The 57671-nt window shown below is 42.0% G+C and carries 43 protein-coding genes and 1 tRNA gene (2 of these 44 running past the window's edge); 17 read left to right on the top strand and 27 right to left on the bottom strand.

What is annotated here, in order from left to right; translation table 11 throughout:
- A protein-coding gene (pheS, locus tag D0T66_RS01485; protein ID WP_163355238.1) for a phenylalanine--tRNA ligase subunit alpha crosses the window boundary here: on the bottom strand, window positions 1-83 show its beginning. 937 nt of this gene lie to the left of the window's left edge; only the first 83 of its 1020 coding nucleotides appear in the window; its start codon is at window positions 81-83; the stop codon falls past the left edge of the window.
- A 192-nt stretch (window positions 84-275) separates the two neighbouring features.
- Here pheS and D0T66_RS01480 point away from each other — a divergent pair, with 192 nt between their 5' ends.
- Window positions 276-815: a plasmid maintenance system antidote protein gene (locus tag D0T66_RS01480; protein WP_163355237.1), complete on the top strand. Its 540-nt coding sequence runs from the start codon at window positions 276-278 to the stop codon at window positions 813-815.
- Window positions 802-1467, top strand: a complete 666-nt coding sequence (locus D0T66_RS01475; protein ID WP_163355236.1) for a nucleotidyl transferase AbiEii/AbiGii toxin family protein — start codon at window positions 802-804, stop codon at window positions 1465-1467. Before D0T66_RS01480 ends, D0T66_RS01475 begins: the two co-directional genes overlap by 14 nt.
- Window positions 1468-1569: 102 nt before the next feature.
- On the opposite strand, the gene D0T66_RS01470 is transcribed toward D0T66_RS01475, so the two are convergent.
- Window positions 1570-2187 (bottom strand): hypothetical protein, encoded by a 618-nt coding sequence (locus D0T66_RS01470; protein WP_163355235.1) that lies wholly within the window; start codon window positions 2185-2187, stop codon window positions 1570-1572.
- 1140 nt (window positions 2188-3327) lie between these two features.
- Between D0T66_RS01470 and D0T66_RS01465 the strand changes: the two genes are divergently transcribed.
- Complete coding sequence (locus tag D0T66_RS01465) at window positions 3328-3768, top strand: hypothetical protein (RefSeq protein WP_163355234.1); 441 nt, start codon at window positions 3328-3330, stop codon at window positions 3766-3768.
- Between the two features lie 69 nt (window positions 3769-3837).
- On the opposite strand, the gene D0T66_RS01460 is transcribed toward D0T66_RS01465, so the two are convergent.
- Window positions 3838-4890 carry a hypothetical protein gene (locus D0T66_RS01460; RefSeq protein ID WP_163355233.1) on the bottom strand — a complete coding sequence of 351 codons (1053 nt, stop codon included), beginning with the start codon at window positions 4888-4890 and terminating at the stop codon, window positions 3838-3840.
- A 154-nt stretch (window positions 4891-5044) separates the two neighbouring features.
- Here D0T66_RS01460 and D0T66_RS01455 point away from each other — a divergent pair, with 154 nt between their 5' ends.
- Window positions 5045-5533: a hypothetical protein gene (locus tag D0T66_RS01455; protein WP_163355232.1), complete on the top strand. Its 489-nt coding sequence runs from the start codon at window positions 5045-5047 to the stop codon at window positions 5531-5533.
- 51 nt (window positions 5534-5584) lie between these two features.
- Here the strand turns inward: D0T66_RS01455 and rpiB are convergent, their stop codons facing one another.
- A complete protein-coding gene (rpiB, locus tag D0T66_RS01450; protein WP_163355231.1) occupies window positions 5585-6043 on the bottom strand; it encodes a ribose 5-phosphate isomerase B in 459 nt (152 codons plus the stop codon).
- Window positions 6044-6063: 20 nt separating this feature from the next.
- Complete coding sequence (locus D0T66_RS01445) at window positions 6064-8088, bottom strand: transketolase (RefSeq protein ID WP_163355230.1); 2025 nt, start codon at window positions 8086-8088, stop codon at window positions 6064-6066.
- Between the two features lie 145 nt (window positions 8089-8233).
- Between D0T66_RS01445 and D0T66_RS01440 the strand changes: the two genes are divergently transcribed.
- Together D0T66_RS01440 and D0T66_RS01435 are read left to right on the top strand one after the other, a co-directional pair.
- On the top strand, window positions 8234-9226 hold the full coding sequence (locus tag D0T66_RS01440) for an ATP-dependent endonuclease (protein WP_163355229.1): 993 nt from the start codon (window positions 8234-8236) through the stop codon (window positions 9224-9226).
- Window positions 9226-9762, top strand: coding sequence for a hypothetical protein (locus D0T66_RS01435; RefSeq protein WP_163355228.1), 537 nt, complete (start codon window positions 9226-9228; stop codon window positions 9760-9762). Before D0T66_RS01440 ends, D0T66_RS01435 begins: the two co-directional genes overlap by 1 nt.
- 2 nt (window positions 9763-9764) lie before the next feature.
- Here the strand turns inward: D0T66_RS01435 and D0T66_RS01430 are convergent, their stop codons facing one another.
- Window positions 9765-10967 carry an L-serine ammonia-lyase gene (locus tag D0T66_RS01430; protein WP_163355227.1) on the bottom strand — a complete coding sequence of 401 codons (1203 nt, stop codon included), beginning with the start codon at window positions 10965-10967 and terminating at the stop codon, window positions 9765-9767.
- A gap of 442 nt (window positions 10968-11409) precedes the next feature.
- On the opposite strand from D0T66_RS01430, the gene D0T66_RS01425 reads away from it, so the two are divergent.
- Window positions 11410-12708, top strand: coding sequence for an MFS transporter (locus D0T66_RS01425; RefSeq protein ID WP_163355226.1), 1299 nt, complete (start codon window positions 11410-11412; stop codon window positions 12706-12708).
- A 118-nt stretch (window positions 12709-12826) separates the two neighbouring features.
- Here D0T66_RS01425 and D0T66_RS01420 read toward each other — a convergent pair whose 3' ends face one another.
- The 12 genes from D0T66_RS01420 to D0T66_RS01365 form a co-directional block, all read right to left on the bottom strand.
- Window positions 12827-14308, bottom strand: coding sequence for a hypothetical protein (locus D0T66_RS01420; protein WP_163355225.1), 1482 nt, complete (start codon window positions 14306-14308; stop codon window positions 12827-12829).
- Window positions 14309-14387: 79 nt separating this feature from the next.
- Window positions 14388-14461, bottom strand: a tRNA-Arg gene (locus D0T66_RS01415).
- A gap of 70 nt (window positions 14462-14531) precedes the next feature.
- Window positions 14532-15257: a YebC/PmpR family DNA-binding transcriptional regulator gene (locus D0T66_RS01410; protein WP_163355224.1), complete on the bottom strand. Its 726-nt coding sequence runs from the start codon at window positions 15255-15257 to the stop codon at window positions 14532-14534.
- Between the two features lie 153 nt (window positions 15258-15410).
- Window positions 15411-15680 (bottom strand): hypothetical protein, encoded by a 270-nt coding sequence (locus tag D0T66_RS01405; RefSeq protein ID WP_163355223.1) that lies wholly within the window; start codon window positions 15678-15680, stop codon window positions 15411-15413.
- A gap of 404 nt (window positions 15681-16084) precedes the next feature.
- Window positions 16085-17251 carry an AIR synthase related protein gene (locus D0T66_RS01400; RefSeq protein ID WP_163355222.1) on the bottom strand — a complete coding sequence of 389 codons (1167 nt, stop codon included), beginning with the start codon at window positions 17249-17251 and terminating at the stop codon, window positions 16085-16087.
- 111 nt (window positions 17252-17362) lie between these two features.
- Window positions 17363-18325, bottom strand: coding sequence for an ROK family protein (locus tag D0T66_RS01395; protein ID WP_163355221.1), 963 nt, complete (start codon window positions 18323-18325; stop codon window positions 17363-17365).
- A gap of 131 nt (window positions 18326-18456) precedes the next feature.
- Complete coding sequence (gene meaB / locus D0T66_RS01390; protein ID WP_163355220.1) at window positions 18457-19560, bottom strand: methylmalonyl Co-A mutase-associated GTPase MeaB; 1104 nt, start codon at window positions 19558-19560, stop codon at window positions 18457-18459.
- 292 nt (window positions 19561-19852) lie between these two features.
- Complete coding sequence (locus tag D0T66_RS01385; protein ID WP_163355219.1) at window positions 19853-21136, bottom strand: lipopolysaccharide assembly protein LapB; 1284 nt, start codon at window positions 21134-21136, stop codon at window positions 19853-19855.
- Between the two features lie 23 nt (window positions 21137-21159).
- The gene (gene gyrA / locus D0T66_RS01380; protein ID WP_163355218.1) at window positions 21160-23697 is read right to left on the bottom strand and encodes a DNA gyrase subunit A; all 2538 of its coding nucleotides are present in this window, start codon (window positions 23695-23697) and stop codon (window positions 21160-21162) included.
- 179 nt (window positions 23698-23876) lie between these two features.
- Entirely contained in the window at window positions 23877-27176 is a 3300-nt protein-coding gene (secA, locus tag D0T66_RS01375; RefSeq protein ID WP_163355217.1) for a preprotein translocase subunit SecA, read from the bottom strand.
- Between the two features lie 42 nt (window positions 27177-27218).
- On the bottom strand, window positions 27219-28802 hold the full coding sequence (locus D0T66_RS01370; protein WP_163355216.1) for an alkaline phosphatase family protein: 1584 nt from the start codon (window positions 28800-28802) through the stop codon (window positions 27219-27221).
- A 15-nt stretch (window positions 28803-28817) separates the two neighbouring features.
- Entirely contained in the window at window positions 28818-30062 is a 1245-nt protein-coding gene (locus D0T66_RS01365) for a DUF4105 domain-containing protein (protein ID WP_163355215.1), read from the bottom strand.
- Between the two features lie 114 nt (window positions 30063-30176).
- Between D0T66_RS01365 and D0T66_RS01360 the strand changes: the two genes are divergently transcribed.
- The 3 genes from D0T66_RS01360 (at window position 30177) to D0T66_RS01350 (ending at window position 37266) form a co-directional block, all read left to right on the top strand.
- The gene (locus D0T66_RS01360; protein WP_163355214.1) at window positions 30177-31421 is read left to right on the top strand and encodes a DUF5103 domain-containing protein; all 1245 of its coding nucleotides are present in this window, start codon (window positions 30177-30179) and stop codon (window positions 31419-31421) included.
- Window positions 31422-31619: 198 nt separating this feature from the next.
- Complete coding sequence (locus D0T66_RS01355; RefSeq protein ID WP_370520751.1) at window positions 31620-36083, top strand: translocation/assembly module TamB domain-containing protein; 4464 nt, start codon at window positions 31620-31622, stop codon at window positions 36081-36083.
- Between the two features lies 1 nt (window position 36084).
- A complete protein-coding gene (locus D0T66_RS01350) occupies window positions 36085-37266 on the top strand; it encodes an SAM-dependent methyltransferase (protein ID WP_163355213.1) in 1182 nt (393 codons plus the stop codon).
- On the opposite strand, the gene D0T66_RS01345 is transcribed toward D0T66_RS01350, so the two are convergent.
- Window positions 37263-38174, bottom strand: a complete 912-nt coding sequence (locus D0T66_RS01345; protein WP_163355212.1) for a dihydroorotate dehydrogenase — start codon at window positions 38172-38174, stop codon at window positions 37263-37265. The genes D0T66_RS01350 and D0T66_RS01345 overlap by 4 nt on opposite strands.
- Window positions 38162-38944, bottom strand: coding sequence for a dihydroorotate dehydrogenase electron transfer subunit (locus D0T66_RS01340; protein WP_163355211.1), 783 nt, complete (start codon window positions 38942-38944; stop codon window positions 38162-38164). The genes D0T66_RS01345 and D0T66_RS01340 overlap by 13 nt, the downstream gene beginning before the upstream one ends.
- Window positions 38945-39176: 232 nt before the next feature.
- Between D0T66_RS01340 and D0T66_RS01335 the strand changes: the two genes are divergently transcribed.
- A complete protein-coding gene (locus D0T66_RS01335; protein WP_163355210.1) occupies window positions 39177-41048 on the top strand; it encodes a glycoside hydrolase family 2 protein in 1872 nt (623 codons plus the stop codon).
- A 171-nt stretch (window positions 41049-41219) separates the two neighbouring features.
- Here the strand turns inward: D0T66_RS01335 and D0T66_RS01330 are convergent, their stop codons facing one another.
- The gene (locus D0T66_RS01330) at window positions 41220-41705 is read right to left on the bottom strand and encodes a helix-turn-helix domain-containing protein (protein ID WP_163355209.1); all 486 of its coding nucleotides are present in this window, start codon (window positions 41703-41705) and stop codon (window positions 41220-41222) included.
- Between the two features lie 671 nt (window positions 41706-42376).
- Here D0T66_RS01330 and D0T66_RS01325 point away from each other — a divergent pair.
- From D0T66_RS01325 to D0T66_RS01315, 3 genes are read left to right on the top strand one after another with little or no spacing between them, the layout of a single operon-like run.
- Entirely contained in the window at window positions 42377-44011 is a 1635-nt protein-coding gene (locus D0T66_RS01325) for a C69 family dipeptidase (protein ID WP_163355208.1), read from the top strand.
- A 27-nt stretch (window positions 44012-44038) separates the two neighbouring features.
- A complete protein-coding gene (locus D0T66_RS01320; protein WP_163355207.1) occupies window positions 44039-45070 on the top strand; it encodes an iron ABC transporter permease in 1032 nt (343 codons plus the stop codon).
- Entirely contained in the window at window positions 45070-46086 is a 1017-nt protein-coding gene (locus D0T66_RS01315; protein WP_185154800.1) for an ABC transporter ATP-binding protein, read from the top strand. The genes D0T66_RS01320 and D0T66_RS01315 overlap by 1 nt, the downstream gene beginning before the upstream one ends.
- Here D0T66_RS01315 and rodA read toward each other — a convergent pair.
- From rodA to purH, 6 genes are read right to left on the bottom strand one after another with little or no spacing between them, the layout of a single operon-like run.
- Window positions 46083-47549, bottom strand: a complete 1467-nt coding sequence (gene rodA / locus D0T66_RS01310; protein WP_163355205.1) for a rod shape-determining protein RodA — start codon at window positions 47547-47549, stop codon at window positions 46083-46085. The two genes, D0T66_RS01315 and rodA, sit on opposite strands and share 4 nt — an antisense overlap.
- A gap of 17 nt (window positions 47550-47566) precedes the next feature.
- Window positions 47567-49444 (bottom strand): penicillin-binding protein 2, encoded by a 1878-nt coding sequence (gene mrdA, locus D0T66_RS01305; RefSeq protein ID WP_163355204.1) that lies wholly within the window; start codon window positions 49442-49444, stop codon window positions 47567-47569.
- Entirely contained in the window at window positions 49444-49956 is a 513-nt protein-coding gene (gene mreD / locus D0T66_RS01300) for a rod shape-determining protein MreD (RefSeq protein ID WP_163355203.1), read from the bottom strand. Before mreD ends, mrdA begins: the two co-directional genes overlap by 1 nt.
- Complete coding sequence (gene mreC, locus D0T66_RS01295; protein WP_163355202.1) at window positions 49943-50803, bottom strand: rod shape-determining protein MreC; 861 nt, start codon at window positions 50801-50803, stop codon at window positions 49943-49945. The genes mreD and mreC overlap by 14 nt, the downstream gene beginning before the upstream one ends.
- Window positions 50804-50840: 37 nt before the next feature.
- Complete coding sequence (locus D0T66_RS01290; RefSeq protein ID WP_163355201.1) at window positions 50841-51866, bottom strand: rod shape-determining protein; 1026 nt, start codon at window positions 51864-51866, stop codon at window positions 50841-50843.
- 38 nt (window positions 51867-51904) lie between these two features.
- Window positions 51905-53428, bottom strand: a complete 1524-nt coding sequence (gene purH, locus D0T66_RS01285; RefSeq protein ID WP_163355200.1) for a bifunctional phosphoribosylaminoimidazolecarboxamide formyltransferase/IMP cyclohydrolase — start codon at window positions 53426-53428, stop codon at window positions 51905-51907.
- A 447-nt stretch (window positions 53429-53875) separates the two neighbouring features.
- On the opposite strand from purH, the gene ilvD reads away from it, so the two are divergent.
- The 3 genes in view from ilvD to D0T66_RS01270 are tightly spaced (at most 58 nt apart) and all read left to right on the top strand, a layout consistent with a single transcriptional unit that may run on beyond the window.
- Entirely contained in the window at window positions 53876-55705 is a 1830-nt protein-coding gene (gene ilvD, locus D0T66_RS01280) for a dihydroxy-acid dehydratase (RefSeq protein WP_163355199.1), read from the top strand.
- A 16-nt stretch (window positions 55706-55721) separates the two neighbouring features.
- The gene (gene ilvB, locus D0T66_RS01275) at window positions 55722-57422 is read left to right on the top strand and encodes a biosynthetic-type acetolactate synthase large subunit (RefSeq protein WP_163355198.1); all 1701 of its coding nucleotides are present in this window, start codon (window positions 55722-55724) and stop codon (window positions 57420-57422) included.
- Between the two features lie 58 nt (window positions 57423-57480).
- Window positions 57481-57671: the beginning of a hypothetical protein gene (locus D0T66_RS01270; protein ID WP_163355197.1), read on the top strand. It continues 688 nt past the right edge of the window; only the first 191 of its 879 coding nucleotides appear in the window; it begins with the start codon at window positions 57481-57483; its stop codon lies off the right edge, out of view.

Genomic DNA, 57671 nt, shown 5'->3' with positions numbered 1-57671 from the left:
ATGCGTATTGCCTCTATTTCGTCGGCGCTGGCAGCTTTTATATGGCTGACTTCAGCCAATAGTTTGTTTATCTTGTCTAACATATCCAAATAGGTTTCTTTTAGGGTGACAAAATTACGGATTCTTTCTGAGAAAAGAAATAGTAAGCGGAAATAGTTACAGGCTGTATTGTAATAATGAGCAATGATAATTATATGTAAAATGTGAAAATCTTTGATAAACATTTTTGTTTATCGCTTCTTTTTTCGTATTTTTGTAGTCTAAAATAGAAAATTATGTTGCCGGAGATAATTAAAGTAAAAGGCGTTCATCCCGGAGCTATACTCAGCCGTGAACTAAAACGCAGAGGGATGGAGAGTAAACAGTTTGCTCTTTCTTTGGGAGAATATCCCCAGACGATAAATGCGATAAATAAAGGGCGTAGGGGTATCAATCCGGCTCTGTCAATCAAGCTTGGGCGTGCATTAGATACGGATGAAGAATATTTCATGCTTCTGCAGGCGTATTATGAGGTAGAGGAAAAACGCAAAGAATTATTAAAAAATCAGGCAAAGCCCGATTTAAAAAAAATCCGTCCTATTTTATTTTGGGATACGGATATAAACCTTATTAACTGGCAAAAACAAAAGAAGGCAATTATCCGAAGAGTATTTGAGCGGGGAAATGATATGGAAATTAAAGAAATTATTTCCTTTTACGGGAAAGAAACTGTTGAAAAGGAATTGAAGGGGATATTCCGGTTTTTACCAATTTTCGCAGAGAATGTAGAGAAATATCTGGGAATAAAATTGAACTTGGAGCATGAAAATAAATAATCTTCATAAAGAGACGGTTTCTGATACGCTCTGGGATGTATTGCAACAACTGATGGGTATCGAGTTGCTATACCCATTTAGATTGGTTGGTGGGACTTCGTTGAGCTTGCAGTTGGGGCATAGAATGTCTGTAGATATAGATCTGTTTACTGATGCAGCATACGGAAGCCTCGATTTTGATGCGATAGATAAAAAGCTGCAAGAATTATTCCCTTTTGTCGAAATGCAATATGTAGGGAACGATAGTTTTGGGAAAAGTTACTACATAGGGAATAGCAAAACGGATCTTGTGAAAGTGGATTTATTCTATACTGATACTTTTATTCTTCCTATACTTGAAATAGATAATATCCGTATGGCGGCGATAGAGGAGATTGCGGCTATGAAAATGGAGGTCATTGGACAGAATGGAAGGAAAAAAGATTTTTGGGACATACACGAACTGATTGAATTTATTTCTATAGAGGATATGCTTTCTCTTCATTTCAAGCGTTATCCATACTCGTATACCAAAGAAGACCTAAAGAAAAAACTAATAGATTTTGAATACGCAGACACTGATTTTAATCCGATATGCTTGAAAGGGAAGTATTGGGAACTGATAAGGGTAGATATTGAAGAAGAGGTGAAAGCTATTAGCCGTTTGGCATGACAAAAAAACGTTCAATTGCATTAGACGTTTGGCGTGACACAAAAAAACGTTCCCCACAACAAAGGTTGCAGGGAACGAGTTTGAACTATACTTTTCAAGAAATTAATTTATACATCGTTGCATTTCTTCGAATGCCAATGCACACTCCGTAAAGCCTACTGCTAATGCTTCACCAAGGCACATTCCCCCACAAGCTATAGTTGTTATTGTACACTTAATTTGACTCCAAGTAACAGCATCTTGGTAGGTCAATATACATCTAATCTGTCTCTTCTCCTCTGGAGACATTTTCTTTGATATTTCTTCCAATTGACTATTGCCTGTATTCAATGCAACAAAGTCATTAAATTGATAGTTCCGAAGATGCTCCATATCGTACATGCCCGATACCACTTGCGCTTTCACCTGCATCTGTTCCAATTGAGGCGTCAGGTTATGTTTCTCGATAAAAAGTCCCATCGCTACATCGTTGTGGCGGTTAGCTATCAGGGCTTCGCGTTCTTCGGCACTCATCGCCGATACAATTTCGGTCATCTGGTCAAAGGTTTCATCTACAACTGCTTTGTAGTCCTGATACTGGGGTGAATTGACAAACTCTTCGAGGGTCATTTCCGGTTTTTGTGGTGTTGTGCTTTCATCGTTTCCACAGCTCTGGGTCAAGGTGATAATAGCAAACATGCTGATTGCCACGGCAATCATGGATAAGAATTTTACTTTCATGTTAAAATTTTTAAATAGGTTATTAAATAAAACGTTTGTTAATTGGGTTAAACTTCGAAGTTTAATTTTAAAGGCCTCCCAAAAATCAAAAGTATTCCTTTTTTGTTAAAAAACAAACAAAAAGCAATAAAATTTTAGGTATGTATTGATTATTTTTGTTAATCGATTGTTAAATAGCGATTTACTCCCTTGTAGTGGCTAACTAAATATTAGCCCGCGAAAACCAATAATATTGCTTAGCAAAAACGAGTAGAGGTCTGTTCCTTTTTCATTGTCACTTCGAACGAATGTGAGAAGTCTCTTTCCATCCACAAGGCGAGATGCCTCCTATCGTCGGCATGACAAACGTGTCTGCCCTTACGCAATGATGGAATGGGATGCTTTGCTGCTTTTGGTGTAGGGGCTAATAAATATTAGCCCGCGAAAACCAATAATATTGCTTAGCAAAAACGAGTAGAGGTCTGTTCCTTTTTCATTGTCACTTCGAACGAATGTGAGAAGTCTCTTTCCATCCACAAGGCGAGATGCCTCCTATCGTCGGCATGACAAACGTGTCTGCCCTTACGCAATGATGGAATGGGATGCTTTGCTGCTTTTGGTGTAGGGGCTAATAAATATTAGCCCGCGAAAACCAATAATATTGCTTAGCAAAAACGAGTAGAGGTCTGTTCCTTTTTCATTGTCACTTCGAACGAATGTGAGAAGTCTCTTTCCATCCACAAGGCGAGATGCCTCCTATCGTCGGCATGACAAACGTGTCTGCCCTTACGCAATGATGGAATGGGATGCTTTGCTGCTTTTGGTGTAGGGGCTAATAAATATTAGCCCGCGAAAACCAATAATATTGCTTAGCAAAAACGAGTAGAGGTCTGTTCCTTTTTCATTGTCACTTCGAACGAATGTGAGAAGTCTCTTTCCATCCACAAAGCGAGATGCCTCCTGTCGTCGGCATGACAAGAATGCTTCCTCTGTGGGGAGGTTGGAGAGGATTGGTAAAGACTTTAACAATTGGTAATTAAAAAATATTAATAAAACCGCTTGTTTATCGTAAATAAAGTGTTAGTTTTGTACTGCAATTATGAATAATAAACTTATTTGATATAATTAAATTACTTATTTACAAACTAAAAACTTATTATTATGATTTCAGTTATTATTGGAGGTGCTTTCTTTATCCTATTAGGAATTCTTGCAGTGCCATCGTTACTTTTATCTAAGAGACCAGATGCTAAAGAAATGTTAGACAAAATTGTTCCTTATCAAGGTTGGATTGGTGTTGTTGCTTTTCTTTATGGTATTTGGAATTTAATTGATCTTATTACTCATATAGATTACCTTACAGCAGGACCATTGTTCCTTATTTTTTGGGTGCTTTATTTAGCTATTGTTGTAGTAGAGTTAGGTTTAGGCTTCCTTTTGGGTTACGGACTTATTTCAAAGTATGCTCTTAGCAAAAACGAAGCAGCTAAAGCTAAAGGTGAAGAAATGTTAGCAAAAGTTGCTCCTTTGAAAGGTAAACTTGGTATTTTAGCTATTATCGTAGGTATAGCTTATATCGTTCTTTGGTTTATCGCATTCTAATAAACCGACACAAGAAAAAAAACAAAAGGATGTCCGTTTGGGCATCCTTTCTTGTTATATATCAGTCGCTTACAACTTCCAGAAGGTAATCGCATAGGTGACTTTAAAGTTTAATCCTTGATACACAGCCGATTTCTTCGCCCTCACCAAGGTGATTTTGTCGCGCTCCTTCCACTTCACATCCATATACGAATAGCCTATACCAATGTCGATCGACGAAGTCCCTATCAGCGCTATAGTTACTCCCGCCGACGGGTTTACGAATGTCCCCTTGGCGCTGCTCACAGAGTAACCCCACTTACATTCGACAAAGGGCGACACGTTTCCATCGATGAAATTGATGCGCGGATGCAGGTATATGGGTAAGGTAGCTTCCGACTTGTTGATCGGGATATTGTACTGTATACCCACCCCCATAAAGAAATGCGGGTTATCCTGATAGCCTATCGAGTTTCCCCATCCGAGGTGGTTGCTCTTTTTCCTGCCAATGCCGTGTACATACGCATATTCCGTCATCGCGCGAAGCCCCTTTATATCCCTGTTCCAGTAGCTCCCCGTGTGGCTAAGCCGGCGATACATATCATTGATGTCAGCCTCCACATCCCCGGCTTTTGCCTGAGTGAGATACGAATACCCTTCTACAATGGTCGGCTGCTCCACTTGCGTCCTCACGGGCTGTGTGACGGGTTGCATCATTTCGGTCTTCGCCTGCATCATCGGCTGGTTAAACTCGCTCTTTGCCGGATTATTCAATCCACCACCCGGGGCTAACGGCTGCATCGTTGCTCCGGTAGTACCGCTCTCGGCTCGCTGGCGCTGATTCGCCGCAGGCCGGCTACCTGTACTCTGCGAAGTGCGGGCAGCATTTATGTCCTCCTTCGCCATACGCTCTATCTCGCTCATGGGGTAGGTCTTCACCGTTTCCTGTTCGGTTCGCCTGTCCTTTATCTTTATGCTGACCTGCTTTTTGGGTACCATGTAGACGATTGTGCCTTTGACGGTGGTTCCGTCTTTCAGGTAAAGCACATCAACAAACTGTTTTTTGGCGGTGGTTTGTGCCTGCATAGGGCATACCTGCACCAATGCAAAGGATAGAATGAATATCAGGAAGAAGGTTCTCATAATGAATATTTATTTACGTTAACTGTTAAGTTGGTCTATCTTGGTTAACGTATAAAAGTATCGAATAATTATCTATAAAGGGAAATTCTTTCCCATAAAAGTAGCCTGACAGGCGATAAATTCGTAATATTGCAACAATAAACGAAAGCTATTTATGCGGACATATTCTGTTATCTTCCTCCTTTTCGTCATATGCGGGCTGAATGCGCAGGTGCCTCGGATGCAACGTTACGAGCCGAAATACAGCACAGTTATTCCCGAAGATCGGAGCTATCTGATTGTCAAGCAGCAATCGCGCGAATTCCCCGGTTATATAAGTTACTACTTCAATCCAGATAAGCAGGATATATATACGCTGGAAACCACCTTTTATAAACTATCGGGAAAGACGGACAAGGCGGGCCGGAAGATTGGCAGCCTCGACCAATATGTTTATCAATATACCGGTGTCATCATAGACGGCTATCGCTATATCTATATCAATGCGTTCGATGTAGCGTATTTCAAGATATTCCCCGACTGGGAGCATAATTGGGCGAAGCAGCCGATAAATTATGTCGGTGGCGGCGAGGCTTTTTGGGGAGTGTTGTTCGATATTCAGCGCAAAAGCTTTGTGCAGTTGCGGTTTAATACCAAAAAGTAAAGGTTACCCGACGGAATCGGATAACCTTTGTATCAATGTATAGATTTTGACCTATTTCAACGGGATTTTCTCAATCCTGCGTTCGTGCCTTCCCCCCTCGAATGTTGTTTCGAAGAAACGTTTCAGTATATGTTTGGCTTCCTCGTTAGCAACTACACGCGCCGGAAGGCTGATAACATTGGCATTATTATGGCTTTTGGCATAGAAAGCAATATCGGAGTTCCAGCAAAGAGCCGAACGTACCCCCTGATGTTTGTTGATTGCTATGCTTATACCGTTTCCCGTTCCGCAGAAGGCAATGCCGACAGCGCATTCGCCATTTTCGATTGCGTATCCCATCTGATGGGCGAAATCGGGATAATCGGAACTTTCTTCGGAGTATGCACCGTAGTCTTTGTAGCTTACGCCTTCCTGTTCGAGGAGGCCGATTACATATTGTTTCATCTCGAAACCCGCATGGTCGCTACAAAGTCCGATAGGAGTAGCAAGGTTTGCCGGGAAAATAGCCATAATATATCTTTTTTTAGTTTTTAAAGCATTGATTTTACCTGTTCATACACATTTTGGGCTGTAAATCCGAGTTTCTCGTCAAGGACTTTATATGGAGCCGAAAATCCGAATGATTGTAATCCCCAGATTTTGCCGTTTCCACCGACAAGCCCTTCGAGTGTAACCGGCAGTCCGGCTGTAAGACCGAATTTCTTCTTGTCTTTAGGTAAAACGCTTTCCTGGTACTCTTTGTTCTGCTTGCGGAATAATCCTTCGCTCGGAACAGATACGATACGCACCTTGATGTTGTCTTCTTTCAATAATTTAGCTCCGTCAACCAATGTCGATACTTCTGAGCCTGATGCTAACAGGATGACATCATAGTTGTCGTCATCTTGTACGATGTATGCGCCTTTTTCCGCTTGTAAAGCGTCTTGATAGCGGTTGCCTTTGCTCGGTATATCGTTTATGTTCTGACGGGAGAAGATTAAACCTGTAGGCGTTTTGGTATTTTCCATCGCCATCTTCCATGCCACTGTAGCTTCGTGTACATCGGCAGGACGCAAGACAAGCATTGAATTCTCGCCATGATGGTTCTGCAATTTCTCTAAGAGGCGTATCTGTGCTTCCTGTTCTACCGGTTCGTGGGTAGGGCCGTCTTCGCCTACGCGGAAAGCATCGTGTGTCCAGATAAATTTGACAGGGAGCTCCATCAAGGCTGCAACACGGATGGCCGGCTTCATGTAGTCCGAGAATACGAAGAATGTTCCGCAGGCGGCTATCAATCCACCATGCAAGGTGATACCGATGCATAGACATGCCATGGTAAATTCTGATACTCCGGCTTGCAGGAATTGACCGTTGAAATTGCCTTTTGCCATTTCAGTGGTTTGTTTCAGAAATCCGTCGGTCTTATCCGAGTTGGACAAATCGGCGGACGAAACAATCATATTTTCTACATTCTTGGCCAATACACCCAATACGGTAGCCGAGGCTGCACGGGTTGCCTGATTTGCTTTCTGCTCGATAGCTGCCCAATCGATGGCAGGTACTTCTCCTTTGAACCAGCTATCCATCTTCTTGGCAAGTTCAGGATTCGCTTTAGCCCAGACGTCTTTCTCTGCTTTCTTTTTGGTTACAATATCGTTCAGTATATCCTGACGCTCAGCGTATAACTTCTTAACTTCGTCGAATATCACGAATGGATTTTCGGGATCACCACCGAGGTTCTCTATTGTTTTTTTGATGCTTGCTCCGGCTGCTCCTAATGGCTGCCCGTGAGTAGAAACTTTGTCCTCGAAGCTGCTTCCGTCTTCGGCAACAGCGCCTTTACCCATCAACGTATGACCGATGATAAGGGTAGGGCGTTCCTTTTCCATTTTAGCTTCGGTGAGTGCTGCGCGTATCTCGGTCACATCGTTTCCGTTGATACTGATTACACGCCATCCCCAAGCCTGATATTTGGCTGCTATATCTTCTTCCGATACCGCATTTGTTTTAGTAGATAGCTGGATACCATTGGAGTCGTAGAACATCACCAGGTTGTCGAGCCCGAGATGTCCGGCAGTACGTCCTGCCCCTTGCGATACCTCTTCCTGTATACCTCCATCCGAGATGAATGTGTAAATGGTGTGATCCATCTGATTACCCAAACGGGCTTTCAGGAATTTGGCTCCGATAGCGGCTCCCACAGCATAGGTATGTCCTTGTCCGAGTGGGCCGGAGGTGTTTTCGATACCTCGTTTTACATCGCGTTCAGGATGGCCGGGCGTACAACTTCCCCATTGGCGGAATTGTTGCAGGTCTGCCATCGAATATTTGCCCGAAAGTGCCAATACGGAATAAAGCATCGGCGACATGTGTCCCGGATCCAAGAAGAACCGATCGCGGCCTTCCCATTCAGGATTGTTCGGATCATATACTAAGAACTCGCTAAATAAAACATTGATGAAGTCTGCTCCACCCATCGCTCCACCGGGATGCCCCGAATTTGCTTTTTCGACCATTGATGCTGCCAGAATGCGGATGTTGTCGGCGGCACGGTTCATTACCTGTATGCTATTCATTATTTGTTAAAATAAGATTATATAGTGTAATAGTTACTTTATCTATGAATAAAAATTCTGATGTACAAAGTTAGGAAATATTCAACAAACTTGTTAGAGATATTTTATTATCTTTGCTCATAAAAGCAAATAATCTATTGCAAAGATGTCAAATTTTACTTCTTCAATTAAAATTGAAAATTTTAAGTCTATAAAATCGCTCGAACTGGGAGATTGTAGACGAATTAATTTGTTTATAGGACGACCAAATGTTGGTAAGAGTAATATTTTGGAGGCATTGTCTTTGTTTAGTTTGACGTATTTTGAAAAAGCTGATTTAAAAGATTTAATAAGAGTAGAGCAGCCCTCGGAATTGTTCTTTGATGGGGATATGACTAAGAATGTGATAATCTCAATGAATAACGAAAACGTTGTATTTATTGACCCTTCTGAGAATTTGATAAGAATAGTTATAGGAGAGGGAGCTTTTTCTTACTTTTTAAAAGTTGACTTGACTATGGAACGAAAGCGTTATACAGATTCTGATTATACTTCGCTTCCTTCGCAAGCATATCCATATAAAAGTTACCTCTTCCCCAACAAAATGAAATTTGGAAAATCGAATGATTCTTATCTCCATCCTATACATGGTGAAAATATATATAATGCAATACAATCACATCCGGCTTTGAAGCAGGAAGTGATGAGTTTATTTAAAAACTATAATTTAAGTCTTGTTTTTGATAAATCCAGTCAGGAGCTTAAAATTATGAAAGGATTTGATCAAGGTGAGATTCTCCTTATTCCTTTCTCTTCCATTGCTGACAGCTTGCAAAGGCTTATCTTTTATAAAGCAGCTATCAAAAGCAATACAGATTCTGTAATCACTTTCGAGGAACCCGAGGCGCATACTTATCCTCCATATATAGCTCAAATAGCGCAGGATATAATAGAATCGAAGACAAACCAATTCTTTATAACTACGCATAGTCCTTATGTGGTGAATGAAATGCTGGAAAATGCACAGAACGAGTTAGCCATTTATTTGGTTGACTTAAAAGATGGGCAAACCGTAGCAAAAAGGCTTTCCGATAGTGAATTGGATGAAATATATAATGCCGGAATCGATTTATTCTTTAACGAAGAATTTTTCATCTGATGAATGACTTGTCTATTATTCCTGAATGTTATGTAGATACCAATCTACTTGAAACACTTGTACCTCCTCAAAAAGGATATAATCATCAGAAGAATTGCGGACAAGTAGCCAATACAATGAAATCCAAGTTCTTTGACAAATTTGCACTTGGAATAATTGATAAGGATAAGAAAGAAATTGCTTATTTAAGCGAATTTGATTTGCTGGTGAATACCGAAAGTCTTTACCTCTACAAGCATAAGACTAAACATCACTATATTATTCAAATAGCCCCTGCTGTAGAACGTTTTATTCTAAAAGCCGGAGCGGATTTGAATATTTCTTTATCTTCTATCGGGCTTGCTGATGATTTGGATTCTTTGAAGAAGATTACAAAAAATCAAGTTAGTAAAAGAGATATTAATCTCAAAAATGCATTTAAGAGATTGAAAGATTCACCCGATTTTGCCTTATTATCTAAATGGGTAAAATATATGAAAGACAACCAGTTTGCTACCGACCCAAATGGATTGATTGGGATGGTTTCTATATGCTAAATTCAATCTTCGTCGTGATTTATTGCCAGACCGCCGGTCGAAGTCTCTTTGTAGAGGCTCGGCAAATCGTGTCCTGTTTGCTTCATGGTGCGCACCACCTTGTCGAAGCTGATAAGGTGTGTGCCGTCCGATAGCATGGCAAAGGAACAAGAATCCAGCGAGCGGACGGCAGCAAAAGCATTCCGTTCGATACAAGGAACTTGTACCAATCCACAGATAGGATCGCAGGTCAAGCCAAGATGATGTTCCAATCCCATTTCTGCGGCATATTCGATTTGTTGCGGCGAACCTCCGAACAACTGTGCTGCAGCGGCCGAAGCCATCGCGCAGGCAACGCCGATTTCGCCCTGACATCCGACTTCAGCCCCCGAAACGGAAGCATTCCATTTTACTACCGTTCCGAATAGTCCGGCTGTGGCTAATGCCCTGATGATGCGGGTGTCGCTCACATCGTGACTTCTATTGAGGTGGTATAAAACGGCAGGAAGTACCCCACACGAACCACAGGTGGGTGCTGTAACGATTTTCCCGCCCGAAGCGTTTTCTTCGGAACAGGCGAGGGCATAGGAATATATCAACGCTCGGCTTTTCATCGATCCCTGATACCCTTTGGCCTTGACATAGTAGGTCGATGCTTTGCGTTGAAGCCCCAGTCCTCCGGGTAATAAGCCTTCGCCTTCTAAGCCTCGTTCGATAGCGTTTTTCATGGTGTCCCATACTTCGGCGAGGAAGTCGTTTATCACGCTCTTGCCTTCGACATGCTCTACGTACTCCCAATAGGTCATCCCCGAATCGTGGCAGAAAGCCAGAATTTCCTTCATGGTAGTTTTGTCGTATATCGATTTTTCTACCGAACGGGTGTTTTCGTCGGCTAAATCGCCACCGCCTACACTATATATTGTCCATTCGTCTATGATTTTTCCGTCGGCTTTCAGTGCCTCAAATTTCATCGCATTGGGATGGAACGGGAGAACTATCTCGGGAGACCATACTATTTCGGTAAGGAGGGGAGCTAACGTATTGATGATAGCTACATCCGTTAGGTGGCCTTTTCCTGTGGCGGCAAGGCTGCCATATAATGTTACACGGAAAGAATCGGCTTGCGGATTTTTCTCGCTGAATGTTTTGGCCGCTTTTTGTGGCCCCATCGTGTGGCTGCTGGACGGCCCGAAGCCTATTTTGAATATATCTTGAATGGATTTCATAATTGATAATTCGTTTTTGATTAAATTAAAGTATTGCCCTTTACATGTTATTATCTTCATGTAAAGATATATATTTGCCTTGTCATATACAACTGAATATGTATGAATAAATAACAAGGAGAAAACACGCATCAATATAAAAAATATTTGTATTGGGATTACGCGAAAAGATGTTCTAAAACATATTTCATTGTATTGCACATCACAATATGTTACCGTACTTTTACATAGAATTTTGAAAAATAAACAATCTTCGCTTAACCTATTTTGTTTTAATAACCATGAAATATCGATACTGTATACAGGTATCATGAAGGTAAAGACAGATCAAGAAGTAATCGGATAGCAACAGGCAACGGTTACTTCTTGATATTCTTTTATAAGAGTAGGTTCTGAAAAAATGAAGTAAGTAAATGAATATAAAATAATTAAAAGATTTATTATGACAGCAGAAACACAGAAAAAAAATTATTTACTGCCTATTATTGTAATGATTCTACTATTTGGTATGATATCATTCGTTACGAATCTGGCAGCACCAATGGGTGTCGTACTGAAAAATCAGTTCGGGGCATCCAATGCCGAAGGTATGCTTGGTAACCTGGGTAACTTTATTGCTTATGCCTTTATGGGTATCCCTGCCGGTTTACTATTGAAAAAGGTAGGGTATAAAAAAACAGCGCTGATTGCAGTAGCTGTTGGGTTTATTGGAGTAGGTATCCAATATTTATCAGGAGGTGCAGGTAGCTTCCTTATCTATTTAATTGGAGCATTTGTAGCCGGTTTTTCTATGTGTATGTTAAATACCGTGGTGAATCCGATGTTGAATACTCTTGGAGGCGGAGGTAACACCGGTGGCCGCTTGATTCAGACAGCAGGAACGTTCAACTCATTGTGTGCTACTTTAGTACCTATGTTAGTTGGTATGTTCGTTGCAGATCAGACAAAAGCGAAGATAACTGACGTATATCCTGTGATGTATATTGCAATGGGTATATTTGCTTTGGCATTTGTCATTTTGTTATTGGTTAAGATTCCTGAGCCGCACATGGAAATGGCGAAGAAAGCTGTTAACGCAGTGAAGGATAAATTTAGTGCATTGTCATTCCGTCACTTTGTATTAGGTGCATTCGGTATATTTGTATATGTAGGAGTTGAAGTTGGTATCCCTGGAACAATGAACCTTTTCCTTGCTGATAAATCTGTAGCTGGTATGGATGCTACAAGTGCAGGATTCGTTACAGGTACATACTGGTTCCTGATGTTGATAGGCCGTTTTGTCGGTGCTGCTATTGGCGGAAAGGTTAGTAGTAAAGCTATGTTGACTGTTGCCTCTACTTTGGGTATGGCTTTGGTTTTACTTGCTATTTTCTTCCCTATTTCTACTAAAATATCGATGCCGGTATTTCAAAGTGTAGGAGGAGGTCTCTCTTTCGGAATGATGGAAGTGCCTATTAATGCGATGTTCCTTGTGTTATGCGGACTTTGTACTTCAGTAATGTGGGGAGGTATCTTCAACCTGGCTGTAGAAGGATTGGGTAAATATGTGCCATCTGCATCGGGTATCTTTATGACGCTTGTGTGTGGTGGAGGTATCCTTCCGTTGCTACAAAACTTTATAGCAGACTATACTGGATATATGACCAGCTATTGGGTTGTTTTTGCCGGATTATTCTACCTCTTGTTCTATGCTCTTGTTGGTTGCAAGAATGTAAACAAAAACATTCCGGTAACAGATTAATCAGGATAAAAATTCGCGAGAATAATATATTATACAACACTATAAAAAAGGTCTCTGCTTTAATTAGCAGAGACCTTTTTGTATGGCAGCTTTAATGTTATGCTTTTGTTTAATAGGATTATTTACATTCTTCGTTGTAATATTTTATCAAATCGAGTGGGAACAGCGAGGTTTGTTTATTCTTTATCTTGTCCGCCAGTTCAGGGCAATCTTTAAAAAATTTCTGTAGCCATTTGTTTGGTCCAAGTATTGATGGAGATACTAATTTATTTTCTCCGGCTTTCAAATACTTATATTCCTGATCCGAAGGAAATACTTCTTTATATAAAGATGCTTTTTCGCCTAAATATTCTGCTTTGTAAACTGCATCGGAAAGACATTTATAGTGGTCGTCTCCTGATTTTACCGAAACAACTTCAGAGAGTTTGTTTTTTTCTTCTTTTCCGCTATTGTCTGCTATTTTGATTGGATAATTCGCTTTGCTTAAATCGACAATTTGTCCACCCATAGATGGCGGAGGAAGGGTTCTGGAGATAAGAAGTTTTCCGTTTACTACAGAGCCATTTTTCATCGTTATTTCTGCATTGTCAATAGCATAATATAAACTCGACTCAACAATGCTATCCATTGATGCAGTTGATTGCATATCTTCCGGATGAATAGGGTTCATTTCAGATACATCAGGCAACATAAATTTTTCTGGAATGTAGTAACCTTTAAATTCATTGAAGGTCTTCAATAGGTGCTTTTCTATGCTGCCTAATTTTTCGAAAGTACTGTTTATCTTATCAATATATTCTTGTGATTTCTCTAAGTCATTAATCAAATAGTACATCACGGCAGAGTTAAACAGTCCGCAATATAATTTGTTCTTTTCTTCTTTTGAGTTGGAAAGGGTGGTGAATTTTTCCCAGAACGGGATTTGCTCTTTTGCTAAGGCTCTGACATCTGAAGGATTAGTGAGATTCTCAAATTTGTGTATTTGCTCGCACATTTCAAGAGCATCACCTTTTAATGAAAGCGCCCAAAGGTCTGCCATATAAAGATATCTATCAGTTATATGTGTATTAACTAAGAACTTTTCCTGAAAGCCTTTGATAATATTTGTCAAGGCTTCGGTGACAACGGCTTTCATTATTTTATTCTTATCATCTATGCTCGCTGTTTTTATATTATATTCTCCATCTATAGTCGTACTTATTGAAAAGGCGAAAGGGGAGTTATTGTAAATCTCTTTACCTTCTTTGTCACAAGCTATCAATGTAGCTTTTATGTTATCTGAAGTAATATGTGTTTTTCCAGAACTTGGTTTAAGTGTAGTATTTTGTAAGGATTTGATATTTACAAAAATCTTGAAGTCTCCGTTGTCGGCATATTGCAAAACCTCCTCGTCTATGGGAGCATAATATCCATCAATATCATATTCGTCAGCTACTGTAAATGCTGCATAGAGCGTATAGGTTTTGTAATTGGCATAATCTTCGGTCACTATTGGCTTATAGTAAGGCAATTTTACAGGAAGTTGACTCATGCGTTGTCCATGTGCGAAGGATATACCGCATAATAGAAAAAGCAGGGATAGGTAAATGTGTCGTTTCATAATTTTTTTATCTGTTTAGTATTTAATAATAAAAGGCATGTAAACTTTTGATTTACATGCCTTCTTTGATTTTCTTTTGTGACCACGGCAGGATTCAAACCTGCAACCTTCTGATCCGTAGTCAGATGCTCTATTCAGTTGAGCTACGTAGCCATTGCTTAATTGCGATGCAAAGGTAATGATTTTTTGTTATGATGCAAATAGTTTTGCAACTTTTTATTCATTATTCTTCATCTTCTTCTTTCATATTGTGGAAAACGTTCTGAACGTCATCGTCTTCCTCCAATTTGTCCAGCAATTTCTGGATCTGTTCTTTTTGTTCTGCATTCAACTCTTTCATATCTTTGGCGAGACGGACAAATTCTACACTTTGTATTTCGAATCCGTTGTCTTCCAGATATTTTTGTATTTCAGAGTTGGATTTGAAGTCTCCGTAGATAACTATTTCGTCGCCATCTTGTTCTACTTCTTCTACGCCGAAATCGATTAATTCCAGTTCGAGGTCTTCCTGCGAAACGTCAGCTTTAGGTGCTATCTTGAAGATGCATACATGGTCGAACATAAATTCGAGGCTTCCGGATGTGCCGAGGGAGCCTCCATATTTAGTGAAATAGCTGCGGACGTTTGCAACTGTACGGTTGGTATTGTCGGTGGTTGTTTCCACAACGATAGCTATACCGAAAGGGCCATAGCCTTCGTAAACGACTTCTTTATAATCGGCTTCGTCCTTGGACGTGGCTTTTTTTATCGCGCGCTCGACGTTTTCTTTCGGCATATTTTCCTTCTTCACCTGCTGCATCAGCATACGCAGGCGAGGGTTGGTATCGGGGTCGGCGCCGCCTTCCTTGGCCGCTATTGTTATTTGTTTTCCTAATTTCGTAAACACCCGGGCCATGTTGCCCCAGCGTTTCATTTTGGTTGCCTTGCGGTATTCAAATGCTCTTCCCATATGGTAAAATATGTATTTTGTTTTATATTGTTTTTCCGAAACGCAAATTTACATGATTTTTTACAATATCGGTAGGTCTGGTGTAAAAAAGAATACGAGACGACTCACTAAAAAGCCCTCTCGTATTGGATAGAGTAAAATATAGATGAAAATTTATTTTTTCTTGTCCCTTTTGGGACAATCTTTTTTGTCTTTGCAGGAACTGCAGCATTCTTTTTCGTCAGCTTTCGGCTTATTGCAGTCTACAGAGTCTTTAGTACATTTTTCTGTTTTCTTTTTCTCTTTTTCTTTTGGACATGTATCTTTTTTGCAGCATTCTTTTTTGTTTTTACAGCAATCTTTTGCTGGTGTATTATCTTGCGCACTGGTCGTGGTTAGCCCTAATGCAAAACAAAAAATAACTGATAACAGCAGTTTTTTCATGTTGGCTGGTTTTATGGTTTATATTGCGTTGTATTGTAAAAACAAATATAGTCCATATAAACCAACAATGCTTGTTAACAGATATTAAATGGGTAAATGGTAGTATTATATATCCTTAATTAATAGTTGAGTTATCATTCTGATTTTATCTATATTTATTTAAGCAGTAGACGAGTTTATTAGTTACGAGTTACTTCGTGCTTCACACAGTTACGAGTTACAAGTAAATGAGTTTACGAGAAAAGGGTAATACTGAGATTGAGAGAAAGTAACATCAACAAAAACGCCCGAAATGAGTAGAGAAATGTTACTTTTTTGTCATCCCGAGCAGAGGCAAGGGATTTCTTTCCACCAACAAGACGAGATGCTCCGCTATTCTTTGTGGTTAGATAATAAAAAAGTAATTAATAGAGGAACTGTCCGTATTCACTATCGATTATCAGCTCGGTTTTTTCTGATTTCTCAACAAAACCGACAATCTGTGCATCGATATTAAACGAACGGGAGATGTCGATAACCTCTTGTGCATATTGTTCCGGAAGGTAAATCTCCATGCGATGCCCCATGTTGAATACTTTGTACATTTCCTTCCAATCCGTTCCGGACTGTTCATGTATCAGTTTGAACAATGGTGGGATAGGGAAGAGATTATTTTTCGTAATCTTCACGTTATCAACAAAATGAAGAACTTTTGTCTGTGCTCCGCCGGAACAGTGTACCATTCCGTGGATATGTGGACGAAGGTTTTCCAGAACACGCTTGATAACAGGCGCATAGGTGCGGGTAGGGGAGAGTACCAGTTTTCCGGCATCTATATCCAATCCAGCTATGGCATCTGTCAATCGCATCTTTCCGGAATATACCAAATCGGATGGAATAGAAGAGTCGTAGCTTTCGGGATATTTTGCGGCCAAGTAATTGGCAAATACATCGTGGCGGGCAGAGGTCAGCCCGTTGCTACCCATTCCTCCGTTATATTCTTTTTCGTATGTTGCTTGCCCATAGGATGATAGGCCGACAATGACGTCTCCGCCCTGAATGGTATCGTTAGAAATAACATCCGAACGTTTCATCCGGCAGGTAACTGTACTGTCAACGATTATAGTGCGCACCAGGTCGCCCACATCGGCCGTTTCGCCACCCGTAGGGTATATGTGTACACCAAGGGATGATAACTCTTCGCACAGGTCGTTGGTACTGTTGATGATAGCCGAAATGACTTCGCCAGGTATCAGCATCTTGTTCCGTCCGATGGTGGAGGAGAGGAGTATATTGTCCGTTGCGCCAACGCATAGCAAGTCGTCGATATTCATAATTAAGGCATCCTGTGCTATTCCTCGCCAAACGGAGATATCGCCTGTCTCTTTCCAATACATGTAGGCAAGCGAAGACTTGGTTCCCGCGCCATCGGCATGCATGATGTTGCAATATTCGCTGTCGCCGCCTAATATGTCCGGGATAATCTTGCAAAATGCTTTAGGGAATATGCCTTTATCTATGTTCTTTATGGCGTTGTGAACATCTTCTTTCGATGCCGAAACACCTCGTTGATTATAACGTTGGTCGCTCATTGTTCTGGACGGATTTTTATTTTGTACAAAGGTACATAAAGGATTCTGTATATGCAAAAACAGCCTGTAAGTAAAATATTACAAGCTGTTTTCTATATGGATTTCAGATAATTAATAGTCTTTCACTTCCCAACCAAGAGCACTTGCCCCCAATACGGCAGCATCGCTCTCTTTAAGCTCCGACATAAGGAGTTTAACCTTGTTGCGGAAGATGTTCAACATGTTCTCTTCCATGTGCTTACGGATTGGATCGAAAATCAGTTTGCCTGCTTTCGTCAGACCTCCGAATAGGATGATAGCTTCAGGGCTCGAGAATGCCACAAAGTCAGCAAATGACTCTCCCAGCAACTGTCCTGTAAATTCGAAAATCTCTTTAGCCATTTCGTCGCCTTCCATCGCTGCATCGAATACATCCTTAGAAGTGATGTCTTCCGGCTTCAGGTTGCGTAGCAAACTCGGATCTTTTCTTGTTTCGAGGAATTCGCGCGCCGAACGGGCTACACCTGTTGCTGAGCTATATGTCTCGAGACATCCTTTACGTCCGCAACCGCAGAGGCGTCCCCCGCGACGGATAGTGGTATGTCCGAGCTCTCCGGCAAAACCATCGTGGCCATATACTAACTGTCCGTTTACGACAATACCGCTACCAACACCTGTTCCCAAAGTAATAACAATAAAGTCTTTCATACCGCGGGCAGCACCGTATGTCATTTCGCCGATGGCAGCCGCATTCGCATCATTCGTCAATGCTACCGGGATGCTTAATTTGTCCGACAACATTTGTGCTAACGGAATAACACCTTTCCATGGGAGGTTAGGTGCGAACTCGATACAGCCTGTAAAGTAATTACCGTTAGGTGCACCTACGCCGATACCTTTTATGTTCTCACTCCCTCCAACCTGGTCGATGATCTCTTGTACGCCGGTTGCAAGGTTAGCAACATATTCGTTAATTTCTTTGTAAGCACTGGTTTTGATAGAACCTTGATTAATGATGTGACCTCGTTTATCGACAATGCCGAATACTGTGTTAGTACCACCTATGTCGATTCCGATAGCATATGGTTTCTCCATGATTTTAATGATGTTTATTTAACAATGAATATTTCGTTTGTAGATTTAATAGCATAAATATTAGCACAAATATAAGAAAATAGCTTAAAAACAAGTCTTAATTAATGAGAAAAGTTCGAAATCAGGGAAATCTACTCATTATTGTTCTTCTCACTAAAATACAATTCCAAAACGCGGCTTGCAGCAACAAATGAACTTATCTTCGAATCCAGAACAAGTTGTTCGCATTCGGCTAATTCGCTCTGTACCTTTTTATTATTGTAGAAATTGCTTTTCAGACGTTCATTTATCGTTTCATACATCCAGTATTTGGACTGTTCGTTGCGGCGATGCTCGAAATAGCCATTCTTTTTGACAAATGCGATATATTCGTCTATCATTTGCCAGACCTCGTCAATCCCAATTTCGTAATATCCCGAGTAGGTGAGGACTTTAGGTGCCCATCCCGATGCCGGGAGAGGGAAGAGGTGCAACGCATTTTTGAAGTGGCTCTGTGCTAACTTAGCCTTCTCTATATTACTTCCGTCAGCCTTGTTGATTACAATGCCGTCGGCCATCTCCATAATGCCCCGCTTGATGCCTTGAAGTTCGTCGCCTGTGCCGGCAAGCTGTATCAACAGAAAGAAATCGACCATGGAATGAACAGCTGTTTCGGATTGTCCTACACCGACAGTCTCTATAATAATCCGGTCGAATCCGGCAGCTTCACATAGGATGATAGTTTCCCTCGTTTTACGGGCAACGCCTCCGAGAGAGCCAGCAGAAGGGGAGGGGCGTATGAAAGCATCTTTGGCTTGAGATAGTTTCTCCATGCGGGTTTTATCTCCCAATATACTTCCTTTCGAAACTTCGCTGGAAGGGTCTATAGCCAGTACTGCAACGCGGTGATGCTGTTTTATGAGATGCATCCCGAATACGTCTATTGAAGTGCTTTTTCCTGCGCCAGGTACGCCTGTTATTCCAACACGTATCGAATTACCCGTATATGGGAGGCATTTTTCGATAACCTCCTGTGCTATTTTCTGATGTTCGCTTTTCGAGCTTTCTATGAGTGTAACAGCCTGACTAAGAATTGCGATGTTCCCTTTGAGGATTCCATCTACATATTCTGCTGCTGTATATTCTTTTCGTTTGAAACGTTTGAAGTTCATATAAGGATTTACAGTCGGTTGCTCGCTGGTCCCTTTATTTACCTGTAATCCTTTGAATTGTTCATCATTTTCTATATGGTCCATGGTAATGGTGCTATTTTATGTTCGAGAGATTTGTTTCTTCATGTAAAGGTATTAATTCTATATAGAATATTGAAATCTCAGCAGGTTTAAATTGGGAGAGTAAATGAACTTCACGATAATAGTTAAAAATATAATTAAACATAATAAGAATTATATAACAAACGTTTTGGTTATCTTTGTATTACATATTTTTATTGAAATAAGCTTGTACGAATAGACATAAAAAAGGAAAAGCATCCATGTTTAAAGATAACATTCGGATGCTTTTCTGATTTTATTTAACTAAAATAATTTAGTCATATTTCAATGTTTCTAACTCTGCCTGAACCTTAGCCAGTTCTTCAGCTTTTTCTAAGTTATAATATACATTCTCCAATTTCTGCAGTGTCTTTTTGAGGCTTGCTGGAGCATCGTTATTCGCTTTTTGCAAATCATACAACTTTTCGAATAATGGCAAAGCTTTCAGATAAGACTCCTCTGCCTTCTTGTTGATTTCAATTTGCTCCTTGCGAGGTGCCTGATATGCTGATTCTCTGATTTCCTGTGCACGAAGAGCATATAATAGACCTAATCCTTCTAATGCTCTTTGACAGTTAGCATCGTTGCTGAGAGCTTCGTTGTAATATTGTTCAGCTGTATCAAACTCTTTCTTGTCTGCAAATAAAGACGCTTTCACGCTGATAAACATACACTGGTCAGTTCCGTTTGCAATTGCTTTATCAACAAAATCCATGGCTTTATCCATTTTTCCTGCTGAAATATATTCACTAATCAGGTTAGAAACAAAGTAGTTATTTTCAGGGAATTTGCTTGCTCCAAGCTCTAATACTTCCATGAACTTAACAGTATCCCCCATTGTATAATATTGGCTTGCCAATAGTTCATACGGGTCGCTTTCTTTCTGCGTGTTATTTGCATAATAAGGCTCATCAATCAGGCGTTTCAACAATCTGATCGAACGTTCCTTATCCTCTGCCTGGATGGCAGTAATAGTTGCATAATATTTGATAATCTGATATGTACTGTCAACAATCTTCATTTCAGCCTTGTCAGCTTCTGTGAATATAGGTAGTTGCGGAATATTCCAGTACATTTCGAATAGTTCAGATGATTTGATTCTATCGCTTGAATTGTAGTAAATACCTGCATTAGGATAATATGGCAATACTATTTTCAAGTTTCTTACAATATCTTTCCTTACTTTATTTTTCTTTTTACCTTTTTCGTCAGGTAATTCGCCCAATTCATCGGCTTTCAGGTAAGGAGCATAAAGGTTGTACATAGCCTCATACAATACGGCCTCGTTCCAGCCACCTTTATCCGGTTGAAATTCTTTCAGCTTTTCTTTGTCAATTTCTTTATCTGCAGCTTTGAATTCAATATCTCCGGCAATTTTCCAAGCTTCGGGATCGTTTGCTGTTTCAGGATTTGTTAATGCAGGCTTAATAAGTTCGCGGGCTTCTGAGAAAGAATCTTTTCCCAAAGCAGCTTTAGCATCTTTTACTGCTTTCTTCTGGGCAAAAGTAGCTCCACTTGCCAGTAAGCACAATGATGCAACTAAAAATATACGCTTCATAATACTCTTTATTTTATAGTTAATTAATCGTTATTTTCTTCATTAGTCATTTCTGTACTGTCGTTCTCAACAGGGCTTTCTTCTTCTTGTTCCGAATCTACCTTACATACCGAAGCTATTTCGTCGTTCCGTTTTTCAAGGTTTATCAGTCTAACTCCTTGTGTAGCACGTCCCATAACTCGCAGGTCTGCAACCTTCACGCGGATGGTTATTCCCGATTTGTTGATAATCATCAGGTCGTTTTCGTCATTCACGCTGTCGATAGAAACAAGTTTACCCGTTTTATCCGTGATATTAAGCGTTTTAACACCCTTTCCTCCACGGCTTGTGATACGGTATACCGGCTCTCCGTCTTCGTCGTTCAGGCGCGTACGCTTACCATAACCCAATTCCGAAACAACCATAATCGTTTGTGATTGTTGGTCTTCTTTCGACATGACAATCATTCCCACGACTTCGTCTACCCCATCGTCGTCGATACGCATACCCCGAACACCTGTGGCAGTACGTCCCATTTCGCGTACATTAGATTCATGGAAACGAATTGCTCGACCATTCCTATTAGCCATCAGCACCTCGCAATCGCCGTCGGTCATCAATACATTGATAACGCTGTCGTCTTCGCGGATGGTAATAGCATTCACACCATTCTGGCGTGGACGGGAGTAGGCTTCAAGAGACGTTTTCTTGATAACTCCCTGTTTAGTACAGAACACAAGATAGTGATTTTTTACAAACTCGCTATCATTTAATCCCTTAACTTTTACAAATGCCGTAACTTTATCATCGGAATCTATATTCAGTAAGTTCTGGATAGCGCGCCCTTTCGAGTTTTTAGAGCCTTCCGGAATATCATATACACGCAACCAGTAGCATCTTCCTTTTTGTGTGAAGAGCAACATGTAGTTGTGCATAGATGCCGGATAAATGTACTCGATAAAGTCTTCGTCGCGGGTGTCGGAGGCCTTAACCCCTACTCCACCACGATGTTGCGCTTTAAATTCAGTCAAAGGAGTACGTTTGATATAACCTAAGTGTGAAATGGTTATAATCATTTCGTCGTCGGCATAGAAATCTTCCGGATTCAATTCCTCCGAAGAATAAACGATTTCCGAACGGCGCTCGTCTCCGTATTTATCTCTTACTTCAACCAATTCATCTTTAATAACTTGCATGCACAATTCTTCATTCGAAAGAATTTCATTGAAGTAAGCTATTTGTTTTTGAATATCATCGTATTCGGCGCGCAACTTGTCTTGTTCGAGGCCTGTCAACTGGCGCAGACGCATTTCGACAATGGCACGAGCTTGCACCTCTGTCAGCGAGAACTTAGTTATCAGGTTCTCAATGGCTTCCTGTGGCGATTTCGAAGCACGGATAATGCGGATAACCTCGTCTATATGGTCTGATGCGATAATCAACCCTTCGAGGATATGAGCGCGTTCTTCTGCTTTGCGCAAATCGTATTGTGTGCGGCGGATAACAACGTCGTGACGGTGCTCTACGAAGCACGAAATCATGTCTTTCAGGTTCAGTGTACGAGGACGCCCATTAACCAGAGCAATATTGTTGACGCTGAAAGACGATTGCAATGCGGTCATCTTATACAGCTTGTTCAACACCACATTGGCGTTGGCATCACGTTTCACATCCACGACGATACGCATACCCTGACGGTCTGATTCGTCGTTAACGTTGCTGATTCCTTCGAGCCTTTTCTCACCTACGAGTTCGGCAATATGCTTGATTAATTCAGCCTTATTTACGAGATAAGGTATTTCTGTTATGACAATCCTATCGTGGTTATGTTCTGCCTCTATTTCAGCCCGTCCGCGCATGATAACACGTCCGCGTCCTGTTTCGAAAGCATCTTTAACCCCTTGATAGCCATATATAAACCCACCCGAAGGGAAATCGGGAGCTTTGATGTATTGCATCAATCCCTCGATGTCGATATCTTTATCTTCAATATATGCAATAGTAGCATTGATAGCTTCTGTCATGTTGTGCGGAGCCATATTGGTAGCCATACCCACGGCAATACCAGATGCCCCGTTGACAAGAAGATTCGGGATACGGGTAGGAAGAACAGTCGGTTCTTTCAATGTATCGTCGAAGTTTAACTGAAAATCAACAGTTTCCTTGTCAATGTCTTTTAGCATTTCTTCAGCCAAACGGCTCAACCGGGCTTCGGTGTAACGCATGGCTGCCGGGCTGTCGCCGTCGACACTACCCATATTACCCTGACCATCAACAAGCATATAACGCATATTCCATTCCTGTGCCATACGCACCATCGCAAAATATACCGAAGAGTCGCCGTGCGGGTGATACTTACCCAGTACTTCCCCTACGATTCTGGCCGATTTCTTGTGAGGTTTGTTGTAAGTGTTGCCAAGTTCGCTCATTCCGAACAAAATACGGCGGTGAACAGGTTTAAAACCGTCTCTTACATCAGGAAGGGCACGCGATACGATAACCGACATCGAATAATCGATGTAGGCCGATTTCATCTCCTCCTCGATGTTAATCTTAATAATTCTATCCTCTTGTTCTGTCATTCTAAAATTGTGAATATATTGTTTAATAGTTAGCCCGAGAATATAACGCTTGAAAAAGCATGCTAAGATACGAATTTTTATCCTATTCGAGAAACTTTTGGAGCATAAAAAAGCCCAATGAAAGCTTAATCATCGGGCTTTTTTCTTTACTATCTAAAGATTTGCTATCTTATTATTTATCAGCTGTTTTTGCCGTGGCAGTTTTTGTATTTCAAGCCGCTTCCGCAGAAACAAGGATCATTCCGTCCCGGTGTCTTTTCCACCTTTATCGGAGCCACCTTTTGCGGCTGTTGTGGTTGCCCCGGAATCTTAGGATTTCCTGCACCACCATCGTTACGGCTTTCTTTCATACGGCTGTAATCGGTTTTCTCTTCCTGCTTAGCTTCTTTCACCTGTTCAGGCTCGCGCATAGGTATTTGTCCACGCATGAGGATGGTTACTGCTTTCTGGTTGATGGTGTTCATCATTGCTTTGAACAGGTTGAACGATTCCAGCTTATAAATCAAAAGCGGATCTTTCTGCTCGTAGCTTGCATTCTGAACCGATTGACGCAGTTCGTCCATTTCGCGCAAATGCTCTTTCCATGCCTCGTCTATGGTGTGAAGAACGATTGCCTTCTCGAAAGAACGGACAACAGTCTTACCATCTGAATCATATGATTCTTTTAGGTTACAAGAGATATTGTAGATACGCTTTCCGTCGGTAACAGGAATCAGGATGTTTTCGTATTTATCACCTTGTTCTTCATATACTTGCTTGATAACCGGATTGGTAATTTCAGCCAATCTGTCCATCTTCTCTTTAAAGTTCTTGACAGCAGCTTCGAATAGCAGCTCTACAAGGTCTTCCGGTTTTTTAGAGCGGAATGCTTGTTCGTCGAACGGACATTCTACGGCCAATACGCGCAAGGTATCTATTCTCAGTCCTTCGTAATCGCCATCCGCAGAGAATTTTTCGATTAAATCGGCAGCTGTATCGTAGAACATATTCACGATATCGATTCCGATACGCTCTCCCATCAGGGCGTGGCGACGACGTTTGTAGATTACTTCACGTTGCGAGTTCATCACATCATCGTATTCGAGCAAACGTTTACGGATACCGAAGTTGTTTTCTTCTACTTTCTTCTGTGCTCTTTCCACTGATTTGCTAAGCATGCTATGCTCGAGCATTTCGCCTTCTTTGAATCCCATGCGGTCCATCATTCCGGCAATACGCTCGGATGCAAACAAGCGCATCAAATCGTCTTCCAGTGATATATAGAATACGGATGATCCCGGGTCTCCCTGACGTCCTGCACGACCACGCAACTGGCGGTCTACACGGCGCGATTCGTGACGCTCGGTACCGATAATGGCCAATCCTCCGGCTTCTTTTACTTCCGGCGCCAGTTTGATGTCGGTACCACGACCAGCCATATTGGTGGCGATGGTAACAGCACCCGGCTGTCCTGCCAAGGCGACAACTTCGGCTTCTTTCTGGTGCAATTTCGCATTCAATACGGAATGTTTTATCTTGCGAAGCGTAAGCATCTTGCCCAGCAACTCTGAAATTTCAACAGATGTCGTACCCACCAGAACCGCACGTCCTTGCGCTACCAAGTCAACGATTTCGTCGATAACAGCGGAATATTTCTCGCGTTTGGTTTTGTAGATACGGTCATTCATATCTTTACGGGCAATCGGACGGTTAGTCGGGATAACCACCACATCCAATTTATAAATATCCCAAAGCTCTCCTGCTTCCGTTTCGGCCGTACCGGTCATACCCGCCAGCTTGTTATACATACGGAAGTAGTTTTGCAGGGTAATAGTTGCGAATGTCTGCGTAGCAGCTTCCACTTTCACCCGTTCTTTCGCTTCGATGGCCTGGTGCAATCCATCCGAATAACGGCGTCCGTCCATAATACGGCCGGTTTGCTCGTCCACAATCATTACCTTATTGTCGATGACAACGTATTCGTCGTCTTTTTCGAACAATGAATAAGCTTTCAATAACTGGTTGATTGTATGCACACGGTCAGATTTTACAGAGTAATTCTGCATAATCTCATCTTTGCGTTGCGCTTTTTCTTCGTCGGTGATAGTTTCATTCTCCAATTCGGATAATTGTGCTCCAATATCCGGAAGAACAAAGAACTGCGGATCGTCGGAATTACCTGTCAGCAAGTCGATACCTTTATCGGTCAACTCTATCTGGTTGTTCTTTTCGTCTATGATAAAGAACAAATCATCGGTAACGATGTGCATATTACGGCTCTGTTCGGCCATATAATGCTCTTCCGTTTTGAGCATACCCGCCTTAATCCCTTGTTCACTCAGGAATTTGATGAGTGGCTTGTTCTTAGGCAATCCTTTATAGGAGCGGTATAGCAAGAGGAATCCTTCTTCCTGTTCCTTTTTATCTTCTGATGCAATTTTTGTCTTGGCATCGGCTAATAATTTTGTACAAAGATCGCGCTGTGCTTTTACGATAATTTCCACGCGCGGACGGAACTCTTCATATAGCTGATCGTCGCCTTTCGGCACAGGACCAGAGATAATCAACGGTGTACGGGCATCGTCAATCAATACGGAGTCAACCTCGTCGACAATTGCATAATTATGCTTGCGTTGCACCAAATCGTTCGGATTAATTGCCATATTATCACGCAGATAGTCGAAGCCGAATTCGTTATTCGTCCCGAATGTGATATCTGCCCGATATGCCTTGCGGCGGGCATCGGAGTTCGGTTGGTGTCTATCGATACAATCTACGGATAATCCATTGAACATATAGATAGGCCCCATCCACTCGGAGTCACGTTTAGCCAAGTAATCATTCACCGTAACGACGTGTACCCCTTCGCCTGTCAGGGCATTGAGGAATACCGGCAATGTACCTACAAGGGTTTTACCTTCCCCTGTCGCCATTTCGGCAATCTTACCTTTGTGAAGCACAGTACCACCAAAGAGCTGAACATCGTAATGTATCATATCCCAAGTGATTTCGTTACCTCCGGCTACCCATCTGTTGAAGTAGATAGCCTTGTCACCGTCTATTTCTACGAAATCGTGATTTTCAGCTAATTCGCGGTCGAAATCGGTCGCTGTAACTTCAATCTCTTCATTTTCGGTGAAACGGCGCGCTGTATCCTTAACAATAGAAAAAACTTCGGGAAGAAGCTGGTCGAGAATCTCCTCATATTTCTTTGTTATATCTTTTTCCAGCTTGTCTATTTCAGCCCAGATTTCTTCGCGTTGGTCGATTTCTATGGCTTCGATGCCGCTTTTTAGTTCGGCTATCTTATTCTTTTCAGCAACAACATAATCTTGTATCTGTTGTCTGATAGCTATAGTCCTTGCTCTCAATTCGTCATGCGAGAGTTGTTTTATCTCATCGTATGCCGCTTTTGTCTTATCCACATACGGGTTTATCTCTTTCAAGTCCCGTTGCGATTTATTTCCAAATAATTTGGAGAGAATGTCTGAAAATCCCATTATATATATGTTTTATTGTTTTTATTCGAGTTGTTATTTTTTTTAGAAAAGTTCGGATAGAACGTTGTCTTTTGCTGCGTTAGGAGGCCTAATCCTTAATACATGCGCCACGGAAGGAGCAATTTCGGTTGCTTTTATCGTCCTTTTTATCCTTTCGGGCTTAATGTGGCTGCCAAAGAAAATAACAGGGCAAACGACTGCATTGTTCCGCGAAACCTTTACTTTATGTGATTTATCTTGATCGTTCAGTATTTTATAGCCCGGCTGCAATTCGACGTATAAATCGCCGGAAGTTTCTTTCGAATAGCCGTTGCGGTAATACTCCATCATCGGATTCCATTCGCCATGCATCAAATCGTAAGAGGTATATACCTCCTGTACACCGGTAAATTCGGCGATGAATTCAGCCGATTTCCGTTGAATTTCCTGCAATGGAATATTTTGGTCTTCAATCAGTTTACGGTTAAGGTATATCTGATTATTGTAGAATTTGTCTACCCACGAATTAGTGCCATAGATAGCCATCAGATACATATTCAACAGGGCTTCGCACCGGTTGATGTGGAAAGAGCCTCTGTTGATAACTAAATCCGGTTCTTCGTTGCTGTCGTAATAGCCTGTAGAAGTGATAAATATAAAGGCGTTTTTCAATCCGACGGATTTATCTATCGCATCCAATAGCGCTTCGATGTCTCTGTCGAGCCTTGTATAGGTATCCTGTATTTCGATAGAATAATCTGCTATTCCCGGGAAATTGCCGGCATAAAAGGTCAGCGAAAGGAAATCGGGAGCAAGCCGCTTGCCCATATCCGCTTTCGTGAGTATTTTGATGGCCATGTCGCGCACACACTCATTGGCATAAGGCGACTTCTTGAAGAGCGCATAGGAGTTTTGATTGGTCATTTCCAGATTGTGCTGAAAATTGACGATTCCCTGCAAGTAAGGGAGCGCATTATATTGTTTGGCATCCAATAATGGATTCCAGTATTTGCCTAATTTCTGAGCCGAATAAGACGTATTGCTTTTATTTTCAGCGTCTACTACCCAGTAGAAATCACGGTAATAGGTGGTAGATGCCCATTTGCCCGAATAATCGTCTATCCAGAAGCCGCAATTACCTAACTGTCCGGCGGTTATAAGTGCCTGTGCAGATAGCGGCGCTAACGAATAAATATCCGATGAGTTCAGCGAAGCCATCTTCAATTCGTCTGTTATGGTAGAAGCTTTTATGGCAAGCGGCGAAACTTTCTCCTGCGTATAATTGCCGAGATAGTCTTCGTCGGCAAATGTCTGAATCTCGCGTTTTTCTTTTGTTATGTATTTTTTGTTGGCAAGGATGCCATGATAGAAAGGCGTAGTACCTGTATAAATGGTTGTTATGGCCGAAACGTCGTCGAGATTGGGGATGTTGAAAGATACATTTTCGTATACCAATCCCTCATTCAGCAAGCGTTTGAAGCCTCTGTCCGAGAAATTCTGTTGGAACATTTCCAGATAATCGCCCCGTAGCTGGTCGATGGTGATACCTATCACTAATTTCGGCGTTTCGCGAACCGAAGACGATTGTGCCTGCAAAGGTGCAGCAACGACAAATACGGCGACAAGTGATGTTAGTATTCTAATCATTTAAACGAATTATACTCATTTTATATAGCGGAAACTTTTCATCTTCCGCACCTTTTTTGTTGTCATTACATATGTCCCCGAAATCAGCAGTATACTCATTATGTAAGGGAGAAATGCAAATTCCAGTTTCTGTGGTATCAAACCCCATGCCAAAGTGAACAACAAAAGTGCCACAAAGTTAATAAAATGATAATAATATACGTGTTTTCTTAAAGGTTTTACGAAAAATAAACATCCGATGATAAATTGAAGCGGATTGAGCCAGACAAGATTCCAGTTCGGATTGACGCAAGGATGCTCCGAAAAGTACATCAGGAAGAATATCAATCCCCCTAAGAATCCGGCAACGAGGAATATTATGGTTGCATAAAAGCGCCCTAAAGCCAGTTTGTTTTTCTTATACACTAAATAGGAGAAAAAGGCAGTCAGGGCAAACAATATCCATCCGGCAATGAGGGGTGTATCAGATGGCATATCTGTTATATCGGACGTTTTTTCTCCCGGAATCAGTATATGTTCTGAAGCTACTAAAGGAACTCGAGTCCCGTCGGGGCGTTCGATAACTGCTCCGCGGTAAGCATTTTGCAGATAGCGTGGCAGGAAATCCTTTTGCCTGTCAGTTATGACCTTATCCGCATCTCCTCCGATAACTAAGTCTATCCCGAAACGTAGCCACGGTTTTATGTCGACGCATTCGTGAATCAAATCCCTGTAGGTCTGTTCTTTATTACTCGGTGTATAGTTTATTTTGCCGTTCACACACTGCTCCAGAATATCACGCGGACGAGTAGCGCAGTTGTCATACAGGAAATTATAGCGATATACCCGGTTCTCGGGCTGTACATTGACAATCAGAAATTCCCAAACATTTTCTTTTTCTTCCTGAGTGAGGTTTAACCGTTGTTCATATACCGCTACTCCTCTTTCTTTGAATTCGGCGAAATAGTACGACATATCATAGCCCAATACCATATAATCTGTGGCACCGGTCATAAAGCGCCCCATGAAATTGGGGGATGCGAAGTCGAATACCCCATAATTGAAAGATAAATCTATTTTTTGCACAGGGTCTTTTACGCGTATAACTGTATGACCAAAAACGGAATAGACCTCTTTCGTCCAAGGTTCGTTTGTAACAATACTTATCTCAGCCGAATCGCTTAATTCGGGTATAGTCGGTTCAATAGATTCAGCTTTTAAGTCTATAGTTGTTGCAACAAATGCTAAAAAGATAGTGATGAATAACAGTTTATGTTTCATATGTTGGTAAATAACTACTTTTATCGTTCACAAAGATAATTCTCTCAGCCATATTCACATGACTTTTTGAGTTATTTTTCTTAAATTTGTCATATTGAACAAATTGAAAATTATATGTCCAAATATATCTCCTTTCTCTTCCTTTTCTTTTCTGTGGTGGGCTTGTCTGCTCAACCCTACCGCACAACCCCCCTCTCGCCTGATATAAAGACAATTCAGGTGAACGCCGGCGAATGGGGAAGCCTTCCTGTTATTCATCTCAATGGGAATGATGCTATTACGCTCAATTTTGATTACATAAGCGATAACGCTTTCAGCCGGTTACGCTATAATATCTATCATTGCGATGCCAACTGGAACCGTAGCCGCGAGTTGTCGGATATCGATTTTCTCGATGGATTCAATGATAATCTGATAGATGATTATATTGTTTCGCTGAATACGACAGTCGATTATACCAATTATAACCTTGTTATCCCAAACAATGATGTAAAGCTGAAATTATCAGGTAATTATGTTGTGGAAGTATATAATGAGGACAATCCGCAAAAGATTTTACTTATTGCCTGTTTTTCTGTTGCCGAAACGTCAGCCAAAATTGGTTATAAAGTCTCTTCAATCACCAATATAGATGCCAATAAAGAGCATCAGCAGGTTTCGCTTTTTGTCAATCACAACCTGAATCTGCGCGACCCTGTGGGAGAACTGAAAGTTTTTGTCCGCCAGAACAACCGCCTGGATAATCAGCGTACAGGATTCAAACCGAGCATGATAACGCCGACTAAAATATCGTACGAACATAACCGGGAATTAATATTCGAAGCGGGAAACGAATATCGTCGTTTCGAGACATCGAGCCACCGCTTTAATGGTATGCATGTATCGAGTACGAAGTATCAGCCGCCGTATTATTATGCTTCCATAACTCCCGATAAAATCAGGGCAGGAAAGGGATATAGCTATGACGAAGACCAAAACGGACGCTTTATGATAAGGACTGCCGATACGGAGCAGCCGGATAATGAAGCCGACTATTTTATGACTACTTTTACATTGCCCGTCGACAGGCCTGTTGCGGGGGATGTTTATTTAAACGGGGATTTTACCTATAACTCTTTCAATACACTATATCGGATGGAATATGATGCCGTTGAAGGGGTATATTCCCTTTCCATGCTATTGAAGCAGGGTTTGTATAACTATCAATATCTGACGAAAACGGTTAATGGGTATTCTACAGCACCCATCGAAGGCAACTATTATGAGACGAGAAACGAATATTCAGCGTATGTCTACTATCGCCCGTCGGGACAGCGATACGACCGTTTGATAGGCGTCCAGACTTTTTATTCTCATTGATTTTTAGTATAAATAATCTTAATCCTTGCCAAAAGGCAGGGAAGAGTTATCTGAAATCGCCGTTTTCTCCCGTTTTTTTAATACTTTTGCATATCTTTTATATAATATCGGTATCGTATCAAGAGGTTTGTCTACATAAAGCGGTTTAAATATGTAATACTCACTACTGTAGGGATTATAGTAGGTTTATTTCTGCTTGTGTTCGGATTGCTGAATACCTCTTTCGTCCAGAATTATATGCGGGACACGATTGTAGAGGAACTACACAAGAAAATCGGCACGGAATTAGGCATCGGACAACTACATTTCACACCCTTCAATGCTTTGGAGCTTGACAGCGTCTATTTGCACGACGTGAATGGCGAACAGATATTCTTTGCAGAGAAAATATACGCCAATGTAGATATTTTGCCGCTATTGCAACGGAAGTTGGTTGTCAATGCCGCCCACCTCACCAAATTCGATATCTATTTGTCGAAAGATAGTGCCAATTCACCGCTCAACATTCAATATGTTATCGATGCTTTCAAGTCTGATACCCAGCAGTCCAATGCGACATTGCAGATAAAGCTGAATGCTATCAGCCTTTCCGAAGGTTCTTTTCGCTATGATGTCAAAGACAAGCCCCGCAAGGAAGAACGTTTCGATGCCAATCATATCTATGTGTCTGATTTAGACGGGCGTTTTGCGCTGAAATCGCTTACAGCCGATTCCCTTAATATACAAATCAAGAAGCTGAACCTGAAAGAACAAAGTGGCTTGAAAATAACCAATCTGACGAGCCGCCTCGTTACACAAGACAAGAAAGCTTCCATCAGAGGGTTCAGGCTGGATTTGCCGGATTCTTTCCTGCAATTCGACAAATGCGAGGTCGACCTTAGCAATGTGGCTACTACAAAGGATTTGCTCGATAATGCAACTTTCGATTGCATCATCACTCCTTCCTACATTGCACCCAAAGATGTTGCCGCCTTTACTCCGGCACTGCGCTATTTCACCGACTTAATTACCTTACAAGCGCGGATAACCGGTTCGGTCGATAATATCAACATCCAAGATTTGCAGCTGAACTACGGCGAAAAGATGCAACTGATATCGAATATCGAGATAAAAGATACGCGCTTCGCCGACAAGATGTATATTCTGGGCAGTATAGATGAGTTGACCATGACCGGAACGGAAATTGAAGGCCTCAGAAATAACTTCTCTAAGAACAATATCAGGCTACCCAATTCGATAAGGGATTTGAATTTAGTCTCCTTCGAAGGGGATATATCCGGCTATCTGAATCAGCTAACTGCTTTCGGTAGTTTAGAGAGCGACTTGGGAATTGTCAACACCGATGTCCTTTTCGGCTTCGATGCCGACAATGGCGCTACTAAATTCTATTTGCAGGGAGGCGTATATGCTTCCAATTTTCAGATAGGTAGACTGCTAAGCAACAAAGACTTGGGCAAAGTGTCTGTCGATTTGGAAATCAATATGAAAGAACCAAAGAACGGCGGATTGCAAGGTAGCGCTGTAAGCATCATTCGCGACATGGATTACAAAGGATATACGTATGCCGATGCTGCTATAGACTTCACATACGATGGTCTGAAAATGGAAGGAAAGCTGAACATAGACGACCCTAACGGGATGGTTGCCATAGAGGGACTTTTCGACTTATCGGACAAGGAAAATCCCGAATTAGACTTTTTTGCATCCGTCAAAAATGTAAAAATGGGCAATCTTCACCTTACGGAAAAGATGGACAATTCGGACCTCTCCTTTTCTATAGATGCCAATTTCCAGGGGAAGAATATCGACGATGCGCAGGGCTATATCAAAATCGACTCTATCGACTTCTTCCGGGGCGACCAGCATTTCTTCTTGCAGGACTTCCTTATCGAAGCTTCGGGTATATCCACCGACCGTAAATTGACGATACAATCCGACTTATTCAACGGCGAGGTATTGGGAGCCTATTCTTTCACGACTATGGCCAGCAGTATTCAACAGACATTGCATGCCTACCTCCCGGCATTGGTGAGGGAGCTTAAATCGGACGAAAAGAAAAGAGCCGATATAAAGGATAACAATATGAACTTCCATTTCCAGATAAACAATACGGAGAAGTTGAGCAGCATATTGAATCTCCCTGTGACTGTTGTCAACCAGTCGAAGATAACAGGCTTTTACAATAACCGTTCGGAGAAATTCCGGCTCGAAGTCTTTACGCCATTTATCAAGGCGGCAGGGATGAATATAAAATCGGGGTATGTATTGGTGGAGAATCCTAAAGATAAAATCAATTCGCAGATAGAGGCATTAATATTGGGTAAGAATAATGCTATCACCAAGCTCGAAATAGCATCTGATGCCGAGAATAATGAAGTCAGCAGTAAAATCAACTTTTCGAATGATGGCAAGCAAAAAGCGAAGGGGGAATTTTCTTTATCCGCCCTGTTTGCTAAGGAAGGAAATGACCCGTTGAATGTGGATATAAATATCCTGCCGAGCTCTTTACTGATGAACAATGCCCAATGGAACTTGTACGAAACAAAAGTCTCTATCAAGAAAGACTGGTACAATATCCGCAATTTCAAGATAGAAACGGAAGACAAAAACCAGAATATATTCATAGACGGCACTTATGCTAAGAATGACAGCCGACAGATACTCAAAACCGAATTGAAGAATATAGACCTACACTATATATTCGAGACATTGGCAATCGATGTATTGAAGTTCGGAGGACGTTCAACAGGACGGGTTTTTGTTTCCAGCACCGAGGGTAAGCCGTATGCCAACACCCGCCTGAATGTCGATGATTTTTCCTTTAATGGTACTCCGCTCGGACACCTCAATCTGTTCAGCGAGTTCGACGAAGACACAAAAAAGATTATGATGAGCGGTGTAATCACCAGTGCCGAAAAGAAGATAACCAACGTCGACGGAGAGATAGATCCTATCAAACAGGGCTTGTCAATGAATTTCGAAGCCGATAGTCTCGATATCAGCTTCCTGAATGCCTATACGTCATCCTTATTCAATAATGTTTCGGGGAGAGGGTCTGGGAAAGTGCGCTTGTTTGGTAACTTCTCCAAAGTAACTGTCGAAGGGGATGCCTTTGTCGAGGATGGCCGCATTGGTATTAATTTCTTGAATACACAATATAGCTTTACCGATAGCGTACATCTGAAAAGCGATTTGATATACTTCAATGATATAGCCTTTCATGACGATTATGGAAACACCGCTTATGGCAACGGGAAAGTGGCACATAATATGTTTACCAATATATCCTATCATATCGACCTTTCGGCGGAGAATTTTTTGCTATACAATGCTACGGAAAAGCATAATCCTATCTTCTCGGGTAAGGTATTCGGTACAGGAAACGGCGTAGTCAGCGGCGACGAGCAGGCAGTAGTGATAGATGTCAACATACGCACCGAAAACAAGACCGAAGTCCGTATGAACTTTATGGATAACTCTATCACCGAATATAACTTCATCACCTACAAATCAAAAGACGAACCGAAAGCGGAAGAAGAAACCGATATACAATCAGTAGGTCAACCGATACAGACGAAATCACCGATGGATATCGATATGAGATTCTATATCGATGCCACGCCCGATGCGGTTGTTGAGCTTGTGATGGATCCTGTAGGAGGCGACGTCTTGAGAGGATCGGGTACAGGAGCGCTACGCTTCAACTGGTCTACAAAAGCTCCTCCTCGTTTGTATGGTAATTACCTGATAAACAGGGGTAGCTATCTCTTTACCTTCCAACGTTTGCTCGAAAGAAAGTTTGTTATAGAAGACGAAAGTACTGTACGTTTCGACGGCGATCCGTTCGAAGCGATGCTGAATGTGAATGCGGTGTACAAGATAACGGCCAATTTGAACGACCTTAGCAGTTCGTTAGCGGAAACATCGGGGCAGTCTAACATTCCGGTCAATTGTATTCTGAACCTCACAGGCCCGTTGAGACGACCGACCGTAAAACTTGATTTGGCTTTCCCTGCGGCTGTGCCGGAAGTTGAACGCCAAATCAAAGTCTATTTAGATAGCGAAGATATGATAAACAGGCAAGTGGCCTATCTATTGCTGTTGTCGAAATTCTATACGCCTGCCAATAGTGAAACGGAATACCGTACAACAGGCTTTGCCTCTGTTGCATCAGCTACACTTTCGTCGCAACTGACACAGATTGTGAGCAAGCTGGATAACCGTTGGCAGTTGGGGACGAATATCCGTACCAGCGACTCGGAAATGACCAGTACCGAAGTAGAACTGATCCTGTCGAGCCAGCTCCTGAACGATCGGCTATTGATCAATGGTAACTTCGGGTATCGTGATGATCCGACGATAGAAAAGGACGCTTTCATCCGCGATATAGAGATAGAGTACCTGCTCAATAAGTCGGGCACATGGCGCGTTAAAGCTTATAACCGCTACAATGAGAAGTATTATTACCATGCTACCTCTGCCGAAGAAACGCAAGGAGTGGGTATCAAATATAAACGGGACTTCGATAAGGTAAGCGAGTTGCTCCCGTGGAAGAGAGAACCCAAAGAAGAACCGGCATTGCCTGCAGATACCTTAGTCCCTATCATTCCCGATTCGATACAGAAAGGCAGTCCTTTGAGTAGCTTTATCAAACTGAAATGATATGCAGCTATCTCCTGATACTAAACGGTTTATAGAAGAGCATGAATCGGATGATATTCATTCGCTTGCTTTGCATGCTTCCCGTTTCCCCCAAGTAGATATGGCGTTGGCTATTCAGCAGATAAAAGGCAAACAGATAGCCAAAGAGAAGATTCCAAGTTGGTACAAAGTCTCGGATATCCTTTATCCGAAGCACCTTTCGATGGAGCAATGCTCATCGGAATATACGGCACGTTACAAGGCAACTTTGCTCTCCGGCAGCAGCTTGGTCGATCTCACAGGCGGTTTCGGGGTGGATATTGCCTTTTTGTTCCCGCAATTTAAGGACGCGACCTATGTAGAGCAACAAGAGGAACTTGCAGGCATTGCACAACACAACTTCGCTGTATTGAATCTCGATATACAGGTTGTCAATGCTGATGCTGTTGATTATCTGCATCGTATGACGGCTGTCGACTGCATCTATATTGATCCGGCAAGGCGTGATATCAAAGGCCGGAAAATTGTTTCGATAGAAGATTGTACGCCTAATCTTCTCGAGATAGAGCCGCTACTGGAGGAGAAAGCCAAGCGAACGATGATAAAATTATCTCCTATGCTCGATATTTCGCTGGCTGTTAAGTCTTTGAAAGGTATCGCCGAAGTACATATTATCAGTCATAACAATGAATGTAAAGAGTTGCTATTTATCAAAGATAGTGCTCAGGTAATGGAATCGCCTCGATTACAATGTGTTAATATCCACCATGATAAGACAGATATTTTTAGCTTTAGCAGGGAAGAGGAAGATGAGATCAACCTGCACTATACGAATGAGATAGGAAGATATTTGTACGAGCCGAACAGCTCTGTACTCAAAGCCGGTGCTTACAAGAGCATTGCCCAATATTATGGTATTGACAAACTACACGTTAATAGTCATTTATATACGTCTGATAATCAGATAGATGGGTTTCAGGGAAGGGCGTTCGAAGTTGTGGCAGCTACCACCCTGAACAAGAGCGAGTTAAAAGACAAACTGGGTAATATTAAGCAAGCTAATATTTCTACCCGAAATTTCCCCCTTTCACCGCAAGAATTAAAGAAACGTCTGGGGTTAAAAGACGGAGGCAACACCTACATCTTCGGCACAACTTTAGGCGATGGGCATAAGGTGCTTATCATCTGCCGGAAAGCCGATTAGACTTCCAATGCACCAATCAACTCTTTGACCGAAGATATACCGTTCCGGTCTAAATATTGCTTAATTCCATCTACTACCTTCACCGATATAGTAGGATCTATAAAATTGTAAGTCCCTATCTGAATGGCTGTTGCACCTGCCAAGATGAACTCGATAGCGTCCTCCCAACAAGAGATTCCACCCATACCGATAATCGGAATTTTAACGGCATTGTATGTCTGCCATACCATCCGCACAGCGACAGGTTTTACGCACGGACCTGACAATCCGCCTGTTACGGTCGATAGTTTCGGGCGTCGTCTGTGAATGTCGATAGCCATTCCCATCAACGTATTAATCAGCGAAACCGAGTCTGCGCCTTCGGCCTCTACGGCACGGGCTATCTCGGTTATATCCGTTACATTAGGCGACAATTTCACGATTAAAGGGCGGTTCCAGACCCTACGGACAGCTTTTGTAACAGCCGCCGCCGATGTAGTGCAAGTTCCGAAAGCCATGCCGCCTTCTTTTACATTGGGGCAGGAGATATTCAGTTCTATGGCCGGAATTTTGTCCAATTCAACCAATCTTTCGGTGCATGCTACGTAATCTTCGATAGTCGATCCCGATACATTTACGATTATGTTGGTATCATAATCCTTGATTTCGGGATATATCTTTTCGGCGAAATAGTTTACCCCTTTGTTTTGCAATCCTACAGCATTGAGCATGCCCGATGGCGTTTCCGCCATACGGGGATAAGCGTTCCCTTGACGATCATGTATGGTCGTACCTTTTACACAAATCCCTCCCAAACGGGACAAGTCTATAAAATCTGTATACTCCTTTCCGTTTCCGAAAGTTCCGGAAGCAGTCATTACAGGATTTTTCAAAAATAAATTTCCGATATTAACTTTTAGCTTATCCATTTCAATTTATTAATGTTAAATACGGGACCATCAGTACAAGCGCAAAGATTCCCTTCGCGCGTATTCTCTACACAGCACAAGCAGACCCCAAATCCGCATGCCATCAGGTTTTCGAGAGATACCTCGCACGAAATATTATGTTCAGTAGCATATTTGGCAACGGCAACCATCATCGGCTTAGGGCCACAGGTATAAATTGCCGAAAAAGTTTCACTTTTCAAAATCGAATGATCAATAACATATCCTTTTTCGCCATAACTGGCATCCTCGGTTGTGCAGAAAACTTTTCCAAATTTGTCAAACTCGTCTAATTGTAGCAGATCATTTTTGGATCTTGCACCCAATAAAAAATGAGGCATAATTCCCTTTTCTTTCAACTTTGCTCCCAGATATAGCATAGGTGCTGTTCCAACTCCGCCACCAATAAGCAATACTTTTGCCTCCGGATTTCCATCGGGAAGGGTAAAAGAATTACCCAACGGGAGCAATAAGTTGAGTATATCACCTTGTTTTGCTTCACACATTTTGCGCGTACCGTCTCCAATTTTCTGAACAAGCAGCCAAAGCTCGTTTGTCGCTTTATCTACAAAATTGACTGAAATAGGCCGCCGGAGAAAGGTGGTAGGCGAATCATCTACCCGAACCTGCACAAACTGTCCCGGAAACATCTCGGGAAGCGGGCTTTGGTCTTGTGTTGTCAGCTTTATCAGGCTGTAATTCTGGTTTAGTTGCTCATTAGCAGTAACAACCAAATCGAGCATTGTTTTCATTCGGTATATTTTTTTACTTTAATCGAGTAACAAAGTTAATACTATAATAAGGAATAAAAGCGATAAAAGGGCGACTTTTTGTATTTTTCTTTTCCGAAGGATTATTTAATTTAATGTGTGACTCATAACATATTCATTTATATTATTTCTTTTCTCGGGAAAAATCTGTAGATTTACATACCTTTAAGAGTAACCTGAATCCCTATTTTTATAACCTCAAATTCTAATGAAGATGAAAAAAATTATCCACTGCATTGCAGTAGTATTTTTTTTATTTGCAGGCACTTATAATGTCACGGCTCAGCAAGTAAAAAAGTTTACACTTCCTACCCCCTGGACAGAAATCGCATCCCAAACGGAAATCCCGCTGCCCGAGTATCCGCGTCCTCAGATGGTACGTACACAATGGCTTACCCTCAATGGCAAATGGGATTATATGGGAGGTAGCGATCTCTCCAATCCGGTAACGGCAAGTGTTCCTCCAAAATTCGGTGCTAATGCCGAACAGATATTAGTTCCCTTCTCTCCCGAAGCCGAATTATCGGGCATCAACCGCAAAGCTGAAACAAACCTCTGGTATCGCCGGACACTCACTATCCCAAAAGACTGGAAAGGTAAAAGGGTTATATTGCATTTCGGTGCGGTCGACCGTATAGCCACAGTCTTTGTTAACGACAAAAAAGTCGGCAGTCATACAGGAGGATATACCAATTTCAGTTTCGACATAACCGATTACCTGAAATCAGGCGAAAATATGCTCGTCGTAGGCGCATGGGACCCTAACGACGGCAAAGCAGCTTCGGGCAAGAACGGCCCAAGAGGAGACTATACCTTTACATCCGGCATCTGGCAAAGTGTCTGGATAGAACCGGTTGCAAAAGAACATATCTCACACCTGAAGTTGATTCCCGATCTGGTAAATAATCGTCTCGAAATAGAAGTTACGGCCTCGGAAAAGAATCTGCAAATATCAGCTGTTGCCCTCGATGGAAACCGAAAAGTGGCAACCAAGGAAGGCCGCACGGGTACTAAATTTTACTTACCCATTTCCAAACCTAAACTATGGACACCTGACACGCCTTTCCTATACGATCTGAAACTTGAACTGAAAGATGCCAAAGGTAAAGTCGTCGATCAGGTAGACAGCTACTTCGGGATGCGTTCGGTATCACTCGGCAAAGTGGACGGAGTAACCCGTACACTACTCAATGGCGAGTTTATTCTCCATTTAGGGCTTTTAGACCAAGGATACTGGCCCGATGGCGTCCTTACTGCTCCCACCGAAGAAGCTTTACTTTACGATATCGAATTGGCTAAACGTACCGGTTTCAACGTTATCCGCAAGCATATCAAAACCGAGCCTATGCGCTGGTACTATCATTGCGATCGCTTAGGCGTTCTCGTATGGCAGGATATGCCTAATATATGGGAGCCCGACGGGCAAGACTCTGTAGCTGTCAGGACGCAATTCCGCGAAGAATGGAAAGAGATTATCGACCAGTTGATAAGCGTGCCTTCTATCGTTACATGGGTACCATTCAACGAGAACTGGGGGGCATTCGATGTGAAGGAAATTACGGACTGGACAAAGCAATATGATCCGTCGAGACTTGTAAACGGTAATTCCGGCTACAACTACGCACCCGGCTATCGCCCTGCATATGGCAATCCCGGAAATGGCGACTTTGTGGACAGACACAATTATGGTCCAATAAACGAAGAGCATACGCCTAAGCCCGAGGAAAACCGTGCTGCCTCCATCGGAGAATTCGGAGGGAAAGGCCTTTTTGTCAGAGGGCATATGTGGCCGGTTCGCAACAATTCGTACGAAATAATGATAAGCAAGGATATCCTTTCCGACACGTATGTGACGCTCTTGAATACGGTCGAGCAAATGATGATTTATCAAGGCATAAGTTGTGCCATATATACGCAGACTACCGATGTAGAGCACGAGATAAACGGCCTTGTGACTTACGACCGGCAAGTAGAGAAAATGGACTTCGACAAAGTAAAAGCCATCAACGAAGCCATTATACAATCGAGCAAAGAACTGAATAAAAAGACCACTGATTACAGTAAACAGAGGGAATATCCTCAATAAGAGAATAGAATAACTCCAATGGTACAAAAGTTCCTTATAGTAATATAGGGAACTTTTTTTTTCGAGCATTTATTCATCGGAGATATCCGCCATGAATCTTACGGGAAGTTATTGGCTTTTGAATATACGGATATTGGGATCGAATTTTGATAAAGAAAGTAAGATTATTATCTATTTATTAGCTTCGAACGTCTCGAATGTGTTGTCGGAGTAATATACGATTATTTTAGTGATTTTCTTTTCAGGTGCTTTTTGATAGATAATCTCTTGTTTTATAGGCTCTTTTACTACATTTTCGGGGGTGTTAACTATATTTTCCTTGCGATATTCTGTTTTTTCCGCCCTTTCCATCGGATTTATCGCAGCCTGAGAGAATAAATCCATCCCTTCTGTGGGGAAAGCGGGTGTTTCCTGATGGGAATCGATCAATGGCGTTCTATCCGTTCCGGGTTTATACATCTCTCCGTTCCCGGTCAATAACCAATCGGAATTGACATAGGGTAACTTGCTCAAGATACGTGTAGCCACATCCAAGCTCGGATTATTACGCCCATTCAGTATATGCGATATTACCGCACGGCCAATATCCAACATATCGGCAAAAGCTGATGGAGTGAGTTGCTCATTCTCCATAATAAGGCGTATCCGTTCTCTCATAATTTTAAGATTATAGATGTAAATAATACAAATACAAATGTATAAAATAAGAATCACATTTGAAAACCAAAATAAATTACATTTGTTGTTTATATTTGTATCTATGCTGTATTCAAAAGTAAACAAGCAGTAATATACAACCGTAAATATAGTTGAAGTTATGATTTAATAAGTAGTTATAATTATCTTATTTATAGCAGTATAATATATTAGTTATTGATGAATATAGCCGATTTTAAGAGGTAAAACGTGATTTCGCCCGTTTTGTTAAAGTAAAACTTTAAATTGCATATATCATATACTGATTTATATGTAATTATATGTATTAATAATGTAGTTATTAAGCTTGCTCTCTATGCATAGTTACTTTTGTATATACGGCTGATCATCTGTATTTATTTTTGTATTTATACTTTAATAATATTCATTTATATATGAATACATCTATATATATTTATATACAACTCTGCTAGTTTACAATTGTTATTCAGAATTTGCCAGAATCAACTATATTCTTTCCATTTGTAAACACCCCCGAAATATTAAAAATGTTGTTTTATCGCTGCTTTATCTCTTTTGTGAGGGATATCTTTATTCTTATATTGCATAATAATAATTATCTTTACGCAAACAACAGAAAAATAACCTATCAATATCAAATAATAAGAAATATGAAGACATTCTATTCGATTATCCTATTATTAGCCATAGGTATTCTTCCGGTTTTTCCTTGTACTAATTTTTTAGTAGGAAAAGCCGCCTCTACCGATGGTTCGACTTTCATCAGCTATTCAGCCGATTCTTATGCTTTGTATGGAGAACTGTACCATTGGCCGGCTCGCAAATATCAACCGGGCGAAAAGCTCAAAGTGCATGAGTGGGATACCGGCAAGTTTCTGGGCGAAATAGACCAGGTAGAACGAACTTATAATGTTGTGGGTAATATGAACGAGTTTCAGTTGGCTATAGCAGAAACAACATTCGGCGGACGCTCGGAACTGGAAAACCCCGAAGGAATAATCGACTACGGAAGTTTGATATACATAACACTTCAACGGGCTAAAAACGCCCGCGAAGCGATTCAGATAATGACCGGATTAGTCGAAAAATATGGCTATTACAGTGGAGGCGAATCCTTTTCTATTGCCGATCCGAACGAAATATGGATATTGGAAATGATTGGCAAAGGGCGTGGCAACAAAGGCGCTGTATGGGTAGCTGTCCGTATCCCGGATGACTGTATAGCTGCTCATGCTAACCAAGCCCGTATACAGCAATTTCCGTTGAATGATCCTGAAAATTGCCTGTATTCACCGGACGTTGTATCTTTTGCCCGCGAAAAAGGTTATTATTCAGGTACAGATGCCGATTTTAGCTTTGCGAAAGCTTACAATCCGCTTGATTTCGGTGGACAACGCTATTGCGAAGCCCGTGTATGGAGCTTCTTCAACCGTTTCAACAAAGACATGGCTAAATATGTATCGTACGCATTGGGTGTGACCAACGATCCGATGCCTTTGTATATCAAACCGGATAGGCAGCTGTCATTGAGTGATGTAAAGGAAATGATGCGCGACCATTACGAAGGAACAGCTTTGGACTGGAGCAAGGACGTAGGTGCCGGCCCGTTCAATAGCCCATATCGCTGGGCTCCACTGGAATGGGAAGTGGATTCGGTGAAATATTGCAATGAACGCCCGATAGCTACGCAGCAAACAGGATTTACTTTTGTTGCCCAGATGCGTTCGTGGCTGCCGAATCCGATAGGAGGAATCCTTTGGTTCGGGATGGACGATGCCGCACAGACGGTATATACACCGATGTATTGTTCGATAACGGAAACGCCTGAATGTTTCCGCGTTGGAAACGGCGATTTATACACTTTTTCGTGGACATCGAGCTTCTGGATTCACAACTGGGTATCTAATATGGTATATTCCAAGTGGGATTATATGTACCCTGACATGAAAAAGGTACAAAGGGAATTGGAATATAAATTCGATAAAGACCAGATTGAAACGGAGAAATTCGCATCCGATATGTTCGAAAAGCATCCCGATCAGGTAACAAAATACCTGACCGAGTATAGCTGCGACCAAGCGCAATATGCTTTCGACAAATGGAAAAAACTCGGTGAATTCCTATTAATTAAATATATGGATGGAGTTGTGCGCAAAGAGAAAAACGGTGAGTTTATCCGCAACGAGCATGGGCAAGCATCATCGCCGCAACGGGTAGGCTATCCGGACAAATTCTATCGTCAGGTAGTGAAGGAAACCGGCAATAAATATAAAGTCATCGAGTAATATAACAACGAGCATATCATTGAAACCATGTCTAAAGGGCTGAAATATAGTCTTCTATTTCTTTTACTGATAGTTGTACTGTTTGTCCTGAATTTATTTTTCGGTTCGGCTACTATACCGGCAGATGCTGTGATAGATATCCTGTTGGGAAAAGAAGCTGAAAGACGGACATGGCCGATAATCATATTCGAATCGCGTCTCCCGCAAGCAATAACAGCATTGTTTACAGGAGGCGCGATTGCTGTATCGGGGCTTTTACTGCAAACAGCTTTCCGAAACCCTTTAGCCGATTCGGGAATATTGGGTATCAGTTCGGGGGCAAGCCTTGGGGTAGCTGTTATTATTTTGCTGTTAGGCGCAGGAATCGGCTCTACAAGCGGGTTCTCACTCTCCTACTCTATGACTGTCGTTTTCGGGGCTTTTGTCGGTGCCGCCTTGATACTCATCATCATTATGGGCTTTGCCTCCATAGTCAAGAATAACGTTATGTTGCTCATTATTGGGATAATGGTGGGGTACCTGACATCGTCTGTTATTTCCATCCTCAAATTCTGGAGCACGAGCGACAATGCTTTCAGCTATATGATGTGGGGAATGGGTAGCTTCGGCAACGTTTCCATCGAGCAATTACCATTCTATTGCATTGTTGTAGCTATTGGGTTATTCTTGTCTATTTTGTTGATTAAGCCGCTGAATGCTTTGCTCTTAGGTGAACGCTACGCCGCCAATTTAGGCGTAAATATCAAAACAACACGCCTTTTACTGCTTATCTGTGCCGGATTGCTCACCGCTATAACCTGTGCATTCTGCGGCCCTGTGGGATTTATCGGGTTGGCAGTTCCACATATTGGGCGCTTACTTTTGGGTACTTCGAATCATAAATCGCTATTGCCTGTTACGATTTTTATCGGTGCGGCATTAGCTCTTTTGTGCAACTTGATTTGTGTGCTTCCGGGCAACAGGGGAGCATTGCCTTTGAATGCCATTACACCGATTTTTGGTGTTCCGGTAATCCTGTATGTTATTATTAATCAGAAGAAAATACAATATTTCAATTGATGAACCGGGAAGTTATTATATCGGCAGAAAATATTGCTATCGGGTATCACAAGACAAAACAGCACGATACCAACTGCTTATATTCCGATTTATCGTTCGAATTGTATAAAGGCGAATTAGTCTGCTTATTGGGGGCTAACGGGGCAGGCAAGTCTACCCTACTCCGCACGATAAGTGCTTCACAACCTGTGCTTTCGGGAGAGATTTCTCTCGAAGGGAAAAGTATACAAAGCTATAAGGAGAAAGACCTTTCCAAGCGGATGGGGCTTGTGCTTACGGATAAGACTTCGGCAGGAGGATTGACTGTCAGAGAATTAGTTGAATTGGGGCGCTATCCATACACGGGCTTCTTCGGGCAATTGGATGAACAAGACAAAGCGATTGTCAATCAGGCAATTAAAGATGTCGGTATCGCCCATAAAAAAGAGGCTTATATTGCTGAACTTTCTGACGGAGAGCGGCAAAAAGCCATGATAGCCAAGTCATTGGCACAGGAATGTCCTATTATCCTGTTGGACGAGCCTACCGCTTTTCTGGATATAACAAGCAGTATAGAGATTATTTCGCTTCTGCACCAATTAGCTATTAATCAGCAGAAAACAATACTTTTGTCTACGCATAATGTCGATTTGGCTTTGCATCTCGCCGACAGATTGTGGCTTTTATCGCGCGAGAAAGGTTTGCAATGTGGTGTTACGGAGGATATTGTTTTATCCGGTGCGATGGATAATTTCTTTGATAGCGAAAATATTGTATTCAACGATGAATCGGGCGTTTTTCTGCCTAAAGTGACGGGGACAAAAAAAGCTTTCATTCAGGCGGATACGCCATTACTGCACTACTGGACAAAGAACCTATTAGCCAGATACAATATACAAATGTCAGATAAAGAGGACGATACAGCCTTAAAAATAGCCGTCCACTCTCCTACTCTTATCCGATTATCATCTGATAATGAGACTGTTGAAATAAATAGCTTTGAGCAATTAGCCGAATGGCTGAGAAAGAATAACTAAGCAGTCCTTCTTTTCCTTGTCATATCTATCCGCAGAAAGACGAATAGCAATATGGTGAATCCCCACAGAGACGAGCCTCCATAGCTGAAAAACGGCAATGGTATTCCTATCACGGGCGTCAGCCCAATCACCATGCCGACATTGATAGCCAAGTGAAAAAAGATTATCCCCGCGACGCAATAGCCATATACCCGCCCGAAGGCGTTTTTTTGCCTCTCGGATAAGAATATCAGCCGGAGAATCAATGCGACAAAGAGCGCCAAAGTGGCAACTGTCCCAATAAATCCTTCTTCCTCGCCTACTGTACAAAAAATGAAGTCGGTATCTTGTTCGGGGACGTATTTCAATTTTGTTTGTGTCCCATCCAGAAAGCCTTTCCCTGCGAAGCCACCCGAACCGATTGCTATCTTGGACTGGTTGACATTGTAACCGGCGCCTTTTTTATCTTCTTCCATTCCCAACACCACCTTTATACGTACTTGCTGGTGAGGTTTCAATACATCGTTGAATATATTATCGATAACGGAAACGAATGCTATACTCATCACCACTACTGCTATGATGCCGAGATAAGATAGTGCCCGTTGTTTGATCGTGAGAACTATCAAATAGATCGTTAATATGCCGATTGCCACTAAGCCAACAATTCCCCAGTTGACAGACAAGCCGAATTTGTAGAGCAGATAAGCAGCACCATATATCAATGTCCCTCCTATCAATATATTACGCGGAACACCTTTACCTTTTTTTATATATACTCCTACTAAAATAGCACTAATTACGACGACCAACACTGTCGTTATAAATTCGCCCTGCGTGAGTAAGCCCATATCTGTTTCGGAATATTTCAGTCCGATGATGAAAAGTACAACAGTAGCTAATCCGGCAAATAAAACAATTCCCGGAAGCCCCTGACGATACAATACGAGCATAAAGGATATAAATACGAGTGCCGAACCTGTCTCCTGTTGAAGAAGGATGAGCGACATAGGCAAAGCAATCATCGCACATACAATAGTCAGGTTCTTGACATTCATCAATTTAAAATTGTATGAAGACATAAACTTCGCCAAAGCTAATGCTGTCGCAAACTTGGCAAATTCAGCCGGTTGCAGGCGTATATCGTTTGTTATGACCAGCCACGATCGAGAGCCTTTAATATCAGGTGCGATAAAAATAGTGATAAAGAGCAGCAACATCAATCCCGCATAAACCAAGTAAGCAAAGGTATCGAATGTACGGGAATCGAGTTTCAATATGACAAAAGCAAGGACGATGGATGTTCCCATCCAGACTAACTGTTTGCCTGCACGTCCCGAGAGGTCGAACATTGTCTTCACGTTTTCGTAATCGTAGCTGGCACTGTATATGCTTATCCATCCGGCTACAATCATGACGAGGAACAATACTATTGTTACCCAATCCACGCTACTCGTTATACTGTCTTCTTTTCTTTCGTACATAGTTGATCCTGACAGTTTTAATCTTTAGGCTTTCGTTGATTCCATAACCATACATAGTAATAATTAGGCAGCAACGAAGTATGCATTATATTGTATTCTATGCCTTTATTCTCTGGTGATATTTCGCCACGAATGGCTTTCTCTATCATCAAACGCCCGACAGGAACACCGTAAGTGGCTCCGAATCCGGCATTTTCGACTATAACGTATATGGCTACCTGTTTTCCATCCTTTTCGCCGATACCCATGAAAAGAGAGTGGTCTTTACCATGCGAGTTTTCGGCAGTACCTGTTTTTCCATATACTTTTATTTCAGCACCCAAGTTAGCTCCCTTACAAGTTCCCTCGGTAACAGCTCTTCGCATCCCGTCGAGGATAATACTATAATACTCCTCCTTGATGCCTGTATAGTTTTTCTCTGTATATTTTTCGTCTAAAATGGTGTCCTGTATTTCCTTAACAACGTGCGGTGTATAATAATAACCCTTGTTGGCAATAGTTGCCGCCAGATTAGCGCCCTGCAAAGGCGTCAGCAATACCTCACCTTGTCCGATAGAGATAGAGATTACATTTGCAGGCTTCCAATTCACGCCTTTGTGTTTATTGTAGTATGCCGTACTGGGTATGAATCCGCGGTTTTCGTATGGCAGGTCAACCCCAAGGCGGTAGCCGAATCCCATATCTACCAAATGGTTTTTCCAGACTTCAAAAGCATTTCCCACACCGCCATATTTATCATTGTTGAGCATAGCCGTTAACCCGTAACAAAAGTAAGAGTTACAGGAAGTTGCCAATGCCGGTACTAAGTTTAATGGTGTTATGTGCCCGTGGCATTTAGGCCGGCCGCCAAGAGGAGGATAGCCATGATGACAAGAATAATAAGTATACGGATTTATAATGCCTTCTTCGAGGAAAATCAATCCTTGTGTCGTTTTGAAGGTCGATCCCGGAGGGTATGCCGATTGTATTGACCTGTTAAATAACGGCTTGAGTGGATTTTGTTCTAACTTTACATAATTTTCGCTGAACTCTTTTCCAAGCAACATGGAGGGATCGTAGGTGGGCGAAGTAACCAGGCAAAGGATTTCGCCGGTAGAAGGCTCTATCATTACAATACTGCCCAACTTGTTCTTCATCAGTTTTTCGCCATATTCCTGAAGCTCGATATCGATAGAGAGCGTAAGATTATGTCCCGAAACCGGTGGAGTATCGCTGTTGCCATTGTTATACCTCCCTTGAATACGTCCACGTGCATCCCGGAGCAATACTTCCGTACCTTTTTCCCCTCTCATATATTTTTCGTAAGAAAGCTCTATCCCGGACTTTCCGGCATAATCGCCCGGTGCGTAGTATTCATCTTCTTTGAGCTGTTTCTGGTTCACTTCGGCAACATAACCCAGCAATAATCCGGCACTATGATAGTTATATTGGCGGAGAGTACGGTTCTGAATGAAGAAACCGGGGAATTTAAACGATTTTTCCTGAATCAAGGCGCTTTCTTTCACGCCGAGCTGTGTAAGTATTGTTTGCTGTTTATATGGCGAATAGTCCCGCTTACGTTTGATAGTTCTTATTAAACTATCGAACTGTGTTTTTTCTATATCGAGGATTCTGCATAAATCGAGTGTATCGAATTTGGCCACCTCTTTGGGAATATATACCAAATCGTAGGTTGGTTCATTAAAAACCATCAGCTTGCCGTTCCTGTCCGAAATCGTTCCACGGGCAGGATATACCATGCGGTTGAAAAAAGCATTGTTTTCGGCATAGCCTTTATATTCATTATTAACAATCTGGAGATAAAATAATTGTACGACATAGATAAGTACCGTAACAAGAACGATACCGCCTATTACATACTTTCTTTTTTCTAAATCCAACTTGTTTTGTTTCACTACTTTTTCCTCTTTTGAACGGAGAAGCCTTCCAAAATGAATATCAGTATCGATGTCAGTATAAAGGAGAATAGTATTCTCAACAACTGCATTTCGATATTAAACAGGGTAAAGGATTCCAACAGGATTAAGGCTGTATGGTGGATAAGCACCATTAATAATACATATTTGACAAAAGTCCATCCTAACAATGACAGGCATGGTACTTTCTCTTCGTAATCGTCCAGCGTAAACATGACGGATTGTATCGGACGGCGGAAAAATGCCGCTAATGTTGTTGCCGCAGCATTCACACCGGGCGTATTACTGAATATATCTATCGTAAAGCCTAATACAAAGGCCACAAGTAGAGTAATATTCCGTTGTATGCCTACCGGAAGTTTTATGATAAGGTAGATATAGAGATAAGGCGTGGCGTATGCATACAAAGATATTCTGTTGAATATTAATACCTGTAATAGTACCAGTATGACAAACATCAAGGCATATTTTACAATACTATCTCTTTGCATTTCTTGCTCTGTTTTCTAATTCTACTTGTTCGTCGAATGTAGTGTTTTGGATCAATAACACATTTTTCAGTGTACCAAAGTCGGTCGATAAACGAACTTTCAGGCTGTAAAAGTTATCATCCAATTGTTTTTTCGAACCTTCTACTACTCCAACTAAAATTCCTTCGGGGAACATATCCGAATAACCGCTCGTGATAATTGTGTCTCCAATTTCGAAAGGTTTGTACTTCGGATAATCGGTTAAATAAGCATATCGCGGATCATTATCTTCCCATTTCAGTACTCCGAATTCCCCATTCCGCAGCACTTTGCAACCGATTTTGGTATCGGTGTTCAGTACAGGTTGCACAATTGCGTAATGGTTACTGACATAGGTTACTATGCCGACGACGCCCGACGGCGAAGATACACCCATTTCATCCACTACCCCATCGTTCGCTCCTTTATCTATCGTTATATAGTTATCCGAATGCGAAATATTGTTGTTGACTACTTTGGCAGAGATCAAATTGTACTGAGTTTTCTTTTTTGAAAACTTTTCCAATAAAATATTCACTCTTACACTATCATTTTCGACAAAAGACACGTAATCTTTCAGAGCTAAAATTTCTTTTCCCATTTTCTGATTCTGTTGCAATAGTCTTTCATTCTCCTCTTTCAGGTCGAAGTATGAAGTTACTTTATCGGCAACACTGTATATGCTTCCACTCACCACATTGGATGAATTGAAGAATACACTTTTTGAATATGAATTATGCGAAAAGATGAAGTAAAAACAGATAACTTCCAATAAAACGAAAAGGAAGAAAGGACTGTTTTTCCTCAAAAACTCTAATAAATTATGCATGCTCTGTTGTCTATAGCATATTTAGGGATAAGCGTTATTAGCGTATCAGGAAGTTGAATTTCTCAATATTGTTCAGGGCTATGCCGGTACCTTTTGCAACTGCATGCAACGGATCTTCGGGTATGTGAAACGTAATCCCGATGCGGTCGGAGAAACGTTTTGCCAAACCACGCAACAAAGCACCTCCTCCGGTGATATAGATACCATTGCGCACGATGTCGGCATACAATTCGGGTGGCGTTTGCTCCAAAGCACTCAAAATAGCCGAATCCATCTTTGACAGGGATTTATCCAAGCAATGCGCCATCTCCTGATAAGACACAGGAATATCCATCGGCAAAGATGTCATACGGTTAGGGCCATGTACTACATAATCTTCCGGCACTTCTTCCGGCGGCAATTCCGTAAGAGCCGCGCCGATAGCTATCTTGATGTTTTCGGCCGTACGCTCCCCTACTTTCACATTGTGCTGGCGTCCCATATATTCCTGTATATCTTCGGTCAGGTCGTCTCCTGCAATCTTGATAGATTTGTTGGAAACGATACCACCCAGCGATATTACAGCAATCTCGGTTGTACCACCGCCTATATCGACAATCATATTACCTTCCGGCGCTTCCACATCGAGCCCGATACCCAATGCAGCAGCCATAGGCTCGTAAATCATATATACATCGCGTCCCCCTGCATGTTCGGCAGAGTCGCGGATAGCGCGTGTTTCGACTTCCGTACTTCCCGAAGGAATACAGATAACAATACGCAACGATGGCGAAAACAAACGATTCTTCTTGTTGAACATTTTTATCATTCCGCGAATCATCTGTTCCGATGCCGTAAAGTCGGCAATCACACCATCTTTCAGCGGGCGGATAGTACGAATATCTTCGTGCGTTTTACCATGCATCTGACGAGCTTGTTCGCCCACGGCAATCATTTTGCCTGTTTTGCGCTCTACAGCTACGACAGAAGGTTGGTCTACTACTATTTTTCCGTTATGTATGATGATGGTATTTGCCGTACCTAAATCAATTGCTATTTCCTGAGTGAATGAAAATAATCCCATATCTATTTTATATTGAGATGTTTTATATTACTAAATTCTTAATGTTTGAAGTGTCTTACCCCTGTCATAACCATCGAAATATTATGCTCGTTGCAATACTCGACCGAGAGTTTATCATTGATAGATCCTCCGGGCTGTATAACGGCCGTAATGCCTTCTTTTCCGGCTATTTCGACACAATCGGGGAAAGGGAAGAAAGCATCGGATGCCATAACAGCTCCTTTCAAGTCGAAGTTGAAAGAATGTGCTTTCTCGATAGCCTGTTTCAATGCGTCTACGCGTGACGTTTGTCCCGTACCGCCTGCGCAAAGTTGTTTATTCTTAACCAGAATAATGGCATTGGACTTCGTATGTTTCACCAGTTTGTTGGCAAACAACAAGTCCTCCAATTCGGTTCCTTGCAGTTGCCTGCTTGTAACCAACTCTAAATCTTCTGCTTTTTGCGTACTTAAATCTTTATCTTGAACCAACACACCATTCAGCATCGAACGGAATTGGGCTGTTTCGCTTGGTTTCTTCTTCTGTACAAGGATAATGCGGTTTTTCTTTTGAGCAAGAACTTCGAAAGCATCCGCATCATATGATGGAGCTATAACGATTTCGAAGAAGATTTTGTTGATTTCTTCTGCCGTTTCTTTGTCGATATTCTTATTCACCACAATAATACCACCGAAGGCCGATACAGGATCGCCTGCCAAAGCATCCTTCCATGCTTCCAATACTGTCTTACGCGAAGCAATACCGCAGGCATTGTTATGTTTGAGGATGGCAACTGTCGTTTCGTCGAAGTCATTTATTAAGTTGACAGCCGCTTCTATATCCAGCAAATTGTTGTATGATATTTCGCGTCCATGTTTCTGTTCGAACATCTGGCTGAAATCGCCATAGAAAGTTCCTTTCTGGTGCGGATTTTCACCATAACGGAGATGCATGGCATCATCCACGGCGCAGCGGAATGCAGAGCCTTCTCCGCCATCCATATAATTGAATATCGCCGAATCGTAAGATGATGATACGGCAAACGCTTCTTTTGCAAACCATTTACGGTCGGCAATGTCCGAGCTTCCTTTTTTCTTTTCTAACAATTCTGCCAACGGAGCATATTGTCTTTTCGATGCAACGATAATAACGTCTTTGAAATTCTTGGCAGCAGCACGTATCAAAGAAATGCCACCTATATCTATTTTTTCGATAATAGCTTGTTCGTCTGCGCCGGAAGCGACTGTTTCCTCGAAAGGATATAAATCTACTATAACCAAATCTATTCCGGGGATTTCGTACTTTTCGGCCTGTTCTACATCATCAGCCAAATCGCGGCGATGCAATATTCCGCCAAAAACTTTCGGGTGGAGCGTCTTTACTCTCCCGCCGAAGATAGACGGATAGCCTGTCAAGTCCTCTACAGCTTCGCATTTGAAGCCTAATGATTCAATGAATTGCTGCGTTCCTCCTGTTGAAATAAACTCTACGCCTAATGCGTTTAATTGCTTGATTATATTATCTAATCCATCCTTATGATAGACTGAAACGAGTGCTTTTTTGATTTTTTTTTCTGAAGACATGTTATTACGTTGATAATTCTGTTTTTATTAGGCTAACAAAGTTAAAAAAACAATCAATAATTAGGAACTATTTCGCAATAAAAATACGGAAACAATTTTCTGTATTGGATATTTTAGAAAATTTGCTTGTCAAATTTCTATATGTATAGCTGTTTTAGCTTTACAAAAAGACAAATCAATAATATGTTTAAAATAAAAAAGAACATCTTTCGAAATATTTCCACACAGAAAATTTGTTTTTATCAAAAAGTTTATAACTTTGTGTCATCAATTCAATCATAAATATGACAAATTGTATTTTACATGTGCTCGTTCTTGATATTCTCGTCCTCTGGCAGAATAAATGAGAAAGGTATGTGTATATGAAATAATAGGGATGAAATGACATAAGCCTTTCTCAGTGCGGGAAAGGCTTTTTTATTAGAAAATATCGATAGTTAAGAATATATGAAAATAGCATTACGTAGTTCAGATAGTACGCAGGGAAGAAGGATGGCCGGAGCCCGCTCGCTCTGGCGTGCCAACGGGATGAAAGATGAGCAGATAGGCAAACCGATTATCGCCATAGTCAATTCGTTCACACAGTTTGTTCCGGGACATACCCACCTGCACGAGATAGGGCAAAAGGTAAAAGCGGAAATCGAAAAACTCGGCTGTTTCGCAGCCGAATTCAATACCATAGCCATAGACGACGGAATAGCTATGGGACACGACGGGATGCTCTATTCCCTACCTTCGCGCGATTTGATAGCCGACAGCATCGAATATATGGTCAATGCGCACAAAGCCGATGCCATGATATGCATCAGCAACTGCGACAAAATCACTCCGGGTATGTTGATGGCTGCCATGCGATTGAATATTCCGGCTATTTTTGTTTCCGGTGGACCGATGGAAGCCGGAGAGCTTAACGGACAGCACCTCGACCTGATAGATGCCATGATAAAATCGGCTGACGATAGTGTATCAGACAAAGAAGTCGAAGCTATCGAGCGTTCAGCTTGCCCTACGTGCGGTTCATGTTCGGGCATGTTTACGGCCAATTCCATGAACTGCCTGAACGAAGCAATCGGCTTAGCCCTGCCGGGTAACGGAACAATCGTCGCGACACACGTCAACCGTGCAAAACTGTTCGAAAAGGCAGCCCAAATGATTGTAGAAAACGCCTATAAATATTACCGCGATGGCGATGATAGTATTCTGCCCCGCAGCATAGCTACCAAACAGGCATTTCTGAATGCTATGACATTGGACATTGCAATGGGCGGTTCTACCAATACAATCCTGCACTTATTAGCAATTGCACAGGAAGCCGAAGTAGATTTCACGATGGATGATATCGATAAGTTATCCCGTAAAACGCCATGTTTGTGTAAAGTTGCTCCTAATACGCAAAAATATCATATTCAGGATGTCAACCGTGCAGGAGGAATAATCGGTATTATGAACGAACTTGCCAAAGGCGGATTGGTAGATACATCCGTCAATCGGGCAGATGGTATGACGTTGGCTCAGGCAATAGAAAAATATGATATAACAAAAGAGAATCCTACTCCCGAAGCGGAGAACCTGTATAAATCGGCTCCTGCCAACCGTTTCAATTTAGTGATGGGTTCGCAGGAAACCTATTATCTCACGCTCGATACCGACCGTGCAAATGGTTGCATCCGCGATATGGAGCATGCCTATACTAAAGATGGCGGATTAGCTATCTTGAAAGGAAATATCGCCTTGAATGGCTGCGTAGTAAAGACTGCCGGGGTAGACGAAAGTATATTCAAATTCACCGGCCCGGCAAAAGTATTCCATTCGCAGGATGATGCTTGCGATGGCATATTAAAAGGGAAAGTTGTTTCGGGCGATGTAGTTGTCATCGTCTACGAAGGCCCTAAAGGTGGCCCGGGAATGCAGGAGATGCTCTACCCTACTTCCTATATCAAATCGCGCCACTTAGGGAAAGAGTGCGCGTTGATTACCGACGGACGCTTTTCCGGTGGAACATCGGGATTGTCAATCGGGCACGTTTCGCCGGAAGCGGCATCGGGAGGAGCAATCGGATTGGTCAAAGATGGCGATATTATCGAAATAGATATACCAAACCGCTCGATAAATGTAAAACTTTCTGATAGCGAGCTGGAAAGCCGCCGCCAACAAGAGTTGAGCAAAGGTGATAATGCTTTCAAACCGAACAGGGACAGGTATATATCCAAAGCTTTGCGGGCTTATGCCAGTATGGTAAGTTCGGCAGACTTAGGCGCTACGCGAATTATTAATTAAGAATTATTAATTGGTTATGAATAAAGAGATTAACGGCAGCGAAGCATTGATGCTATCATTGATAAACGAAGGAGTAGACACCATATTCGGTTATCCCGGCGGAGCTATTATGCCTGTTTTCGATAGCTTGTACGATTATAAAGATAAACTGAATCATATTCTTGTCCGCCACGAACAGGGAGCAACTCATGCCGCCGAAGGCTACGCCCGCACATCGGGCAAGGTCGGCGTGGCATTGGTGACATCCGGGCCGGGGGCAACCAATACCATAACAGGTATAGCCGATGCTATGATAGATAGCACGCCTATTGTAGTCATCACAGGGCAGGTAGCCTCTTCCCTGCTGGGTAGCGATGCCTTTCAGGAGGCGGATGTAGTAGGCATTACGCAACCGACCTCCAAATGGGCTTATCAGATACGCCGTGCCGAAGATATTGCTTGGGCTGTTTCGCGGGCGTTTTATATCGCCTCCACCGGACGTCCCGGACCAGTGGTACTGGATATTACCAAAGATGCCCAGTTCGGGTTAATCGACCATTTCGAATACAAGAAAACGACGTTTATCCGCAGCTATCAACCGAAACCCGAGATAAAACAAAAAGACATAGAAGCTGCTGCTGCATTAATCAATCAGGCGAAGAAACCTTTTGCCCTTGTCGGACAAGGTGTTATCCTGAGCGGAGCAGAGAAAGAGCTGATGTCTTTCCTCGAAAAAGCGGATATTCCGGCAGCTTCTACTGTGTTGGGATTGTCGGCTATGCCTTCGGATTATCCGTTGAATAAAGGATTGTTGGGGATGCATGGAAACATCGGCCCTAATATGAAGACGAACGAATGTGATGTGCTTATCGCCATCGGTATGCGTTTCGACGACCGCGTGACGGGTGACCTGAATACGTATGCCAAGCAGGCAAAGATTATCCACTTCGACATCGATTCGTCCGAAATCAACAAGAATGTAGCTGTGGACGTGAAGGTTGTAGGAGATGCCAAAGAAACAATAGCAGAAGTGACCAAACTGTTGGAACCACAAAAACATACCGACTGGATTGCCGGATTTCAGCCGCACGAAGAAACAGAATATAAGGTTGTTATCGAGAAAGAGCTTCATCCTCAATCGGGACATCTGAAGATGGGTGAAGTTATCAATAAGGTATCGGAAGCCACAGGAAATGATGCTGTTATGGTTACCGATGTCGGTCAAAACCAGATGATGAGCGTTCGCTACTGCAAGTATAACCGTACGCGCAGTATGGTTACATCGGGCGGATTGGGGACAATGGGGTTCGGGCTTCCGGCTGCGATAGGCGCTAAATATGGCGTTCCGGAGCGTACCGTTTGCCTTTTCACCGGCGACGGAGGTATTCAGATGACCATTCAGGAGCTGGGAACGATTATGCAATATGGCACAGATGTTAAGATAATTATACTAAATAATCACTATCTTGGCAATGTGCGCCAATGGCAGGATATGTTTTTCAATAAACGCTATTCGGAGACGAAGTTGATAAACCCCGATTTCGTAAAGATAGCCGATGCTTATGGCATAAAAGCGCGAAAGGTAATGACGCGCGAAGAATTAGACGGTGCTATCGCCGAAATGCTGAATCACAAAGGCGCTTATATTCTGGATGTTGAAATAGAGCACGAAGGGATGATTTACCCGATGGTTCCGGCAGGGGCTTGTATAACCGATATATTGTTGGGGAATGAGTAAACTAAAGATACATCATATTATCATATTGCTTTTATCTGCTTTGCTTTTCTCCTGTCAGATGGCAGGGAAAGAGCAAGAAAAACCGGATTTGCTCCCTACCCCCTTACCGGCGGTGGAAGCGGAAGAAAAAGAAGCTGTTCCACAAGTAAGTGATGCTCAATTGAAAGAAATGTGTGTTATATATGACTATGTATTGACCGGGAAAATTGGCGATGAAGAGCTTATTATGTCTGTCAGTATCAATAAGAA

The organism is Dysgonomonas sp. 25 (assembly GCF_010501075.1).
Lineage (GTDB): Bacteria > Bacteroidota > Bacteroidia > Bacteroidales > Dysgonomonadaceae > Dysgonomonas.
The sequence above is the reverse complement of the archived record's forward strand: the minus strand, read 5'-3'. Positions and strand labels throughout refer to the sequence as shown.

Bases quoted from the DNA above. Each gene is read 5' to 3' on its own strand.
- D0T66_RS01290 (WP_163355201.1), bottom strand. From the start codon at position 51,866: ATGGGATTATTTTCATTCACTCAGGAAATAGCAATTGATTTAGGTACG.
- D0T66_RS01460 (WP_163355233.1), bottom strand. From the start codon at position 4,890: ATGAGAACCTTCTTCCTGATATTCATTCTATCCTTTGCATTGGTGCAG.
- D0T66_RS01465 (WP_163355234.1), top strand. From the start codon at position 3,328: ATGATTTCAGTTATTATTGGAGGTGCTTTCTTTATCCTATTAGGAATT.
- meaB (WP_163355220.1), bottom strand. From the start codon at position 19,560: ATGGACCATATAGAAAATGATGAACAATTCAAAGGATTACAGGTAAAT.
- D0T66_RS01455 (WP_163355232.1), top strand. From the start codon at position 5,045: ATGCGGACATATTCTGTTATCTTCCTCCTTTTCGTCATATGCGGGCTG.
- D0T66_RS01335 (WP_163355210.1), top strand. From the start codon at position 39,177: ATGAAAAAAATTATCCACTGCATTGCAGTAGTATTTTTTTTATTTGCA.
- D0T66_RS01430 (WP_163355227.1), bottom strand. From the start codon at position 10,967: ATGAAATCCATTCAAGATATATTCAAAATAGGCTTCGGGCCGTCCAGC.
- gyrA (WP_163355218.1), bottom strand. From the start codon at position 23,697: ATGACAGAACAAGAGGATAGAATTATTAAGATTAACATCGAGGAGGAG.
- D0T66_RS01365 (WP_163355215.1), bottom strand. From the start codon at position 30,062: ATGAAACATAAACTGTTATTCATCACTATCTTTTTAGCATTTGTTGCA.
- D0T66_RS01320 (WP_163355207.1), top strand. From the start codon at position 44,039: ATGTCTAAAGGGCTGAAATATAGTCTTCTATTTCTTTTACTGATAGTT.
- rpiB (WP_163355231.1), bottom strand. From the start codon at position 6,043: ATGGCTATTTTCCCGGCAAACCTTGCTACTCCTATCGGACTTTGTAGC.
- D0T66_RS01315 (WP_185154800.1), top strand. From the start codon at position 45,070: ATGAACCGGGAAGTTATTATATCGGCAGAAAATATTGCTATCGGGTAT.
- D0T66_RS01410 (WP_163355224.1), bottom strand. From the start codon at position 15,257: ATGGGAAGAGCATTTGAATACCGCAAGGCAACCAAAATGAAACGCTGG.
- D0T66_RS01395 (WP_163355221.1), bottom strand. From the start codon at position 18,325: ATGGAGAAACCATATGCTATCGGAATCGACATAGGTGGTACTAACACA.
- D0T66_RS01325 (WP_163355208.1), top strand. From the start codon at position 42,377: ATGAAGACATTCTATTCGATTATCCTATTATTAGCCATAGGTATTCTT.
- mreC (WP_163355202.1), bottom strand. From the start codon at position 50,803: ATGCATAATTTATTAGAGTTTTTGAGGAAAAACAGTCCTTTCTTCCTT.
- D0T66_RS01345 (WP_163355212.1), bottom strand. From the start codon at position 38,174: ATGGATAAGCTAAAAGTTAATATCGGAAATTTATTTTTGAAAAATCCT.
- D0T66_RS01480 (WP_163355237.1), top strand. From the start codon at position 276: ATGTTGCCGGAGATAATTAAAGTAAAAGGCGTTCATCCCGGAGCTATA.
- D0T66_RS01405 (WP_163355223.1), bottom strand. From the start codon at position 15,680: ATGAAAAAACTGCTGTTATCAGTTATTTTTTGTTTTGCATTAGGGCTA.
- D0T66_RS01475 (WP_163355236.1), top strand. From the start codon at position 802: ATGAAAATAAATAATCTTCATAAAGAGACGGTTTCTGATACGCTCTGG.
- ilvB (WP_163355198.1), top strand. From the start codon at position 55,722: ATGAATAAAGAGATTAACGGCAGCGAAGCATTGATGCTATCATTGATA.
- ilvD (WP_163355199.1), top strand. From the start codon at position 53,876: ATGAAAATAGCATTACGTAGTTCAGATAGTACGCAGGGAAGAAGGATG.
- D0T66_RS01440 (WP_163355229.1), top strand. From the start codon at position 8,234: ATGTCAAATTTTACTTCTTCAATTAAAATTGAAAATTTTAAGTCTATA.
- D0T66_RS01350 (WP_163355213.1), top strand. From the start codon at position 36,085: ATGCAGCTATCTCCTGATACTAAACGGTTTATAGAAGAGCATGAATCG.
- D0T66_RS01340 (WP_163355211.1), bottom strand. From the start codon at position 38,944: ATGAAAACAATGCTCGATTTGGTTGTTACTGCTAATGAGCAACTAAAC.
- purH (WP_163355200.1), bottom strand. From the start codon at position 53,428: ATGTCTTCAGAAAAAAAAATCAAAAAAGCACTCGTTTCAGTCTATCAT.
- D0T66_RS01435 (WP_163355228.1), top strand. From the start codon at position 9,226: ATGAATGACTTGTCTATTATTCCTGAATGTTATGTAGATACCAATCTA.
- secA (WP_163355217.1), bottom strand. From the start codon at position 27,176: ATGGGATTTTCAGACATTCTCTCCAAATTATTTGGAAATAAATCGCAA.
- D0T66_RS01330 (WP_163355209.1), bottom strand. From the start codon at position 41,705: ATGAGAGAACGGATACGCCTTATTATGGAGAATGAGCAACTCACTCCA.
- D0T66_RS01370 (WP_163355216.1), bottom strand. From the start codon at position 28,802: ATGATTAGAATACTAACATCACTTGTCGCCGTATTTGTCGTTGCTGCA.
- D0T66_RS01400 (WP_163355222.1), bottom strand. From the start codon at position 17,251: ATGAGCGACCAACGTTATAATCAACGAGGTGTTTCGGCATCGAAAGAA.
- D0T66_RS01425 (WP_163355226.1), top strand. From the start codon at position 11,410: ATGACAGCAGAAACACAGAAAAAAAATTATTTACTGCCTATTATTGTA.
- rodA (WP_163355205.1), bottom strand. From the start codon at position 47,549: ATGTACGAAAGAAAAGAAGACAGTATAACGAGTAGCGTGGATTGGGTA.
- D0T66_RS01470 (WP_163355235.1), bottom strand. From the start codon at position 2,187: ATGAAAGTAAAATTCTTATCCATGATTGCCGTGGCAATCAGCATGTTT.
- D0T66_RS01420 (WP_163355225.1), bottom strand. From the start codon at position 14,308: ATGAAACGACACATTTACCTATCCCTGCTTTTTCTATTATGCGGTATA.
- D0T66_RS01360 (WP_163355214.1), top strand. From the start codon at position 30,177: ATGTCCAAATATATCTCCTTTCTCTTCCTTTTCTTTTCTGTGGTGGGC.
- mreD (WP_163355203.1), bottom strand. From the start codon at position 49,956: ATGCAAAGAGATAGTATTGTAAAATATGCCTTGATGTTTGTCATACTG.
- D0T66_RS01445 (WP_163355230.1), bottom strand. From the start codon at position 8,088: ATGAATAGCATACAGGTAATGAACCGTGCCGCCGACAACATCCGCATT.
- D0T66_RS01385 (WP_163355219.1), bottom strand. From the start codon at position 21,136: ATGAAGCGTATATTTTTAGTTGCATCATTGTGCTTACTGGCAAGTGGA.